This is a genomic window from Micromonospora sp. NPDC049366 (assembly GCF_044466625.1).
In the GTDB taxonomy this organism is placed as follows: domain Bacteria; phylum Actinomycetota; class Actinomycetes; order Mycobacteriales; family Micromonosporaceae; genus Micromonospora.
In genome coordinates, this window is sequence record NZ_JBITMV010000022.1 from 1,409 (window position 1) to 53,125 (window position 51,717).

Here is a 51,717-nt window from a genome sequence, read left to right on the forward strand (position 1 = left end):
TTCCGTTGTGGGGGGGGGCCCGGCGGCGCCGGCCGCCGGCGGCGCGGGGGGGGGGGGGGCCCCGGGGGGGGGCCCCCCCCCCGGGGGGGGGGGCCCCGGGGGGGGGGCCCCCCCCGACGGCATTTCCGCACCCGGCTTCGCCGACGGACCGGTCGTGCCGGGCCCCGGCACGACCGTCCCGCACAGCCGGGTCCGGCCCCCGCCGGGGCCGGACGTCGTCGCCGTCGCTTTCTACTCGGCGTCGCCTGCTGCGCCCAGCAGCTCCCGCAGTACGGCCGGCTCGGACCGGGGCACCTGCACCAGATGCAGCTTGCCGTCGCCGAAGTGGGCCAGCACCCGGCCCGGCCGCCCGCCGCCGAGCTGACCGCGGGACAGCTTCGCGCCGATCAGCTCACCGTCGCCGAGGCCCTGCGGGCTGAGCAGCGCGCCCTGCCGGTTCCGGCGGGCGTCGACGTGCCAGCCGCCGAAGCCGCTGGAGAGGCCGTCGATCGAGCCCGCGATGATCAACCCGAGGCCCTTCTCCGTCCCGACCCGGGCGATGTCACCGAGATCGCTGCCGGCGTCGCACTTGAGCAGCTGCTCGGCGTCGTCCAGGACGACCACGGCGGGTCCGTCGCGTCCGTCGAGGGCCGCCGCGAGCCCGGCGGAGGTGAAGTTCTCGCTCGTCACCAGGTCGAGCACCCCGGGCAGCCCGGCCAGCTCCCGCAGCGGCGACCGGCGGGGTGCCGCGATCACCACGGGCGTTCCCTTCTCCAGCAGACCGGCGACCATCGTCAGCAGGGTCGTGCTCCGCCCCGAGCGGGGCGGTCCGGCCAGGATGAAGGTGGGGTTGATCCCGAGGTCCGGGCCGATCGCCGCCAGCTCGTCACCGCCGACGCCCAGCATCGTCCAGAGTGGAGCGCTCGGCCGCGCCAGGCCGCTCGCCTGCGCCAGGGTCAGCTCGTCCGGCAGCACGTCGATCCGGAACGGGCGGGCGGCGGCGTCGACGCCGACGTCCCGGCGCCGCGCCGCCTCGGCGATCGCGGCTATCGCCCGGGCCTGCCCCTGACCGGAGCTGTCCTCCGTGAGCAGGGCGATCTGCGCCTCCGCGCTGTCGACCGCCCGGATCGCCCGGCCCGTGCCGATCTCGTCCGGCAGTTGCCGGTAGTTGATGCCGACCATGCTGTAGTCGCTGCGTTCAGTCAGTCGGAGCACCAGTTTGTCGTCCGTCGTCGACGAGATCCGGGTGGTGAACATGCTCCGGTCGCCGGCCATCACCACGTGGATCCCGGCTCCTGCACCCTCACGCAGCAGGGTCATCAGGGCCGTCATGACGTTGCCGTTGTCGTAGTCGGCGAACGTCTTGTCGAAGACCTCGAAACGGTCGAGCAGCACAAGGATGTGCGGCGGTCGGTCGGCCCCGGCCACGCCGGCCCGGTACTCCACCAGCCCGGCCGAGCCGGTGGAGGCGAGCAGCTGCTGACGGCGTCCCAGCTCCGCGACGAGTCGGGCGAAGAGGCGACCGAGCCGCTCGGCCTCCGTACGCTGCACGACCGCACCGCAGTGCGGCAGCTCGGCGAGGGCGAGCAGGGCCCCGTTGCCGCAGTCGACGCCGTAGAGGTGGACGTCGGCGGTCGAGTGGACGCGGGCCACCGTGCCGGCGATCGTCCGCAGCGCCTGGGACCGGCCGCTGCGCGACGAACCGATGATGTGCAGGTGCCCCAGCGTCCCCAGGTCCAGCTCCAGCGGCGCCTGCTCCTGCTGGGCGGGCAGGTCGACCAGGCCGTACGCCACCGGGGCCAGGTGGTAGCCGCTGCCGCGCGGCGCGGGCAGCGCGTCGACGGTCAGCGAGTCCGGCAGCGCCGGCAGCCACGGGCTGTGCTGCGGCGCGATGGCGAGCTGCGCGCTGGCGCCCCGCACGGCCTCCACCAGCACGGCGAGATCGGTGAGCTCGGCGGAGGGTTCGGCCTTCACACCGGGGCGGGTGGGCACCGGCCGGCCGAGGTCCGTCCAGGAGACGGGCGTGAGCCAGGGCGCCTGCCGGACGTCGGTGCGGGCTCCCGGGCGAAAACCACCGACCCGCCCGGCCTGGAACGGCACCAGCGACGACTGGGCGAGGCGTACGAAGGCCCGACCCGGCGTCGACTTCAGGATCGAGGCGGCGTCGGGGGCGTTCAGCACGTCCTGACTCTCGCTGGTGTCGGTCACCCGGAGCGCGATCCGCAGGTTGGTGTTCGCCCGGATCTCGGGTGACACCACGCCGCCCGGACGCTGGGTGGCCAGCACCAGGTGGATGCCGAGCGACCGACCCCGCTGGGCGATGTTGACCAGACCGGTCACGAAGTCCGGCAGGTCGCGGATCATCGACGCGAACTCGTCGATCACGATCAGCAGTCGCGGCATCGGGGTCCGGGTCGGTTCGCGGCGCAGCAGGTCGACGTAGTCGTCGATGTCCTTCGCCCCTGCCTCGGCGAGGATGTGCTCCCGCCGCCGCAGCTCCGCCGTGAGCGAGGTCAGCGCCCGACCCACCAGGTGGGTGTCGAGGTCGGTGACCATGCCGACGGTGTGCGGCAGCCGGACGCAGTCCTTGAACGCGCTGCCGCCCTTGTAGTCCACCAGCACGAACGTCATCGCGTCCGGCCGGTTGGCGACGGCGAGCGAGGCGACCAGGGTCTGCAACAGCTCGGACTTGCCCGATCCGGTGGTGCCGGCGACCAGGGCGTGTGGCCCGTCCCGCTTGAGGTCCAGGGCGAACGGCCCGTCCAGCGAGACACCCAGCACCGCCTCGGTGGTCCGGCCCCCGGTGGTCCACCGGGCCGCGACCGCGTCCGGCTCCGGCGGCTCCATCCCGAGCACGTCGAGCAGCCGACTCGCGTCCGGCAGGACGGCGCCGTCGTCCGCGCCACCGGTGTCGCGCAGCGGGGCGAGCGCGCGGGACACCGTACGCAGCCACTCCGTGGGGAGCAGGTCCGGGTGGACGCCGGGGATCGGCGCGGCGAGCGTACGGGTCACCAGCAGCGACCCGTCGGTCTGCTCGGCGACGACGGCCTGGCACTCCTCCGGCAGCAACTTCTCCTCGGCGTCGACGCAGATCGCGTACACCCCGACGGCGGGCCCCTCCCGCAGGATCTGCGTCACGCCGGGCAGGGAACGCAGTCGGCGTGCCCCGTCGAGCACCACGAGGATGTCGCGGAACGCCCCGTCGGTCCGCTCGGCGGCGCGGGCCGAGATCACGGCGACCAGTTCGGCCACGCGCCGGGCCACGGTCTGGGTGTCGGTGCCGACGGTGGCGAGGGTGTCCTGGCCGTCGCGCGGCGCCGCGTGCGGCAGCCAGCCGACCCACGACCAGCCCTCCTCGTCGCCGGCCCCGGCGAGCAGGTAGATCTGGAGGTCCTCGGGGCTGTGCAGGGTGGCCGCCTGCGCGACCATCCAGCGGGCCGTCACCCGGGCGACGGCGTCACCGGCGATGCCCACCACACCGTGCTTGCGCACCGGCACGGTCGCCGGCACGTCCAGCGCGCTCCACCGGATCTCCCGGCGGTGTTCGTCCTGGCTGGGGTCCCGGAGCACCACCTCGGACGGGAGGTCGGCGCTGCCGGCCCGCAGTTCGAGGAAGTCGGGGTCGGTGCGGCGCCGTTCCCAGAGGCGGCGCTCCGGTCCCACCGCGATCAGTCGTACCGCGGCGGGGTCGGGAAAGTTGTCCCGCCGGGCCAGCCGCTCGGCGGTCAGCGCCTCCTGCGCCTCGGCGTTGATCCGTTCCCGCTTCGCCTCGTACTCGGCGAGCCGGGTGCGGTAGCTGACCTTTCCCTGGCGTCGGGCACCGATCTGGCCGGCGATCAGCGCCACCGGCGAGAGGACGGCGAAGAGCAGGGTCAGCGGGTTGCGGGTGATGAGGAACGCGGCCCCGGACACCACCAGCGGGGCCAGCACCGTGACCAGCACCAGCGGTCGCCGCTCCGGTGGCGCCGGCGGCGTGGGCAGCGTGAACTGCGTGGTGCGGGCCTCCGGGAGCAGCCGGGGCGGACGGTTGTAGTCCAGGCCGGTGCGGTCCTCGGAGATCTGCAGTGCGGCCTCCGCCCGGACCGGGAGGCGCAACTCCAGAAGGGACGAGCCGACGGCGAGCTGCGCTCCGGGGGCCCACACCTGTTCGTCGTCGAGCTCGACCCGGTCGAGCAGGAGGCCGGAGCGGGCCGGTCGCACCCGGCACGCGCCGTCCGGGGCGACCCGGACCGACGCCACGACGGGTTCGAGGGAGGCGTCGGTGAGGCGGACCCGGCTGGTGCTCGCGGTGCCGATGCTGTGCTCACCCAGGTCGAGCTGGTGGACCGCCCCGGCGTCGGTGCCGCTGACCACCCGCACCTCGACCAGCCCCGGCGGTTGCGCGGGCGTCTCGGGCACGGGACGGTCCAGGCCGAGCACCGTGCCCCGGCGCAGCGGGGCTTCGGCGAGGGTGAGTCGTGGGTCCAGCGGCGCCCCGGCGACGAAGATCGTCGGCGGGGTGGCCGGGGGCTCCGGCCGACGCGCGGCGAGCGCCTCGGCGAGTTCCCCGACGGTGGTGTCAGGGGCCGCGTCGACCTGGTATTCGATGACGGCGGTGGACGGATCCGCAACGGTGAGCTGCAGGCGCACGAGGTTCTCCTGGTCGGATGGTCCGTCGGAAAAACGGCTGGGGCCGCGTGGTGATTCGCTCACCACGCGGCCCCGGGGCCTGTCCGGTCGTTCAGCGGCCGAGGCTGGCCCCGGTCTGGTTGTCCGTGTCGGTGAAGGCGTCGCTGACCTGCGTGAGGTACTGGCTGATGCCTTCCATGCCGTTCAGCGTCTGGTCGACGCTGCCCTTGTACTCGTCGAAGTACGGGCCGAACTTCTGCTGGGCGGCCGGGGTGTTGTAGCCACCCTGGATCAGGGTGTCGATCTTGCTCTTGGCCTGTGTCATCCCGTCCAGCAGCGTCTGCATGTTCTGCTTCAGCCAGGTCGAGGCTTCCTGAATGTCCTCGCTGACGATGTGGTAGGTGGCCACGTTCCGCTCCCTCGTGTCGTCGGTCTCCGGCCCTGTGAGGCGGTCGTTCCTGGGCCGCCTTCCGCCGTTGCCGCCACCCACACGGACCGCGGCCCGGAACGGTTCAGCGGAGAGTTCGACTTCGTGACGGAGGACTCGTCCGACCTCGCCGGTGAACCACTTCGCCGGCTGCGCCGTGTGGGTGCCGGACCGCGCGCACGGGCGTGGTCGCCGAAGACGAGGTGGAGCAGAGATGCTGTTGCACAGCCGGGTCGCCCGGACCGCGATCGCGTTGGCCGGCGTCGCGGCCCTGGCCGCATGTAGTGAGCAGGCGACCGGGTCGGCCGCGCCGGCAACGGCGGCGTCACCCGCAGCGGTGCCGACCACGTCGAGCCCGACGGCCGAGGCGGCGCCGGAGGTGATCGACGCTCCCGCCACCCCGGTCGCGGCGCCGACGGTGGCGAAGACCCAGGGTCGCGTACGGATCTACAGTGGCCCGTCCGACGTCCCGCTCCCGACCGCGCCCGACACGGGGCGGGGCAGCAACGTCATCCAGTTGAACGGGACCGCGTCCGCCGACATCGGCACGTACGTCGCCGACGGGCAGGGCCGGACGCTGTACCGGTTCGACAAGGACACGGCCAAGCCGTCGAAGTCGAACTGCAACGGTGACTGCGCGAAGGCGTGGCCACCGCTGCTCGTGAAGTCACCGGGCCAGATCTACCCGAGCGGGATCAACCCGAAGCTGGTCGGTTACGTGGAGCGGGCCGACGGCACCTGCCAGGTGACCATCGGCGGCTGGCCCGTCTACCTGTTCGCCAAGGACACCAAGCCCGGCGACATCAACGGCCAGGGAGTCGGTGGGACCTGGTTCGCGATCAGCCCGACCGGTGGACGCACCACGTCCCTGCCCGAGGTGATCACCGAGCCCACCACGGCCGCCGCCCGCTGAGCCCGAAGGAGACGACGATGACCAACTCGTACGGGGGAGCCGACGGCGGCTCCCCGGCGCCCGCCCCTCGTTGGGCACCGGCACCACCGCCGCAGTGGAGACCGGCCGCGACGGAGCCGAGCGCTCCCGCCGAGCGTCGCCGGCGCGTCTCCCCGAAGCTCGCGGTCGCCGTGGCCGGCCCGGTCGTGCTCGTGGTCGCGCTGGTGGCCGTACTCGGGCTGGCCTGGCCCGGGTTCCTCAACAAAAAGGTCTTCGACACGGCGACGCTGCAGCAGGGGGTGCTGTCGGTGCTGCGCGACGACTACCAGCTCGACGCGGACCTCGTCGCCTGCCCGCCGGGTCGGTCGGTCACGGTGGGCAGCCGCTTCTCCTGCTCCGCCCAGGTCGCCGGCGCACCGAAGACGGTCACCGTCACGGTGCTCTCCTCCGACGGTCGGTTCGAGGTGGGTCGTCCGCAGTGAGGCGCGGCGGCCGGCCGTCCAGGTCAGTCGTCCTGGCAGGCCCGCCCGCTGTTGAGGCAGTCCACGACCTTCGCCATCAGCGGCTCCGGCATCAGGTTGACGAAGAACGCGTGATCGGTCAGCGGGCTGTTGCGCTGACCTTCGAAGGCGTCGATCTGGAACGGGGCATCCGACGGAATGTCGTACGCGAGGGCCAGCCGCAGCCGCGGCACCGGGAAGGTGTTGCGGGGGCAGGAGCCGTCGTTGGAGGGGAAGCGGAGGTGCTCCCGGTGGCTCTCGCTGTCCACCTGCCGGCCGTCCCAACAGCTCGGGAAGTCGAAGATCCGCTGCATCTGGTCGCCGGCCGGGCACCGGGGGTACGACGTGGTCCGCCGCTCCGGCGTGCTGGAGCAGGTCCAGGTAGCGGCCGCGTTCTGGCCGCCGCTGGTGACGGCCACGGCGTCACCGACCGTGCCGGCGAGCTGGCGCGGCATCGGCACGACGTTGCCCCGGGGATTGCCGGAGAAGGTCAGCGTCACGTCGACCGGCACCTGGATCTCGCCGTCGTGGCCGGCGTGGTCCCTGCTGCCGGCGGACCCGATCGTGCGGAGCACCGGCCAGAAGTACGTCGACCGGTCACCGTTGTGGCAGGTCGTTCCCGCTGCCGCGAGGGTCTGCGGCGTCGAGCCGACGGCGGTGGAGACGTTGCCGACGTAGTCGTGCACGTGATGCGGCTGCCCGGGGAAGCCGGGCGCCATCACGATGTTCGCGGTGTTGCGGTGGCCGTTCTCGTTGCGACCGCAGTCCCAGGTGTAGGTGCCGGTCGCCGCGCCGGGCACCGAGGCGGGCGCGGGCGGGCCGGACGGGACGGCGTTGATGTCGACGAAGTCGGAGCCGAGAAGCTCGGTCGCCGTCGGTGGGGTCCCGGCGCCGGCGTCGACCTGCCGGGCCACGCCGCAGCCGAGCAGGACGAGCAGCAACTCCAGTGCGACTGTCGCGGTGACGGCCCGGCGCCACGCCGTCCCGCGCCCACTCACCGCAGCACCGTCATGCGGCACGTTCTCACACTCCCGTCGCCCCACGTCCCACGAGCCTAGGTCGGGCGCAGGGAGGCATGCTGTCGCCCGTTGGGAGATGTGATCTGCCCCCACGATTGGTGACAACGGGCATAAACCCGCGCCGTTCAGCGATCCACACGATCCGCCGGCGGTTCTCCGGGGAGGTAGCGGTCGACCTGATCGCGCACCAGGGCGGTACACGCGATCGGCGAGCCGTCGGCGACCCCGCCAACACGCCCAGTGATCGTAGCGCTCACGGTGCGTCATGACCGGGCACGCTGCCAGCTCCCTCTGCGCTGGTCCCGTCGCCCCGCCACAGCCAGGTCGCCTGTGCTCCAGATCGCTGTGGACGGGAACACGGCCGAGTGTGGTCAGCCCTAGGGTCGGGGCATGAGCGTCGATGAGGATTCCTCCGATCAGCTCCTACCGCCTGGCCCCGGGTTCGGGGGCGACGGGGGCGAAACACACTGCGACCTGACCGCGATCCAAGCCGCTGCCCGCCGGCAGGCCCAGCGGGTGACCTCCGGCATCGGCGACATCGCCGCCTACCTCGCTCAGCAGGTAGCGGACGAGTCGCATCGGGAGGTCACCGGTCCCCTGCTGGCCGGCACCGGTGCGAGCGGTGTCGTGCGGCATCGAGGTCGAGTGGTCGCCGAATGGGGCGACGCGGCAGCCCCGGAGATGCTGTTCAGCGGCACCAAGAGCGTCGTCGCGACCGTGGCGGGTGTCGCCTTCGACCGAGGACTGCTCGCCCCGGATGCGCTGGTGTCGGCGACTGTCCGCCATCCGCTGATCGACAGCCTCGCAGTCGAGGGCATCACGTGGCAGCACCTGTTGCAACAGACCAGCGGGTGGAACGGTGAGCTGTGGGGGAAGCCGACGGGGGTGGACGCGCAGAGCCGCCGGGAGGGCTTCGAGCGCGAGGGAGCGCCCGGCACCGGGTGGGCCTACAACGACGTACGGGTGAACCTGCTCTGCCTGGCCTTGACGGCGCTGTTCCGTCGACCGCTGCCTGACGTGCTCCGAGAGGACGTGCTCGAACCACTGGGCGCCTCCTCGTCCTGGTCCTGGCACGGCTACACCGATTCGGTCATCGACATCGACGGAACGCCCACGCCGGTGGTCAGCGGCGGGGCGCACTGGGGCGGTGGCCTGTGGATCTCCGCGAGGGACCTGGCTCTGCTCGGTGAGCTGTACCGGTGCCGGGGCGAGTGGCGCGGACGGCGGCTGCTCAGCGAAGAGTGGATCGACCGCGCCTGGAGTCCCTGCGACCTGAACCCCGACTACGGCTACCTCTGGTGGCGCAACGACTCCCAGCGGGTACAGCCCGACGCGCCGGCCAGCGGTCGATGCGCGCGCGGTAACGGTGGCCGCCACCTGCTCTGGATCGACCCCGCCCGAGACCTGGTCATCGCCTCGCACTGGGGCGACGAGGTCCGCCACTTGATCACCGAGGTCTCGGCCGCCATCCCGACCATTCCCGCCCGTACTGACTGGTGACGGACGAGAGACCGGACGCCAACCACCTACTCCAGATGCCCGTTAGCTTGCCACCCGGCGACGCCGGTAACGCTGGCCTGGGCTGATTGACAGGAGCGCCAAGGACCGCAAGCGGAAGTTGCAACTCGTGAGCGTGGCCGGCCGGCCAGGCGCGGCCGATGCCGGCCGGTATCCGTGCCACATCGTCCGAGGCTGTTGGTGGCAATCGCTACTGTCAGCCATCGGGCCTAATCCGGATCAACGGCCGAGTCCTCAGGTGACCGGGTGCTCCAGCTGGGAACGCGCCTGCACGAACATATCGTCCGCGCTGCCGCTGGATGGGAGACCGAGGAAGGTCACCATGCCGACGCTGTGGTGGTCCGCCCACGCACAGACCTCGACGTTGACGCCCTGGGTTTCACCCTTGCCGCAGCGGGCATCGCCGCCCATTGGCCCCGGCCGGGTGGGCTTAACACCGGACAGTCTCGGCAGGGCCGCGAAAAGCCTGTCGAGGGTTGCCTTCGGATCCGTCACCTTTCCGGACACTCCGCTGACAAGGGCGGTGTACCGCTCATCCGCAGTGGTGTATGCCGTGGCGACCGCGCTAGTCGGCTCGCCGTCGAGAAGTTCTTTGAAGCCGCCCATGTTCTGCTGGGCATGTTCGCGCAACGTCCGGCTAGTCGATTCGGGCCAGCCGCTCAGGAACTTCTCCGGCTTGTCGAGACGCATGGCCATGGTCGGTGAAGGCGACGCCGACCGCCCATCCGCCTTCCGCTCCACGTTATCGGCGGGTTGTGAACAGCCGCTCGCCATTAGCAGGCCCGCGAGGGTTAGACCGACACTCGCCCGGCGCGTCAGGACGAACAGGTGCCACGGCTTGATTACTCCCATGGCCGCCGAGGGTAGGCACCGCTTCCCGACACCGCTGTCCGTGCGAGCGTCAGTTTGGAGGGACGAAGATCACGACCGCTCCGGACCTGGTGGGCCAGGTCGAGGTAGGAAGCGCATGACCGTTCGTGCCCCCTGGCGACAGCCTGGGGTACCGGCTACTCGCACGTGTGGATGGCACGGCCGAACGTCCGGCTGGATCACTGCTTTGCGAAGGTCGTAGGCTTCGGACGTGGCGGAGCAGGGTTGGCGTGAGCTGACGCCGGAGACCATGCCCGCCCTTCTCTCGGTGGTGGACTGCGGCGATGGATGCGTCCGGGAGCTGACGTTGAGGTCAACGTACGGACCCGATGCCACGCAATCCGCTTCCGTAGTCGTCGACGTTCGGCACGCGACCGAGCCCGGCTGGGTGCAGCTTTCGATCGAGCTGAGAGGCTTGGTCCACCGCAAGATCGTTGACATCAACACCTTCTCCTGGGTCATGCTCGATCAGCCCCAGGTCGTGCAGGACGACGCTGGCCTCTTGCACCTAGACCTCGACCCCACAGGTGAGATTCGGACACCTGCTGACATGCTGCAGCACTCCCACATGTACCTGGCCGCGAGGGAACTGCGGTGGCGGCTCGACCCACTGCCGGCAAACTAGTGCGGACTGAGGGCGTCGTCAGCCGGCCCCTACGGTCGGTGGCCGCCAATCTGCCCCCATCCCCCGGAAAGATGCCAAAGACTGCGCCGGTCGGTCGGGGTCAAGGGTCGCCGTAGGCCATCGGCGTGCCGACGCACAGCGCCCTTGACGCCGGGCGTAGAGAGTCGGACATCCGGGGGATGAGTCACGCCCTGGTCCTCGTCGTCATCGAACCGCGGGTGCGGGTCCACGACAGTCCGGGGGCAAGCAGCTCCGCTGCGCGGCAGCCGATCGCCCCAACCTCGACGGGGAGAAACCCCGACGGCGCGGCCTTGTCGCCCATGGATGGCCCGTCCAACTCACCGCTGGGAGACCCCGAGGCGAGCGAGCTAGTCGTCACCGAAGGGCTCGTCGTGCCACCGAAACCCCGCGTGTTCGCCTTCGATCCCGAGCATGGTGCCCGACGTGTACGGGCACCTGATGGAGGGCGACCGCCACTCGGCTGCGGAGGCCATGTCCCGTGCACTGTTCGGGCAGTGAGGGCACCGTGGCTCCCAGCGTGGCTCCCACGAGCGTCCAGACGCTGACCTTGACGGATACGAAGAAACCCCCGACCCTGCCGTTTCGGCTGGTCGGGGGCTTCTCCCTGTGCTGTGCGCCCGAAGGGACTCGAACCCCTAACCTTCTGATCCGTAGTCGGAGAAGGGGGGTTGCCCCCACCTGCATCTGAGCGCATTTGTCCGGATCTACTATGTAGCAATCTCTACGGAACGTGACGCTAGACTGCCCTTCCCTCCGCAGGGATGCACCCATGGGTGCACGCGTTGGAGGATCTGGGTGCACCCATGGGTGGTGCCGGAGTGAAGGGGGCAGGCGAGCGGGTGGCGGGCATCGAGAAGCGCGGGGACAGCTGGCGAGTCAACTGGCGCCGCAAGGGACGCGACGGGAAGTTGGTACGGGATTCCAGCGGCAAGGCCCCGGTTCAGTCGACCACGTGGCCGAGCGAGGAGTTGGCCCTCCGAGCGAGGGACATCGCCGAGGGACACCATCACGAGTGGACGGCGGCGCAGGTCTACGAGGCGATCCTCGGACCATCTGACGACCATTCATCGGGTGCGCTCACCCTCTCGCAGTGGTTCGAGGAGTTCCTTCCTTCGAAGACTCGAATCACGCAGGGGACGCGTGCCGGGTACGCCCAGCAGTTCCGCGATCATATCGCCCCGACTCTCGGGGACAAGCCGATCGATCTGATCACCGCGGTTGATGTTGGGAAGTGGATCAACAAGCGTCGCGAGGCCGGCGTGCGCAACACGACGATCACCCGCGAGTTCACCCTGCTGTCGCAGACGCTGAAGGCTGCGCTGAAGCAGGGGCTCATTCCGCGCAACCCCTGTGTCGAGACTGACTTCGTCCGAGACCAGAAGGAGGACGACGACGTCGGGGAGGAACGGCGCGAGAAGTACCTCACCCGCGACGAGTACGAGCGGGTGCGGGCTGCTTTCCACCCGCGTTGGCACCTGCTGCTCGATTTTTTCGTCGAGACCGGTGCCCGCTGGTCGGAGGCAACCGCTCTGACCGTCGGGCATCTCATCGCGCCAGTCCCCGAGCGCTCCGAGGCGAGCGTTCGCATCTGGCAGGCATGGAAGCGCACCGGTAAGGGTGACGAGGCGTTCATCGGCGTGACGAAGGGTCGCCGCAAGCGGACGGTTCCGATCGACGAGGAGCTGTACGTTCGGCTGGCCGAGGCGACCAAGGGCAAGGGGAAAACCGACCTGGTGTTCCCGGGGCAGAACGGCGACCGCCTCCACTATTCGAACTTCTGGAACCGGGTCTGGGTGCCGGCGCTCGTCGGCGTGCAGCGGTGCCCGGAGCATCCTCCGCCGCGGCGCGAGGAGCATGTCGCGGGCGCGTCCGGCCGCTGTGGCGATTTCGGGGGCCGTACCGACAAGGGCACGCCTTGCGGGGCCCGGGTGCCGACGGGCTTCACGCGGTGCACCGGTCATCAAGGTCCGGATCCGTCTGCCGTATCGACCTGCGACTGCCCGGAGGTTGTGAGGCTGGACGGCGAGCCGTACGGACCGCACCTGCTGCGACACAGCTTCGCAAGCTGGATGTTCGACGAGGGGGTGCCCCAGCTGGTGATTTCTCGGTTGCTGGGCCACTCGTCGACGCGCGTCACGGACGAGACCTACGGGCACCGGCTGCAGACGTCAGACGAGACGGTGCGGGAGGCGCTCCAGCGAGTGAAGGCAAAGCGGAAGTGACAGCGCCCCGGCGGGCGGGCCGGGGTGCAATGCGACGCGGAGCGTCGTCAGGTCAGCCGGCCTGGCGGCGCTCCGCGTCGTCGGGGAGGGGCTGGCGGGGCTCGCCGGCGACGTCGTGACCGTAGCCCTGGCCGGTGGCTGCGTTCGGCTGCTGCCCGCGCGTCTGGGCGTTCAGGGCTTGGAAGGCCGCGTACGCCTGCAGCAGCGCCTGCGCCTGCTCTGGCTCCAGCATGGGGTCGGACAGGATCACCCGCCGCACGTCGACGCCGTCGATGACGGGTCCCGGGTAGCCGGCCAGTTGGAGTGCCTCGTCGTAGTCCAGGTCGATCGCGTCGGCGATGGCCCGGACGGTCGCACGCTCGGGCGGTCGGCGGCCGTCTCGGAGTCGGTCGATGGTTGGTCGGGACAGACGAGTGCGTCGAGCCAGCTCAGTCTTGGTGACCTCGATGTTGTTGCTGAGGTATTCCTCGACCCTCAGCCAGAGCTGGTAGGCGGCGCCGCGTCGTTCTGTCACGCGATGATTTGTAGCACAGAGCACGTTACAACACATAGCGAGACCCGCTTAAATTTAGCTTAGTGGATCTTTAAGCGGCCTGGTCACGCTAGATCTTGTAATGTGTTGTAACGACGTGTACGGTACTGCTCGCTACAGACGTTACGACGCGATACAGGGCGAGGGCGTTTTGCCGGACATCACCAGGCGCGAGCTGACGATCCAGGAAGCCTGCGCGCTCCTGCGCTGCTCCCGCTGGACGCTCCGGCGGGTCATCGAGACGCACCTCCTCCGGGTCGTTCGGGTCGACGGACCGGGACGCGACGGCGCCAAGCGGGTGCCCCGCGAAACCCTCGTCGCCCTGGTCAGCAGCTGCACGGTGGAACGGGAAGACGGAGGCGACGACGTGGCGCTCAGCACCGAAGAGCCCGACCTCGACCTGATGACCTTCCAGGAGTTCGCCGCCAAGACCGGCATCTCCAAGCGGGTGCTCGACGAGACCGCCCGAGCGAAGGGCATCACCCACATCAAGGTCGGCAAGACGCGTTACCTGAACCGCGCCATGCGCAGCGCGTTCCTCTCGGGCAACACCGTCGCCACGAAGACGGACGACGACCTCGCAGCCGTCCGCGCCCGGGTCGCCCGCCAGCAGGGACGGCAGCGCAACTCCTCGGCCCGGCGGGCGTGATGACCACCGCCGAGCCCACCACCAACGTCACGCCGTGTGGCGGCAGGACGGTCGACGCTACGGCCGTCACCGATCCGGTTGGGGCCGGCGTCGCGTCGACGACGCCGGCCCGAACCGAAGCAGACATTCCCGGGGGGCGGGGGGAAGGGGGCGCCGGCCACCGCGAAGGCCGGCGCCCCCAGTAGGCCGCGAACGGAGAAAGGCGCCACCGCGGCAACGGTAGGCGCCTCTCCTCGGCCACCACGACACCGCCCGACTGGAGAGAGAGCAGGCCGCGTGACCATCCAGCAGACTACCCGCCCCGGCGCAAGCGTCAACCCGGCCGACGATCGGGTGCAGGCGCACGCGGACGACCCGTGCGGCGCACCGGGCTGCGGTCAGCCGATCGGCGGGCACTCGGCGGTCAACATGCCCGGCGTGCCCGAGGGGCCGGTGCACGTCGACGGGATCACGGTCGGCAACGCGCGCTGCGCGTACGAGCTTCGGCTGTCCCTGGACGGCAACCTCTGCGACAGCTGCGGCGGAGACAACCGCCGCTGCTCGCACACCGGCTCCGCCCACGGGTGGACGACCCGTATGCGGCGGACCGTGGTCTTCCCGGCCCCCACCGGGAGCGGGTCGTGACGCGGTACGCCCTGCTCGCGGTCGTCGACGGGCAGGAGAAGCGGTACGGCATCGCCGACGACGCCCAGGCGGCCGAGGACTTCCGTCCCGCCTTGGAAGCCGGCCTCGGCGTGCCGGTGCGGGTGGACGGAATTCCCCCGGCGCACCCGGCCGAGTGCCTCACCTGCTGCCGCTCTTCGGCCAGGGAAGGAAGTGGACAGTGATCGAGTTCCCCCACGGCACCGTGCTGCGCCTCCGTACCGCCCGAGACGTGGTCATGCTCATCGAGCGCGACGACTCGTGGAACGGCGACTCCCCGCAACGGTGGTTCCTGCCCACGGGCGACGTCGAGACGTGGGACCAGATCCGGTGGCGGCTGGACAAAGCCGATGAGTGGCGGGCAGTGAACGCGACCGCCAGGCCGGCGCTCGACGCCATCGCCACGCTGCGCCGCCAGTACGACGCCGCGATGGCCGAGATCGACGCCCTGCCGGCCGGCGTGGAGCGCACGGCGCAGTTGCAGATCGCGATGTTCGTCGAGCGGGCCGCCCAGGCGCTGGCCGCGGCGGCCGGTCTCGAGGACGTCAACTGGGCCAAGCGCGCAACCGCCCAGCAGGCCCCGCAGGACGACGCGCCGACGCAGGTGATCCGCCCGGTCGTGGACGCACCGGCCCAGGTGCACCCGAGACCGCGTGGCGGTGCTCTGCGCCAGACCCTCAACCAGCTCGCCAGGCCGGTGCGCTTCGCCACCGACCGACGGTTCCGCCCAGGTCAGGCGCGCGTCGGAATGAACCAGTCTGCCGCGAGCCGGTGGGGATCCAGCAGCAACAGCGGCAACAAGAACGGAACGGTGCAGTGAGCAGCGAGCAGACGACGGTGGCCCAGCCCGGGCCGGAGGCCGGACGGGACCGCGACGCGCGTGACGTGCGCAGCGGCTGGTGGGTGCACCTGGCCGACACCAACGGCGCGGCCCGCTGGCGGCTCGTGGCCGACGTGCAGTTCCCTCGCGCCGCCGCGAGCGGCATGAAGCGGCTGATCGTGTGCGCGGATGGCGTCGAGGCGGAGAGGGGTGCCCGCGAGCAGGTGCGGGCGCTGAACCTGATCGCGCTGCGGAAGCTCGGGCTGGAGAAGGTCGACCCGGGAACGCTGGCGTGACGGCGGTGGCCGAGCCGGAACTGCCGTTCAACCGGGAGCGGATGGTGTTCGCCAAGGCCATCAGCCTCGGGTGCGTCAGCGAATGGCCGCGCGGCACCGGGTCGGAGACGCGGCGGCGGCGCATCGGCGGGAACAACAACCTCGCCCGGCCGTCGTTCCTGCGGTGCAAGAAGCTGGCCGACGCGTTCGCCGCTGCGGGGCTGGCGGACCGGCCCACGCAGAACCTGCCGGCGGATTGGAAGCTCACCGAAGCCGGGGAAGCGTGGCTGGTCCGGGCCCGCGCCGAAATCGAATGCGCGGACACGTGAAGCCCGAGGCGTACCTGCAGAGCAACGTACTGAAGCTCTGCGTGAGCCGGCGGTTGCTGGCGTACCACACCCACGACTCGCGCCGCTCGCAGCCCGGCTTTCCCGACCTGGTGATCGTCGGCCCGGGCGGGGTGCTCTTCGTCGAGCTGAAGTCCGAGGTCGGCCGGCTCTCCCCGGAACAGAAGAAGTGGCAGGAGGGGCTGGAGGCAGCACCCGGCGTTCGGTGGCTGCTGTGGCGCCCGGCGGACCTGCACTCCGGCCGGATCGACGAAGAGCTGCGCAAGCTGGCCCGCCCACCGCGGGCGAAGACGGTCACCTGCCCGACCTGCGAGACCACGATCAAACTGCTGGAGGCGGCATGAAGCCCACCACTCACGTCCTGCTCGTCACCGACATGTCCGGGTCGATGTACCCCCTCGCCGGTGACGTGCGGGGCGGTTACAACGCGTACCTCGACGGGCTCGTCCAGGACGACGGGGTGAAGTACCGGGTCACGTCGGCAGTGTTCAACCACGGCTACCAGCTGCTGTGCACGGCGGTGAAGGCCGCGAAGGCGCCGCGCCTGGACGAGGAGAACTACCGGCCGGGTGGCAACACCGCGCTGCTCGACGCGATCGGCAAGACCATCACCGACTTCGAGGCCCGCGTGGCCGCGCTCGACGACAGCGAGCGGGTGCTGCTGGTCGTGCAGACCGACGGGATGGAGAACGCCTCGCGGGAGCACACCGGGGACGCCATCCGCCAGATGATCGGCGACCGGGAGGCCAGTGGGAAGTGGTCCTGCATCTACCTCGGCACGGGCCCTGCGGCATGGGGTCGGTCCCGTCGGCTTGGCTTCGCCGCGGGCCAGAGCGTCGACCTGGCCGACGACCCGACGACCACCCGCGCCAGCTACGCCGGGCTGACCGCTGCCACCCGGTCGTACTCGCGCGGCGTGAGCGGCAAGGCCGCGACCGAGATCATCGCGGACGCCACCGGCGGTGACCTGTCGTGACCCGAAATCTGATCGCGGCCGGGGCCGCGCTCGCCCTTCTGGGCGGGTGCGCCCTGCCCGCGGAGTCCAGCCCGGCCGAACCGGCCGGGCCGGTCCAGCCTGGCGATGCCCGCCAGACAGGCGACTTCTCGGTCACCACCGTCCAGGTCGGCGACCGCTCCATCACCTGCATCGTCTGGGACGGCTACGACCGCAACGGCGGCGTCTCCTGCGACTGGAGCTTGCCACGGTGAACGACCTGGACGCGGCCCGGCTGGCCTGCCTGATCGGCTACACCCCCAAGGGGGCGATGCACTACGTCACCGCCGACACCCCTGACCGGGGGTTGTGCGGCGCGCGGCTGGAGTGTGTGCCGTTCGTGCGGCCGGCGGACCCGTTCGTGCACGACGAGTGCCGGGTCGCCCTCGCGGCGGCCCTGGCCGGTGAGGGACCCGCCGCCGCGCTGATCATCCCGCTGACAGGGGAGTGCCCGCACTGCGGCGGCAGCGTCGACGTCGACGAGCACGGCCTCGTCGTCGCCCACCGCGAGGCGATCATCCGCGCGGGCATCCTGCAGCTGGCCGACACCTGGTGCTCCGGCGCCGGCCTCCCGGCGGAGGACCCGACGTGATCGGTCTGTGCGTGGGGCAGCCGTCGACCTACTGGAACACCTTCAACGCGGGCAACCTGCGTGCGTTCGAGCTGTGCGCGGTGTGCCCGCTGCCGGCGGCCGGCGAGTGCGGACCGCAGCTGGAGCCTCTTGGGCTGATCGTCGCCGGTATCGCCTACGACGACAAGGGCGTGGCTCTCGCCCGATGCCCGAAGTGCCACTACCCGATGCCGCGCCGCAAGGGCTACCGCAACGGTGTGTGCGGCCGGGCGGCGTGCCCGGACGGCGCCAAGCGACGCAAGCGGCAGCAGGCCCGCGCGAAGGCGGGGATCCGCCACAAGCCGTCGATGTTCCGCGAGCAGATCCGGGAGCTGACTCTCGCCCGGGTACGCCGGGCGGACATCGCGGAGCAGCTGCGGCTGACCCCGCGCGGCGTCCGCGAGATCCAGTACCAGCTTGGCCTGACCGGCGAGAAGCTCGCCCGCGCCCTCGCCGAGCACCAGGAATCCACCACTAGCAGGAAGGCCGCCTGATGGCCGGAGACACCACGATCACCGTGATCGGCAACCTCACCGACGATCCGGAGCTGCGTTTCACTCCCAACGGGGCGGCCGTGGCGAAGTTCCGCATCGCCTCCACCCCCCGGTTCATGGACCGCGCGTCCGGCGAGTGGAAGGACGGCGAGCCGCTGTTCCTGAACTGCACCCTGTGGCGGCAGGCCGCCGAGCACGTCGCCGAGTCTCTGCAGCGCGGAAGCCGCGTCATCGCGGTCGGCCGGTTGCGGCAGCGCTCGTACGAGACCCGTGAGGGCGAAAAGCGCACCGTCATCGAGCTGGAGGTCGACGAGATCGGCCCGAGTCTGCGGCACGCCGTGGCGAAGGTGCAGAAGATGGCCCGCTCCAACGGCGGTGACCGCGGCCCGGTGAGCGGCGGCGCGAACGACCCGTGGGCGAGCGCCTCCGAGCCGGCGATCGGGTCCAGCGGCACCAACCAGGACCAGGAACCCCCGTTCTGACCCCTACCGCAGGAAGGGCATCCCCATGACCGCACCCGCCGTCGCCCCCGAGCACCAGGTCGAGTACGACCGGTTCTGGCGCCAGCACGTCACCATCGCCGGGCAACTCATCGACGAGCTCGTCGCACGGGAGCTGTACGACTTCCGCAGGATCCTCACCGAGACCAGGTCGGTGTACCGGGCGCTGACCGGTGTCGAGCGTCCGGACGAGCAGCCTGAGGTGATCCTCGCGCACGCCGGCCGCATCGCCGCGTTGGTCCGCGCCGGGCACCTGCGGGCGCACGCCGCGCACGTCGCCGACGACGATCCCGACGCCGCTGCGCTGCGCGCCACCCTGCACGAGATCGCGGGGCGGTGGGAAGCGCAGGCGCCTCCGGAGCCGAGGCCGACCGTCGGCGCGCCGCCGGTGTGGCTGGCAGCCGCCTGGTACGGGACGGACCACCCGGACCACGAGGTCGAGTTTCGCCAGATCTGGCGGGACTACCTGGTCGGCCGCGGCGGCCGACTCGACCAGGACAAGGTCGCCCAAGTGCTGCACGCCTACTCGACGGTGATCCGGTCGGTCTCGCTGGTCTACGACGACCTGACCGCGTCAGCGATCTCCAAGCCGAACACGCTCGCGCATCACGTCATCGACGCCGCCGAGGTGCAGTACGCCGGCATGTACGCCGACTTCCTCTGCGACGAGGCGAACCACCTCGACGAGGGCCCGGTCCGCGCTGCGCTGATCGCGCTGGCCGAGCAGTGGTACCCGGGCGCGTGGAACGACCACCAACAGGGCCTGCAGGTCATCCGCGCGCTCGACCGGCAGCGCCGCAACAAGCCGCAGGACGCCGCAGCGGCGGCGGCCTGACCCACTACAACGGAGAAGGACGCATCCCCATGCGAGACACAAAGCACCAGCCGGGCTGGCGGGGTTCGCTCCGCTGGCTGCTGCCTGGGGGCGGCGAGACGGCGACACCGCCCACCATCCGCACCTCGGAAGCGCCCGCCACCGTCCGGCCGCGCGCGGCACGCGGGGGTGGCTGGTAGTGGACTTCTGGGTGAAGTGGCTGATCGTCGCGCTGTACGCGATCAATTCGCTGATCATCGTCGGCGCGATCGGCAAGGCACGCCGGCCGATCACGCCAGGGCAGGCCGCCAGCAACCTGGTGGTTGCCGGAACGGTGGCCGTGCTGATCGCCGTCTTCTGGGACACCAGCCGATGATCGGGATCGTCGCGCTGCTCATCATCGCCGTCGTCAACATCGTCTACGCGATCTACCGGTGGCGGCGGCCGTGGAGCTGGGTGCAGGACGGGCTCATCGCGACCCTGATGTCGACGCTGACCGCTCTCCTGATCTGGATCGTCCTGTTCGGGGGTGGGCGGTGAGGTTCCTCGTTCCTGTGTTCATCGCGCTCATCATCGCCGTCGTCGCGCTGGTGCTCATCGTGCTCAACCGGCCGCGGCCCCAGCTGCCGGCCGCCGACAAGCGGCTTCTCGACACCGCCGCGTCGCTCATGGCCCGCATGGCCAACCCCACCACCCTCGACCAGGTCGACCTGCTGTCCGAGGAGTCCAAGGCCGGCGTCGTCCGCTGGCTGAAGTCCTACAACGAGAGGCACGCGAAGTGGTAACCCATCCCCACCGCCGGCGGCGTACGGCAGGCATCCTGGCCATCGCGCTGGCCGGCACGGTGGCTCTGGCCGGCTGCTCCTACCGGTCTGAGTCCGACCAGATCGTCCTCTACTACAACTCCGGCGCCGGTGAGAACACCACGTTCAAGGAGTGCATCGAGCCCGGCACGGCGGGCCCGGAGCCGGTCGACGACAAGATCTTCGCGTTGCCGACGTCGCTGCGTACCTGGAACATCCGCCCGTCCGGCGGGGACTCCGACCAGCCGATCAAGTCGTCGTCGAAGCCCGTCCCGGCCGACCCGAAGACCGGCCAGGGCAGCCAGGCCGGCCCGGAGGTCGTGGTGTACGCGACCGCCGAGTTCTACCTCAACACCAACTGCGACGGCGGCAAGGACTCCCCGGTCGTGCAGTTCTGGGAGAAGACCGGCCGGCGGTACGGCGTCTCCAACGACAGCGCCGGGTTCAGCGACGACGGCTGGCGCAACATGCTGACCAACACGCTCGTCTCGGCGGAGGAGAAGGTGCTGCGGGAGCTGACGCGCAAGTACACCGCCGACGACCTGGACGCCAACGCCAACGGCATCTGGCAGGAGATCGAGCAGCAGCTCGGCACCCGCTTCAACGAGGAGCTGCGCGCCAAGACCGGCGGCGACTACTTCTGCGGCCCGACGTTCGACCGCACGAAGAAGGACTGCCCGCCGGTCCGGATCGCCATCTCCGACATCAACTTCGCCGACGGGAAGATCGCAGAGGCCCGGGCGTCGGTGTTCGCGGCGAAGCAGAAGGCCGAGGCGGACCTCATCGCCGCCCGGGCCAAGGTCCAGGAAGCGCAGCTACTCGCGCAGGCCAACCAGACCCCGGGCTACCTGGAGCTGGAGCGGGCGAAGCTGCAGCTGCAGGCCGCTCAGGCGTGCGCCTCCAACCCGAACTGCACGCTCGTCGTCGGCGTCGAGGGCGGCCAGGTCAACGTCGCGGCCGGCAAGTAGCCAACCCGATCCACCGCGCGGCGCGGCCCCTGCCACGACGGGCCGCGCCGCGCAACCCACCCGCACAACCTGAACGAGGGCATCCCGATGACCAAGTACCACCTCGCCCCGGTGCGCGACGGACGCGCCGACTGGGACAACGCTGTGCTGCCGCCACTGAGCAGGCGCCAGCTCCACATTCTTGCGGTCATCCGGATCTACACCCTGGCGATGGGCTACCCGCCGAGCCTCGCCGAGATCGGCGCCGCGGTCGGCCTGCGGCAGCCCTCCGCCGTGCTGTACCACGTGCGGCAGCTGCGGGATCGGGGCTACGTGCGTCGGGACACGACGAAGGCCCGGGCGCTCGTTCTTGCCGAGCCCCGGGTCGTGCAGGACAGCCAGCTGAAGGTCATCCCCGGCGGTGGGGCGTGACGCCGCACCGGGCCGGGTCAGTCCAGGGCGAGCGCGGGCTCGCCGATCTTCACCAGGTATTCGCTGTAGCGGGCCGGAGGCATCGCCACGGCTGCGGGGCGGCTGTTGCGTACCACGGTGATGTGCTTTCCGCTGGCGATGGCGCTCAGGGTCGGGGTCCATGCCTCGCCGCGGAACAGGGCGACGTTGACGGTGTCGCGCTGGGAGCGGGGCGGCTCGCCGATCTCGTCCTGAATCCGTTCGTACAGCGGGAGGGAGACCAGGACGAAGGCAACGGTGTTGCGCTGCATCACGATGGTCCGCTCACCGGCCTCGACGCGGTCGAGGGTGTCGCCGAAGGACACGCGGGTTTCCTTCGCGCCTGCGATCCGCACCGTATCCACCGCCGGATCGTACCCCGTCGGTACTGCCGCAGCGTGAGCACGCCGCTCCACCGTCATCACACCCACCGGAACCCCTTCACAGATCCCTACAAGACTCGCCAAACTCTGTCCTCTAGGATACCGTCTCGACGTACCTGAAGCAATGGAAGGGCCGGGACGGATCGGAATATTTTTCGCTCTTACCGGACAAAGCGCCATCGAGGAGACAGCGTTGGCGGGCAGTCGCAGAGAACGGAAGGGAGGGCCGGCGAGCACGTGAACGTCCTTGAGTACAACCGGGCAGTCCGCGAGTCGGGCCTCCCGGCGCCGGCCCGGCACATCTGCCTGACCTTGAGTTCCCTGGCAGACCCGTCGACCGGCATCATCCCGGCGCGGTTCCAGCCCAGCTACAAGGGCCTGGCGAAGATGACCGGCATGGGGCGGTCCACCCTGATCCGCTGGGTGCGGGTCTGCGAGGACGCCGAGTTCATCAAGAAGTGCGCGCCGACAGTTCAGGCGGCGTGGGGGGACAAGGAGACGAATGACTACCTGCTCACCCTCCCGACTGGTCCCGATTCGGGACTAGTCCCAGATCGGGACCAGTCGGAACCGGCTGAAGACGAGCAGGTCACGGGTGACCAGTCCCAGAACGGGACTAGTCCCGAATCCGGACTAGTCCCGGATCGGGACCGGACTAGTCCCGAATCGGGACACGAAGTGAAGCCTTCTAACCACAACCAAAACCCAACTACTTCTTCGTCGGCTGCGCCGCCGAAGGAGGCTCCACAGGAGCCGGCGGAGAAGCCGAAGAAGAGCCGGACCCGCAAGCCTGAGCCGTACCGCGACGACGTCGAGGAGATCTGCACCTACCTCGCCGACAAGATCGAGGCCAACGGCAGCAAGCGGCCGACGATCACCAACGCGTGGCGGCGAGAGGCGCGGCTCCTCCTCGATGAGCCTCGGCCGATCGCGGTCACCGTCGACAAGGTCAAGCGGGCCATCGACTGGTGCCAGCCCAGCGACGCCGAGGCGGCGCAAGACGCGGACCGTGCCTTCTGGCGGCCCAACATCATGTCGATGCCCACCCTCCGCGAGAAGTACGACCGCCTTCGGCTGGCGGCCACCAAGCCGAAGACCCCTGGGCGCGGCAACGCCCAGCAGTCGCAGGGAGCGGGCTGGAGGGCGCCCGACCGCAGCGACACCAGCAGCTACTACGCACGCAGCAAGCCGCAAGACTGAACTGGAGACCCCATGAACGCGCTGCACCAGCGGATGCAGGAACTGGCTGCCCGGCGAGGCATCGACCTCGCCGCGCTGGCCGCCGCCGACACCGGCGAGTCGCCCCTCGGGACCGGCTGGACGGTGGACGATCCGGCCGCGGCCCGACGCGAGATGGCCGAGGCGGTGCTCGCCGCCGAGATGCGCGGCACCTTCGCCAACGCCCAGCCCGACCACCCAGAGGTGGCTCGCTGGGTGTCCGAGCTGATCGAGCAGGGCCCCGACGCCGGGGACCGGCTGCCCTGGCTGACGCTGATGGGCGCCACCGGCCGTGGCAAGACCCACCAGGCGTACGGAGCGATCCGCGCCCTGTCGATGGCCGCCGCCCGCCGCCCGGGCTCGTATCGCCCGTACCGCTGGCGCATCGTCACCCACCCCGAGCTGAGCGCCGCCCTGCGCCCAAAGTCCGACAAGAGCCACGAGTACGCGCTGGAGATCTACGAGGTCGCCGACCTGCTGCTGCTCGACGACATTGGTGCCGGCAGCCTCACCGACTACGGGCGCGAGGGGATCCTGCACCTGGTCAACCACCGCTACGTCCGGCGGCTGCCCACGATCTTCACGACCAACCTCAACGAGGACGGGTTGCGCGACGCCTTCGGCGACCGGGTGCCGTCCCGGATGAACGAGGGCGTGATTGTCGTGGTCGACGGCCCGGACCGGCGCGAGGCGATCGGGGAGTGGCGCTGATGCAGACCCTGGCCCCGCCGCCGGCCCTGGCCGACAGCCGCCAGTTCGCCGACTACACCCCCCGCCGCGCTGACCACGCCGAGCGGGCGGTGATCGGCGCGATCGTGCAGAGCGAGCAGGCCCTCAACGAGGTCGCCGAAATCCTCAACCGGGAGCACTTCTACACGCCGCTTCACCAGGTGATCTTCGACGCCGCGCTGAAGCTGAAGGCCAACGGCGGGGACATCAACGCGCTGGAACTGGTTGGCACCTTCAACGGCCGCACCCTCGACCAGACCCGCAACGGCGTGTACCTCCAGGAGTGCATCGCGTCGGTGCCGACCGCCGCCAACGGAGCGCACTTCGCCCGGCAGGTCCTCGCCGCCGCCCAACTGCGGGAGGCCGCCGCCCACGCCGTGCGGGCGATGCAACTCGCCGCGAGCACCCCGCTCGACGACGTCGCGCGGACGGTGGAGTTGATTCGCGAGTCGGCGGAGAAGCTCGGCCAGACCGGCAGCGCCCGGCCGTCGTGGATGACGTGGGAGGACCTCGCGAAAGACGTCCTGGACGAGGTTGAGCGGATCGGCGACGAGGCCAAGAAGGGCGTCGGCCCCGGCGGTATTCCGACCGGGTTTTCCGACCTGGACCGGCTGCTCAACCACCTCCAGCCCGGTCAGGTCGCGGTGGTAGCCGGTCGCCCCGGCAGCGGAAAGACGGTCCTCGGGCTCAACATCGCCCAACACGCCGCGATGCGCGTCGGCGTGCCGGCCGTCATCTTCAGCCTGGAGATGTCCGCCGTCGAGTGCGGCATGCGGATGATGTCCGCCGGCTCCCGGGTTCCGCTGCACGCCATCCGCCAGGGCGGCCTCACCGACGACGACTGGACCAAGATTGCCCGGTACATCGGCGACACCGGCGAGGCGCCGCTGTTCATCGACGACACGCCGAGCATCACCATGGCCCACGCAGACGCGCAGATGTACCGGCTGGAAGCGATGGGGATCAAGCCGAAGGTGGTCGTCTTCGACTACCTCCAGCTCATCGAGGTGGCCAGCCCGAGCCGGTCGCGGCAGGAGGACGTCGCCTCAATCTCTCGGGCGATGAAGCTGTTCGCCAAGAAGTGGGGCGTCACGGTCATCCTCCTTGCCCAGCTCAACCGGGGCCCGGAGCAGCGCACCGAGAAGATCCCCGTGCTGTCCGACCTTCGCGAAAGCGGCAGTGTCGAACAGGATGCCGACATCGTGATCCTCATCTATCGGCCCGATTACTACGACAAGGAGTCGCCCCGAGCGGGGGAGGCGGACTTCATCATCGCCAAGCACCGCGGCGGACCCACCGACACGATCACCGTCGCCGCCCAGCTGCACCTGTCCCGGTTCGTGGACATGGCCATCATCTGACCCCGCCGGCGGCCCGGGCCGCCCCTTCAGCTTCCGCGACCAGCGGATGGACACACCAACTGCACAACCCGAAAGGAACCACCCTCAGTGACTGCCAAGCGCGTCAACGGCCTCCGCGTCGTGTCCGACCGGGCCACCCGATCCCCGCTGCGGGCCCACAACCATGACAGCGAGGTCTACTGGCAGCAGGTCCGGCACCTCGTGCTGGAGGACCACTCCGAGACCTACGGCTGCCAGCACGACGACTTCACCGACAAGGACCGCTTCCAGGTGCTGCTGCACCTGCGGACCTGCGCCGCGAAGCCGTCCAAGCCCGCCAAGGGGAAGAACGCCGGACCGGCCCAGGACAGCCTGCCGCACCGCGTCGCGCAGGCCTCGCCGAAGGCCGGTAGCCGGCGCCCCGCCCCGGCCGTCCGCTTCGAGGCCCCGCCCCTGCCGACGGTCCGGCCCGCCCAGACCACCGTGCCCCCGGCCGCGTCCGCCCCTGACCCGACGCCCGCCCGGCCGCGACAGAACAGCCCCGCCGCTGCGCCACAGCGCCCGACGACGGCTGCCGCGCCGACCAGCCCGGCCCCGGCCGCCGCCCCGGACCCGCTGGCGGATCTGTCCCTCCCCGACCTGGTCGACCGGCTCCTCCAGATCCCCGTTCTGGAGGAGAAGCTGCGCCGGACGACGAAGCAGCGCGACGACTGGAAGCAGCGGGCCCAGGCCGCCGAGGGAGCCATCAACACGCTGAAGAGCGCGATCACCGGAACGAAGGTCCGTAAGAACGCCCGAACCCACCTGTGAACCCGGCCCGGTGCCCGGCGCTGGCCGCGCCGGGCACCGGCCCCAACCCGTCGACGGAGGCACCCGTGACCACGACCAACCCGACCACCGACACCACCCAGGCCGACCTGATCGGCCCGCTGACCGCCGCCGAGTGGGCCTCGCTACGACTCGGCTCACCCACCGACCCACTGCATTGCTGCGCCGACACCTCCGACGTCCGCGACGCGATCTTCCACACGCTGCGGATGGGCGGCGACCCCGACCAGGACCACCCGCTGCGCGCCGTGTGGCACGTCGTCGACGACCACGGCACCCTCGGCGCCGACCCCCGGCTGGCGAAGCTGTTCGCGTACTACGTGTCCGGCAAGGACGAACTGCCGTCCGACGAGGCGGTTGCTTCGCTGTACGCGAGTGACCCAGGGTTCGTCGACTCGCTGCTCGAACATCTTCCGCAGCACCTGGACCTGACCAGCCCAGCCGGGCGGGTGGTCGCGCTCGGCCGGGTCGCGCCGAAGGTGGCGTACCTGCTCGACGCCGGCAAGCGGGCCGCGGCGGTCGCCCAGCTGGCCGAACTCGCAAAGCAGCCGCCGTTCCTCGTGGCCCGGGTGGTCGACGCGTGGCGCGGCAACATCGGCATGTCCGTTGACCCGCCCACCGAGCCTTGCACCGAGGAGTGACGATCACGAGGTGACGGGCCGTCATCATCATCCCCGGCGGAACGGCCCGGTGCCGGGGGTGGTGATGACCGTCAGGTCAGACCCCGCCCAAACCAGGGAGAGAACCGTGAAACCCCGAACGATTCTGACCATGCTCGCACTCGGCGCGGTGGTCACCGCCGGCGCGACCGCCTGCGCCACCGACGACCGCCCCACCGCCGTGGCCACCTGCGAGCCGGAGCAGCAGGAAGACTGCGAGCTGATCCCAGCAGCCGACGAGGACGATGACGCCACCGACCCGTGCACCGTCGAGGAGCAGCACGAACGCGACGACGACTGCGGCTACTACGACAACGGAGGCGCGTGGCTGCTGTACCCGTGGGTGATCTCAGGCCGCCACTCGACGCCACCGCCCGGCTGGAAGCGGCCGGCCGGGTTGCGGAAGAGCCCGCCGCTCGTGACCGCGCCGAGCCCGGCGGCGGGGGCGCGGACCCCGAGCCCGGCGCGGTCCGAGACGCAGAGAACGCCCAGCCGGCAGACCACCGGAAAGAGCACCAGGACCGGCAGCGGTACCACGACCCGGCGGGGCGGCAGGTGACGGTCACGAGTCGCACCGCCGCCGAGGCCGCGACCGACCCGGTCAAGCACCACCCGGTCATGGCCAGCACGAGCCGTTACGGCTGCTGGGGGGCATGCGCGTGCGGCCAGTGGTCGTCGGGCACGTGGACTACCGTCACGGGCGTCCACCTGGAGTTCGGGCGGCACCTGCTCGCGGCAGCAGGCCGCCCGCTCCCGTCGGCTACCCGACAGCACCGCTGACCAGCACCGCCCGGCCCACCACGATCGACGCTCTACCCGGATACAGGAGAGCCCCGTGAACCGCATTCACCTCGCTGTCCCTCTCACCACCGCGCTGCTGGCCTTGGCCGCCTGCGGCGGTGACCCCGCCCCCACGCCCAGCCCGTCCGCGACGTCGGTGGCCCCGTCGCCCGTGGCGGCGGCCCCGAGCCCGACGCCCACGCCCACACCGTCGGCGAGCCCCAGCCCGACGGTCGACGCGTCGGTGCCGCTGGCGATGGGCAAGGGCATCACGCTGGCCGACCGGTACGTGACCGCCAAGGTGCACGCGTACAAGCAGCCGGTCGCGGGATCTGCGCCGAAGCCCGACGATCAGCCCGGGTTCGTGTGGGGCGCGGCGCAAGTCGAGGTATGCGCCACGAAGGACGCGCCGACCGGCATGACCGTGTCGAACGACCCGTGGTCCCTGGTCTACCAGGACAGCTCGCACATCGAGCCGAGCAGCACTGGCTACCAGCAGTTCCCCGAGCCGGAGTACCCGTGGGGCGACAAGGCCCTCGCGCCGGGCCGATGCATCAAGGGCTGGATCACCTTCCCCGTCCCGGGCAAGCAACGGCCCGTCTACGTCGAGTACGGGCCTGAGGATGTGCCCGTGCCGCCGCAGTGGACGGTGAAGTAGCCAACCGCTCGCCACGGAGCCGGCCACCCCGCGAGGGGGTGGCCGGCTCCTTCGCGTTCGGCACCACAACCTTTTTGCCCGCTGGCCTGCGCCCGCGTACGGTCCGGCCCGTGATGACCACGGCCTGACGGGCGCTCCCTTGCTACGCCGGGAGATGGGCACGCCCCCGACTCCACCGCGCGTATCGGCATCCACCACAGCAGGAGGTGATCGACGTGGCCGACAGGCGTTAGTCCCGCGCACCGTGCGCGGGCGGCCGAAGGACAGGTCGTCACATGTCCCGCACCGACATCCACCGCCCGGCCTGGGTCCAGCAACACGACCCGCTGCTGCGGCACTGGTTCGTCGACTTCCACCACCACGAGCACGGGCCCTGCGACCTCGCCGTGTTTCTCGCCTCGCCCGGCTGGACGCGGACCCGCTGCTGCCGGCAGCCCTCCGCCGCGGCCCCGAACCTCTGCGGCTGCCGGCTCTGCACGGGACAGATACACCGGAAGCTGGCTCGCCGCCAGGAACGCGTTCGCTGGCGGTCCGCCCGCCGGCAGCTCCTCGCCATGCACCGAGGCGGCCAAGATGACTTGGACACGCCCCCGATCCGACGAAAGGCCTGGTAGATGGCAGAGCACAACGCCACCCGCGAACTGCGGCTGAGCATGCTGCTGCTGGCCGAGCTCGTCACGCCGATGCACGAGTGGCTCGCCGGACAGCGTGCCTACTTCCTCGGCCAGGGCTACACCCCGGACGAGGCCCGGGCGATGGCAGCGGCGACCTACGTCGCCGTGTTCGGCCAGAGCATCCGCGGCGAGCAGGGCAAGCCCAAGGAGCAGGAGTGAGCGACACGGCCGTTCCCCCGGCGCACCGCATGAGCAGGGCCGACCGGCTGACCAACAGCGGCGGCAACGCCGAACTGTGCGACGACGGGAAGCCTCACCCATGGCAGGCCGTTTCGTTCGTGTTCGAGTCTCAGCTGCTCGACCCCGGAGGGCGAGTCCTGATTCGTCAGCCCAACACCCGGGCGGGACGGGTGTACCTGGTGTGCCTCGGCTGCCACTGCCACACCTACATCGAAACCGAGTTCGTCGGCTACTGGATCCCCGGTCCTCGAGACATCCCGTCCGACGAGACGGGCGAGGCGGCATGAAAGGGCGGGATGCGAGGGGAAGCGCGGACAAGCACGTACTCATCCACCTGGTCGAACACGAGGACGGGAGCTTTTCCTCGCGTCGTTGGGGTGTGAGCGCAGAGCTGGCGTACGAGACGGCCGCGATCCTGGGTCAGCCCGCCGTGGAGACGTTCATGGACGGCGCGACGCGGAGGCGGCTGGCACCGATGGTGACGGGCGCGTCCGTGGTACTCGACCATCGGGAGGGCTGAGGGTGTGCCGCTATGCGTTCGCGCGCTACAAGACGCACTTCGCCTGCCTGGCCGACCGGCGCACAGCGAAACATCCGCCCGGCGCCGCGCCGCGCTGCCCCGACTGCCGGGAGCCGATGGTGGACCTTGGCCGTGACTTCCACGCGCCGCGCCGGGCGGACGGGCGGCAGTGGCGCAAGCTCGCGCTGCTCGTGGCTGCCGGCCGCCGTGCCGTCGACGGAAGGTATCGCGCGGATGGGCCGCTGTTCGACAGCTGCGGCTGCGCCGGGCCCGGGCCCCGGCCGACCACCCTCGCCGACGCCAAGACGCTGCTGCGCCGGCGCCGCGCCGACCGTCGGGCCCCGGCGGTGAAGGCGCGCACCCGGATCGCCCGGCGGTCGCGATGACGTGGCGACTCGACGACCTGCACCCCCGTTAGGGGCCGCACCGCGCGGCCCCGAGAGGGGTCAGAGTTGTCTCGCACCGACAAGGACAAGCCCTGGTGGGTCACCGGGGAGTGGACGGCACAGCACACCATCGCCTGCAACGCCGGCCGCAAGCCGAGCTGCCGGCTGGAGACCACCCGCTGGAAGCCGCAGCACTGGAACTGGCGGGCCTACCGCGGCTGGCAGTGCTACTGGGAGCCGCAGGACAAGCGGCGCCCGGTGCCGCGCCCGCCGAGGTGGTTCGTGCACCACCGCTGGTACGGCCGCGACCGCCCGGCCGCGAGGGTGGCATGCGATAGGGCCCGCGCCGAGCACCGGGCCGGCGGCGAGCCTGACACGGAACCACCGACCCTGCAGCACCGGCACGGTGCCAGCTGGGACTGGTGGTGAGAAGGAAGTGAAGGGGCTCCGGTGACGCGTCCGGAGCCCCTCACCAGGCGCTCATCCAGAGCCTGACCTGTCCCGCGCCAGGTCCGCTCCAGCCTATCGCCGACGGGCGCGAATGCGGCAGCCCTCAGTGGTGAATACCGATCCCGGGGCGCGGCGCGTACGCTCGGCACGTCGGGGTGTGTCAACCTGACACCGTGCCGACGTTGGGAGGTGTTGACGCGTCGTGGCCAGATCCCTCGCTGCCGTAAGCCCGCTCGCGCGCCGTATGCGGTTGGGTGCCGAGATACGCAGACTTCGGGGTGAGACCAGCGCTGCCGAGTTGGCCAGGCGCGCCGGCCTGGACCGGACGGTGGTGTCGAAGGTTGAGGCCGGCGAGCGCCGGACGAGCCTCGACACCATTCTCTATCTGCTCGACGCGCTGGGTGTTGAGCCTGAGGAGCATCGGGTATTACTCGACGTCGCCCGCACGGGCACGGAACAGGGCTGGTGGAACGGCAAGCGTTACGCGAGCATGGGCGAACGTCAGGCCAAGACCGCCGACCTGGAGTGCGGGGCGACCGTCCGGGAGTACCAGACCAGCATGCTGCCGGGGCTGCTGCAGATCGAAGCGTACGCACGGCACCGGGCGCAGGTCGCGATCGACAAGGGCGCCGACCTTGATCTGGAAGCCACGGTTCAGGGCCGGCTGCGGCGCCAGGAGGAGATGTTCCGCGAGGACGTCACCGGCACCTACGAGGTTGTCCTCGAACCACAGGCCATCTGGCGGCGACCCGTGCCGCCAGAGGTGATGCGCGAGCAGTTGCTGCACCTGCACCAGCTCGCCACCGAATCGGCGAAGGTGCGGGTCCGGATCCTGCCGGTTGACGCCCGGCTGGCAGACGGATGGGTTCCCCGCAATCCCTTCGCCGTGTACCAGTACGCCGATCCGGGCGACCTGACGCTGGTCGCCGTCGACACGGTGGGCACCGACCTGGTGTACACCGCGCCGAAGGACACGGCGGACTATGCGCAGATGTTCGACGAGCTGCGCGCTGGCGCGCTGTCCGTTGAGGAGAGCGCGGCACTCATCCAGAAGGCGGCCGACGAGTTGGCCGCCGAAGCCTGACCCAGGAGGTCACCACCATGCCATTCGACAACTACGCCGACCCCCGTTTCGTGGGGCGTTGGCGGAAGTCCACTCGCAGCGACGGCGGCTCCAACTGCGTGATGGTCGCCGCTGTCCCCGGTGTCGTCGGGGTGTGCGACTCGAAGGCCGGCGCGGCCGGCGCGGTCCTCACCTTCAACCGCGACGCCTGGGGCGCGTTCCTGAGCACGGTCAGGGACGGCAAGCTGGGCTGACGTTCCACCCTGGAGCGCAGGGGGTCGGTGCCTTCGGGCACCGGCCCCTTTTCCTTGCGCCGGTCACTTCGAGTGAATCCCGGCGTGCCCCTTGTGACATTGATAGACGCAGTGGCATGCTGACACCGTGTTCACCGGCACGGTGTCAGAGGACACGGTGACGGTGGCAGACCCACCGGTCGGGGCGGCCCGCGCCGTCCCGACCGGTGGCCCCCTCGCACCAGGCGCAACAAGTCCAGACAGGGCGTGGCGCTGACGCGAACCCGAGGCCCGATCCAGGGCCGCGACGCCACGCCCGGCAACAGGGCGCGGGCCGGTCAGCTTCCCCCGTGGCAGATCGGCCCGCGCCCCTCCGACGCCGTGCGGCGGCGGGTGAACAGGGAGGGTCCCCGCCGCCGCGCTGGCACACACCGACGAGGGAGAAGACATGCGGATCCCCGGCCGAGGGTGGTGGCGGCGCCGGCCCACGGCGCGCCGACAGTCGGAGGAGTTGGACCGCGAGGAGTTCCGCCGCGGCCGAGTGCGCCCGCCCCGGCCGCTGCCGGCCTGGGCGCAGCGCACCCGCCCGCTTCCGACCGTCGAGCCGCTCATGACGCTCGGGCAGCGCTGCCTGTACCGCGTACCCGGCGGGCGGCAGTGATGCGGCGGCTGCGCATCGGCTACAGCTGTTGGGGCTTCCTCGGCCCCGGCGTGACGGACACCCCCGACGGGGCCCGGTCGTACCGCCGTCCCCTGCTCGAAGAACTGAAGGCCGCCGGCCATCGGGTCACCCTGCTGCAGACCAACCGAGACCTTGTTGAGGCGGGCCTCGACCTGCGCTCAGACTTCGACTTCAACGACGGGCTGCCGGATCTCGACGTGGTGATGTTCGAGTGGCGGTGGCAGCTACCCGGCCGCAACACCACCTCGTGCGGCTCGCCCGGGCACCACTGCGACCTGCACCGGCAGACCGAGCTGATCGAGCGGTACACGCTGGCCGGTGCGCCGACCGTGATCTGGGACCTGGACCGGCAACTCCGCGCCGACGATCCGCTGCGGCGGCTACCCAACGTTCGCGTATGCGAGTTCGCGACGAGGTCCACTCCCGGGGCCACCACCCTGCTCTGCCCGGTGCCGGACCGGTTGCTCGACAAGGCCGACGCCTACGCGCTGGCCAAGCTGCACCGCCCGATGCCGCTCGCGTACGTCGGCAACCAGTACGACCGCGATGAGGCGTTCGACCGGTACTTCGCCGACGCCGCCGCACACCTCCCTCACCGTGTCGCGGGGAAGTGGACCCGCGTCGAGCAGTGGCCGCACGTCAACTTCACCGGCCGCTGCCCGTTCCCGGAGGTGGACACGATCCACCGTCAGGCCCTGGCCACGGTGATGCTGCTACCGACCCGGTACGCCACGGCCGGTCACATCACTCAACGGCTGTTCGAGGCGCTGCTGGCCGGGTGCCTCCCGCTGATGCCCGCCGACGTCGTCGACGGGCATCACTTCGTGCCGCAAGACCTGATCGTCGTCGACGGCCGCGACGTCGTCGAGCGCGTCGAGCACCTTCGGCGCATCGCCGGAACGTTGGAGCACGCCGGCCACCTGTGGCGCGCTCTGCAGTACCTGCAGCCGATGCGGCTGTCCCGCCAGGCAGCCGTCCTCCAGGAGGTCATGTCCGACCTCACCGCCGAGTAGGGAGACGCCCATGGTCTTCGGCCCAACGTTCACCACCTTCGAGCAGGCGTACCTGGCCGTGCTCGGCGAGGTCGCCAACCGGCACAGGTTCGACACCGCCGGCCGCGGCAAGGACGCGTTGGAGGTGATCAACACCAGCTTCACCATCACCAACCCCACAGACCGGACTCCCTACCTGGCCAGCCGCAAGGCGAACATCGTGTTCAACCACGCGGAGGCCCTGTGGTACCTGACCGGCAGGGACGACGTTGACATGATCGGCTACTACGCGCCGACGCTGCACAAGCTGTCCGCCGACGGGATGCGGTTGACCGGCACCGCGTACGGGCCACGCTTGTTCCGCCCCACCCGCCCGGATGGCCGCAGCCAATTCGACCGTGTCGAGCAGCTACTGCGTGACGACCCGGACACCAAGCGGGCCGCCATGACGATCATGCGCCCGGACGAACTCGCCGACGCCGCCAACCCCGACGTCGCGTGCACCCTCGGACTGCAGTTCCTGCTACGGGGCGGGCACCTGCACCTGTCGGCGTACATGCGTGGAAACGACGCCGTCGTCGGGCTGCTCGGCGACACCTTCGCCTTCACCTTCATCCAGGAGTTCACCGCCGGCCGACTCGGCGTGCCCGTGGGTAGCTACAGCCACCACGTCGGGTCCATGCACATCAACAAGCTCGACGTCGAGAAGGTCCACGCGATCCTCGACGAGGCCGCCCAGCCGGTACCCCGCCGCCACTTCCACGTCGAACCGATGCCGGCTACGAGCTGGGACGACATCCGCGAAGTCGCCCGCTGGGAGCAACTACTGCGCTCCGACCACGACCGCCTAACGCCGGCCAAGCTCGCGGAGGTGCCCGTCGCCCCGTACTGGCGGCGCGTCCTCGCGCTGTTCGAGATGTACCGGCAGATCGTGCACCAGCCCGGGAAGTCCGTGACGGCCGAAGCGGTCGCCCAACTGCACCCGGGGCACTGGTGGCTCGCCGCCCAACGGTGGCCCGGCCGCGTTCCGCCGTTCGCGTCCACCCGGAGGCAGTGATGGGCACGCCGGGCACGGTCGACTGGTCGCGCTGGACGGTCATCCTGCTCAAACCTGACTGCCTGCGACGCGGTCTGACCAACGAGGTCCTGCGCTGGTGCGGTCAGATCGTCACCATCGTCGACCGGCGCATCGTCATCCCCACCGAAGACCAGATCTTCGCCCACTACGACGACATGCTCCCGCTGTCCGAGCAGCTCGGCCGGGACGTACCCGCCGAACTGCGGCGCATCTTCATCGGCAACCGCGTCTGCATCGCGCTCGGCTACGGCAAGGACGCGGCGCCCCGGCTTCGGCGCATCGTCGGCGTCACCGACCCGGCCAGCGCGGCCCCCACCACCGTCCGTGGCCGGTACGCCAGGGACACCCTGGACAAGGCGGTCGCCGAGGGCCGGCTCGTCGACAACTTGATCCACACGTCCGACGACATCGGCGTCGTCGAGCGTGACTTCGGCATCTGGTACGGACCCGAGCACGCGGACCTGCTGCGTGAGCCCTCCGAAGGAGTCGCCTGATGACCCTCGTACCCACCGACCTCGCCGGCGGCCCCCGCCACCTGACGCTGCTGCCCGCCGAGAAGCAGGCCACCCTCGACCCGTACATGGCGCAGTGGGTGGGCTACCGCAAGTCGGGGCTGTCGCTGAACCACATCATCGGCTGCCCCCTGGACTGCGGGTACTGCGTCCGCCACTTCTGGGGCAACTTCGAGGTGAAGAGGCCGCACCTGCTCGTCCCGACCGAACGGGCGATCGACGGGCTGATCAGCCACGAGGCGTTCCGCCCGCACATCACCCCGATCCAGCTGTTCAACAAGGCCACCGACCCGTTCCTGCCCGGGGTCAAGCCGCACCTGTTCCAGGTGCTGCGGGCCCTCGACGAGCGGGAGTACACCAACCACGTCCTGGTCATCACCCGGTTCAAGGTCAGCGCGCTGGACATGGCGGCGCTGGAGGACCTGAAGCACCTGAAGGTGACGCTGCTGTTCACCTACTCGGGCATCCAGGACGACCGGGTCGAGCCGATCGCGAAAACCGCGATGACCATCAACTCGATTTACACCGCGGCAGCGAACAGTCGCCGCACCGGCGTGGTGCTGTACTGGCGGCCGATCGTCCCCGGCTGGAACACCACGCCCGAGACCATCGACCACGTCCTGGAGGTCGGCGGCGACGTCGACGCGATCGTCTTCACCGGCTACTACCACAAGCCGGAGAACGCCGAGTACCTGCGCTCGCTCGGGGTGGAGGTGCCGTACGGGGACGACTACGCCCGCCGCAAGACCATGCCCGCCGAGATCGACGAGCTCATCGTCAGTGCCTGGCGGGCCTCCGGCATCAAGACCCCGCTATTCCGCAAGACCAGCTGCGGCGTGGCGTACGCCCACGGAGTGCCTGACTACAACGGGCACTGGGGCGTCAACGAGATCTGCGGCATCTGCCCGCAGCAGCAAAAGGACCTGTGCATCGCCGACTACCGCGAGCCCACCGAGCAGGACGTGCGGCAGGTCCTGCAGGATCTCGGCTACGAGAGCCAGGTCCTCGTTGAGCCGGGGCACGTCTGGACCCACGGCCTGGGCGAGCAGCGTCGGTACGCCGTGCAGCACGCTATGCGCCACCAGATCTGGGAGCTGGACCAGCCCCACTTCCTGCACGCCCACGGTAGGCAGCTCCTCGGCCACGAGGTAGATCCGCAGCAGGCGAAGAATTTCGCGGCGGTGCGGGCGTCGTTCGCGCACAGCGCGCAGTATGAAGACGACTGACCTGCGGAGGACGAGCATGAGCGGCAGCTTGAGCAACCCGTGGACAAGCGCACCCTTCGTCGCGGTCGACCTGGAAGGCACCGGCGCCCAGGACCGCGACGAAGAGGCGATCCTGGAGATCGCGGCCGTCCCGATGGTGGCCGGGCTGCCGCACATGCCCGCCAGCTACAGCACCCTCGTCAACCCGCAGCGACCCGTCGGCCGGCGCCCGTGGGTGTCGCCCGGCCTGACGCATAGCGTTCTGCGCCGCGCCCCGTTGCTCGATGACGTCACTCGGCCGCTGGCGGAGCGGATCAACGGGCGCTACCTCGTGGGCCACAACGTCGGCGTTGACTGGCGGCTCCTTCACCGACGCGTGCCCGGCATCACGCCGGCGGGCCTCATCGACACGCTCCGTCTCGCCCGGGCGTTGGGTGCCCCACGGCGCAGTCTCACCGCCCTGGTCGACGATCTCGGACTCACGGCCACCGTCCACGCCGCAGACCCGGCCGGCCAGCCGCACAGGGCGCTCTGGGATGCCGCCGCGGCGGCGCTGCTGTTGCCCGCGCTTATCCGACGCCGGTGGCGCACCGCGCCGCCCCTCGCCCTTCTGCTGGCGGAGGCGGAGGTCCCGATGCGGCTGGCGCAGCCGGTCGAAGCAGAGCCGCAGCCGGCGCTGTTCTAACCCCTGCCGGGGTTGCAACTTCCACGCGGAGCGGGCCGGTATCCGCAGGTAGGGGCCGGGTTCGCGCCAACTCTGCGCCCCGGGAAGCAAATCTGGGCGCGTCCCTTGTGACATTGAAGGACACGATGCCATGCTGACACCGTGACCGTCGGCACGGTGCCCACAGGCACGGTGACGAAGGTCCGGGACGTCGCTGGCGAGCCGGCCATCACTGGCCCGTACGGGCGTCCACGACGACCGGCACCAGCGAGACCGGATTCCGCCACGGCAACAGATGCGGGATCCCCTGCTGGCCCTGAACGCGGATTCATCCGGCGAGTCGAGACCGATACGAAGTGCCTGATCGGCGGACTCGCCCCGAGACGCCCGGCCTGATCGCCTCCCGTCGAAAGCAGACGACCAGGCCGGGGTGTAGGTGCACCACCGGCGCGGGGACCGAATCCCCGCACAGCGGTACTCCTGAGAGGAGATCCTCGCATGCCCCAGCAGGACGACAACCTGTACGAGGCTGACATCCGCAGCGTGAACCTGCGCAAGCTCTGCGGCGGCGGCATCACCAACACGATGGAGAGCTGCGTCGCGGCCGGGATCCACCCGGACAACCCGGACGCCATCGTCATCGGTGACTCGAAGCTGGGCGCCGACTCGCCGCGGCTGGTGTTCAGCCGCGGCGAGCTCGCCAACTTCGTCGACGAGTTCACCAACGGCAAGATCTGATCCGCTTGGGCTGGCCGTGCTGCGGCGCGGCCAGCCCGCCTTCAAGGGGGTAACCATGACGACCGGGGCGCTGCACTGGCACGGGTACGGTCCGTGGACGGGCCCGCACCAGACCTTCGGGCGTGATCACGATCACGAGCGCCGGCCGGGGCCGACCCCTGCCGACGCGCAGACGAGCGCATTCATCACCGGGTCAACGCCGCCGCTGGAGAACGGCCACTACCTGTTGCGCCGTGGCCAGACGAAGCCGGAGCTGACCTGGACCGACGTGCAGGGCGCGTTGGACTGGCTGGCTGGTACCTACGATCGGCAGCCGCCCGACGAGAGGCTCAGCTACGTGGACCTGGCGGCCCGCCTGGCGCACACCCGTGCGGGGCTGGAAGGCGGCGCCGACGCGGTGTGGCACTACACCCAGAGCGTCGGCGCCAACCGGGTCGCCGTGTTCGCCGTGATCTGCTGCCCGCACCGCCACCACGCCCGGACGCCGTGTCCCCTCCCACCGAACTGACCTCGATGCTGGGAGATCCCATGTCCCTCGAACTGCTCCTCGGACGCGACGACGCGACCACCGTTCTCACCGCATGGCCCGACCGTCCCTACACGCTGACGCTGCCGGACGACAGTCCGATCGGGCGGATGGTCAGCGCGCAGACGATCCGCGCGTTCCTCGACGCCGGCTGCGCGCCGGCCGACTACGTCAACATCTTCCACAAGGGCGAAGGGCTGCACCCGGCCCGCTTCACCGTCGCCGACCGGGTGGCACCGTCGTCCGTCGAGCTTCTGCTCAACGAGGGCTGCACCATCCAGTTGCGGGAGCTGAACCGGTGGTGGCCGCCGCTGAGCGCCATCTGCCAGGGCATCCAGGTGGAGACCGGCTACTCGTGCTACGTCACCGCGTTCCTCACCCCGCCCGGCACCCAGGGCCTGGACTACCACTGGGACCAGTACCTGGGGATCGTCGTGCAGCTGGCGGGCACGAAGACCTGGGAGCTGCACGAGCCGAAGGTCGACGCCCCGTACCGTGATCACTCCATGTCCACCAACCTGTGGCAGGACTCGTGGGTCGACGAGTGGCGCAACGCTGGCCCGGACCAGACGGTCGAGCTGGCCGCCGGCGACGTTCTCGTCCTGCCGCGCGGCTGGGTGCACAACCCGCACTCGCGGTCGGCCACCGAGACGAGCGTGCACCTGACCTTCGTGCTGAAGGAGCGCACCCCGCTGTGGGTCGCGGAGCGACTGGTCGGCAGCGCGCTCAACGACCTCGCGTTCCGCGCCGTCATCCCACCGGCGAACCTCGACCTCGCCCAGATGCCGAAGACGATCGACGAGGTCCGGCGACTCCTGATCGACTACCTGGGCAGGCTGGACCCGGACGGGCTGGCGCGGCCGGTGCGCCACGCCGCCGAGCACGAGACAAGCCACGCCACGGTGTGACTGCCGCGGTTCCGGGCGCCCACGTCGCTGGGCGCCCGGAACCTCGGCAGCCCACCCGTCCCCTCGGCGGGGCCTTCCACTGTCGCAAGCCCCGGTGTCGAACCGGGCAGGCCGCCGTTATGAGCAGCAGCTGGACCCACGTCCGCCTGCGTTGCACCCCGCAGTGGATGGCATCGAGACCCGACCGGGAGTCGAACCCGCGATCACCCGCTTTGCAGGCGGGGCGCCCCACCCGGGACGATGTCGGGCCACCGCTCGCAGCGGTGTTAGCGTGCGAGCAATGGGATCACCTTTCAACCCGGGCGTGCCGGTGAGGGACCTGCGGTTGACCCGCCGCGACGACGGTCTCCAGGAGCTGCGGATCGAGCTCGACGACGAGCAGGGCCCGGTCGTCCTCACGTGGACTGGTCACCTCAGCATCAGCCCGCAGGAGCCGCTGAGCGGGCAGCACGTGCAATGGGACCTGATCATGTCGTGTCGGCAGGGCGGTGTTGGCGACCCGTGGGCGACGTTGCAGGTCCTGCCGCCGCGGCCCGTCGTCGACCTCAAGCCGATCATGGGCCGGCCGTAGACGCGCCCCCGGCTGGATTCGAACCAGCGGCCCCCACGTCCGGAACGTGGTGCGCTATCCGCTGCGCTACGAGGGCAAGTAGGTTGGAAACCTGCCGGCCTGGGGGATGGAGGAAGGCTGGAGAACACTGCCTCCCCGGGCCATCCGGCCGGCGGCGTACGGGTGGAGGGAATCGAACCCCCTGAGCGTTGAACGCAACGGCTTTACAGGCCGCCCCACCTCTCCGTCGGTGGCGCACCCATCTGGGGTGACTGGCCGGTACTGACCCGGCACCTCCGGGGCCACAACCCGGTGCTCTGCCATTGAGCTACAGCCACAACCTCGGCCCGAAGGCCAGTGCCCGCGAAGGGTTTCGAACCCCTGACCTGCGCTGTGTGAAAGCGCCGCTCTCCCTCTGAGCTACACGGGCATGCACTAGGAGCGCGGGCCGTAGATCAGCACTCGGGCCCGAGTAGCGCCGAGGACCTGCTCAATCCTCGGGCGCACGATGCTCCACTCCAGTCCACCGAGTCCGCACCCGAGCGCCGGCACGGCGATCGAGCCGATACGCAATCCACGCACCTTGTCGGCCAGGTCCTGCAGGCCGGCCTCGACATCCTCCAGCCGCGAGGGCTCACGCCAGTGCCGCTTCGTCGGGAAGTTGATCACGTAGCGGTGGCGGCCCTTGCGCGCGAGGACCACTTGCACCCTCCCGGGGGCCATCTCGCCCTGACCGCAGGCGTGGCGGTAGACGGCGTAGCTGGCCGGGAACCGCTGCTTGAACTGCAGCGCCAGGCCTTTGCCCATCACGCCGACGCAGTTGACCGGGTTAACCAAGGCGTCGACGTCCGCGGCGAACAGGTCGCCCGTCACGTCCCGGACCTGGCTCGCCTGCTGGACCATGCTCGCCCCTCGATCGTGCCGACTTCTGGCTGTACTGAGCGCGGAAGGGGTGGGATTCGAACCCACGAGGAGGCTCTCGCCCCCTGCGACGCTTCCAACGTCGCGTCCATGACCGCTGGCCCCTCCATGGGCTCCGGTGCGAGGACTCGAACCTCGATCGGGCGGTTAACAGCCGCCTGTCCTGCCGTTGAACGACACCGGAATGGTCGCGCGTGCGGGGCTCGAACCCGCTTCACCGCCTTGAAAGGGCGAGGGCCTACCCATAACCGAACGCGCGTGGGTGTGTCCCGGGGAGGGCTTGAACCTCCGGCCTCCGCCGTGTCGAGGCGGCGTTCTGCCATCTGAACTACCGGGACGTGCTGGCCGGCCGCGGGGGGTGCCGCGCTTGCGCCCGACGCTCTACGCGGCGGGACCGGCCGTGGTGGCGGAGGCTGGATTTGAACCAGCGGCCTCTGGGTTATGAGCCCAGCGAGCACTCCGAGCTGCTCCACTCCGCTAGTGCCGCCGAAGGGAATCGAACCCCCGCAGTCCTGGGTAAAAGCCAGGAGCCCGGCCATCAGGCGCCGGCGGCATCGTGCTGCGCCCCGCGCTGGATTCGAACCAGCGGCCTGTCGCTTAGGAGGCGACCGCTCTATCCGCCTGAGCTAGCGGGGCAGGTGGTGCGACACCCAGCAATCGAACCTGGCACACCCGGCTTCGCACGCCGGGAAGCGCGTCCAGCGCACGTGCCGCGTGGTACGCCGGGCGGGAGTCGAACCCGCGACCTACGGAGTAAGAGTCCGCAGCTCTGGCCTCTGAGCTACCGGCGCATGGTGCCCCCGGGGAATTCCGACATCCCGACCCGCCGGTTAAGAGCCGGCTGCTCTTCCTCTGAGCTACGGAGGCTTGGCGGAGGAGACACGGATCGAACGTGCACCGGGTTGCCCCGCGACCGTTTTCGAAACGGCGGCCGACGCCTGCCCTCGGCTGGCTCCTCCATGGTCGGGCTGGCCGGATTTGAACCGACGACCTCTCGCTCCCGAAGCGAGCGCGCTGCCAAGCTGCGCTACAGCCCGTTGGTCAGGACGACAGGAGTTGAACCTGTGCCTCCGGCCGGGTCCGGCCGGCGCGCTGCCACCTGCGCTACGTCCCGTGGCGGGGCCCCGGCTATGCCCTTACCGGGGCCCCTCGATGTGTTTACGACACACACAGTTGTTCACCTGGCCCGCCAGCACGTTTAAGGCCACCCCGAGCCTGAGGTTTCCGCGCTCTGCCATTGAGCTACCGCCGCATGGTTTGGAGCGGCGGGCCGGACTCGAACCGGCATCTCGGTAACGGTTGGTGGTGGTCGGTCGATCTGGCGTTGGGTGGGTTGCTGAGCCTGGAGCGATAGCTTCAGCCTGGTCGCTTCGGGTCTGCCTCTTCCGGTTGGGCTACCCCGGCATGGAGAGCCGGGGGGAGGGGTTGAACCTCCACTGGAACCTTCAGCGTGATGAGCCTGAGACTGCGTCTCAACCTCGTGCGCTTTACGCGCTACCCCCGCTCCGTGGGGGTGTCCTTGGGGCTACCCGGCGAGCAGGTAGCCGAACACGGCCTGGCCGGCCTCCCGCTCGACCGCGGCGGCGGCGTTGGCCTGCTCGCGGGCGACCTTGACCGCCTCGATCAGCTGGTCGACGCGCTGCCGCAGCTGCTTGACCCGCTCGGCCGGCATGGCGCCGGACAGCTTCGTCGTGGTCCAGGTGCCGATTGGAACGTCCTCGGAGTACGGCTGCACCTGCGCCGGGTGGCGGTCGGTGGCCTCCGCGAGGACGTGGTTGCGCATGACCTTCTTCATCTTCTGCGTCCGGGCCGGCGCCGACCGGAAGCATCCGCGCTCCGGGTCCAGCGTCCATTCCTCGGCCGGGTCCAGCGTCGGCAGCTTGTCGACGAAGGACCGCCAGTGCGTGAGCTGCTTCTCCAGGAACAGCAGGTACGTCACCGGCGCGGCCTCGATCAGGGTCTGGCCGTCGACGATGACGTCGGCCTTGGCGACCGCGTTGCTGGCGTCCTGCGTGAGCTGCAGGTCGAACAGCCGGCCCAGCGCGCCGGCGGCGTCTTCGACGACGCGGGCAACGTTGATCTGGACCCGGGTCGACTCCTCCGGGAGCTGGTCCCGCTCGTCGTCGGAGAACGGCGCGTACCTGCGGTGGATGCCGGAAAGGGGCTGGCCCTTCTGCACCAGGTGGTACGCGTCGGTGATCGCGCGCTCGGCCTGCGGCTTTGCGCCCTTCACGAGCGCGTTGATCTGGTGGAGCTTCGTGGGGGATGCCACCGGGTGTTCCTCTCCGTGTCAGCGTGCGGGCAGCGTATGGCGAGTCGGAGCGGCCGGATTCGAACCGGCGGCCTCTGCACCCCCAGTGCAGCGCGCTGACCTGCTGCGCTACGCCCCGAAGTTGTGTCGAGAGCGCCGTTTACGGCACCTCGGTTGGTGGGTGAACGCGCCGGGCCAGGGGCATGCCCGGTAGGTGGTCGGCGTGGCTACCGCTCTTCACGTTCTCCCAGTGCCCTCGGCAGGACTCGAACCTGCGACCTCGACGTTCGTAGCGTCGCGCGCTATCCATCTGCGCTACGGGGGCATGCGTGCCGCCGGGTGGAGTTGAACCACCGCATCTCCCGGTTATCAGCCGGGTGCCTTCACCAGACTTGGCCACGACGGCATGGCGGGGAAGGAGGGATTCGAACCCCCGGCGGTGTGACCCGCTACGCGCTAGCAACGCGCTGCCATCGACCAGACTCGGCCACCTCCCCATGGCGCCCCGTGCCGGGATCGAACCGGCGGCCCTCCGCTCGACAGGCGGATGCTCTCCCACTGAGCTAACGGAGCATGGTGGATCGACGGGGAGTCGAACCCCGCACGCGAGGCTTGCAAAGCGACGCTGTGCACCAGCACTCGACCCAAGGTGCGCGGCCGGAGTCGAACCGACGTCTCCCCAGGTTGGTTGTCCCCAGGGCGGCGGGCCCACCCCGCCTTCGAGCGTCCCGGTCGCCGCGCCGCGTCCGCGCGCCGTTGCCGGGTTCCGCGTTTCGCCTCGGCGGCCGTCCCGCCGGACGGTGCTCTGCTGGGCCGCGGCCGGCCCGTTGGTACCCGACCGGGGATTCGAACCCCGAACCTCTCCGCCCTGAACGGAGCGCCTCTGCCGAAGTTGGGCTAGTCGGGCAAGGTGGCCGCCGACGGGACTTGAACCCGCACCGGTCTCGACACATCACGGGCCGGGCGGCGACCGGGTGTGCACGCCCGGCGTCACCGCGCGGGCCGCGAACCTGGCCAGTGAGCCGGACCTGCTCTGCCAGTTGAGCTACGGCGACCATCGAGAGCCAACGTCCGGACTCGAACCGGATCCTCTCGCTTACGAGGCGAGTGCACGGCCGGTCGTGCTGCGCTGGCGTGGCCGGTGGGTCCCTCGCGTGCCGGGGCGGCGCCGCCGTTCGCCGGCGGATCACCGTCAGGGGCGCTGTCCCTGCCTTCGGAGCACGGCGTCCCGATCCGCGAGGGGCCCATCGGAGTTGGGGCCGACGGCCGGAGTCGAACCGGCGGCCCTCCGCTTACAAGGCGGACGCTCTGGCCAGCTGAGCTACGTCGGCGTGGTGCCCTCGACACGATTCGAACGTGCACGTGACCAGGACCTCGACCTGGCGCCTCTACCAGAATTGGGCCACGAGGGCGTGGCTCCCGGACAAGGATTCGAACCTCAGCCTCGACGTCCAGAGCGTCGTGTCCTGCCGATTAGACGATCCGGGAATGGGGCCGGCGGCCGGTGGCTGTCGCGAGCACAGCCGTTCGCCCCGTCGGTCAGCACGGGGACCGGCGCGCCGGCCGGGGATCAGCGCTGCATCGTGCCCAACCAGGTGGGGACCGACGGCTGCAGCAGCAGCTGCATGCCCGCCTCGGCGAGCGTCAGGTCCGCCTTACGCTGGTTGCACGAGTAGCACGCGCTGATCGTGTTCTGCCAGGTGTTCCGGCCGCCACGGGCACGGGGAACGATGTGGTCGACAGTCGTGGCCACGCCGAGGCAGTAGCCGCAGCGGCGGTCGTCGCGGCGCAGCACGCCGGACTTCGACCAGGCCGGCCCGTTGGTGTACCGCCACCGGGTGACGACGTAGCGGACCAGGCGCAGCACCTTCGGCATCGGGAACACGCCGATCAGCCGGTCCGGCTCGGCCTCGTGGATCTCGGCGACCTGCCGGAGCAGCATGCGGATCGCGTGTTTGATCGGGACCCGGTGCAGCGGTCCCAGGTCGGCGTTCAGAACGAGAACGGCGTCCACCGGGTCCTCCTTCCGTCTCGTGGCCGGTGGTGAGATTGACAGATGATCTGTCAATGGAGCGGCTACCGGGACTCGAACCCGGGACCTCGACGTTGGCAACGTCGCGCTCTACCAGCTGAGCTACAACCGCATGGAGCCACCGCGGGGAATCGAACCCCGGACCTTCTCCGTACCAAGGAGACGCTCTGCCAAGCTGAGCTACGGCGGCACAGGTACCCCGAGCGGGATTCGAACCCGCACTGATCCGAGCTTGAATCGGACGCCTGCTACCAGTTGGGCTACCGGGGTAGGGAATGAGCGGGTCAACAACCCCCGCCCTTGATGATCCACTCGGCAGGGGTTAAGTTGCGGTAGGTACTGCAACGTGATCCGCGTACAACTCGTTACACCCCTGGGGGCAGAATGGCGCAGAAGCAGATCGTCGAGTGGATTGACGACCTCACCGGCAGCAAGATCACGGACGGGCCCGGTTCGCCGACGGTGCCGTTCAGTGTCGACGGCGCCGCGTACGAGATCGACCTCGGCAAGGACAGCCGCCAGGCGCTGCAGGAAGCGCTCGCGCCGTTCATCCGCGCGGCACGCAAGGTTCCCAGCAGGGTGACCGGCTCACGGATTCAGGCCCCGCCGCGCCAGCCAGCGAAGATCGATCCGACGCAGAAGCGGGACATCCGCAACTGGTGGGCCGAGAACCAGAAGACCGCGAACCTGCCGAAGCACAACACGAAGGGCCGCATCCCGGAAGTGGTGATGTCCGCGTACCAGGAGCACGGCGGGAAGCGTGTGCACCCGCCGGTGCCGATGCCGTTCGCCAGTTGAAGCAGGATCTCCGACCGGGCCGGCAGGACGGGGACTTGGCTCCCGCTGCCGGCCCGCCCGTTTGAGCGGCGACGGGGAATCGAACCCCGGTCGTCTCGGTGGAAGCGAGTCGCTCTGCCATTGAGCTACCGCCACAGGTGGTGCTGAGTAGGCCGTACGGGGCTCGAACCCGTAACCTCTGCGCTGAGAACGCAGCGAGCTGCCAGATTGCTCCAACGGCCCATGGAGCTGGCGGGGATCGCGGTCGCGCGCCCGCGAACCCGCCAACGTGTCCACCCCCGGGGTCGAACCGGGATCCTTCCGGGCTTCAACCGGACGCTCTGCCATCCGAGCTCGGTGGACGTGCGTGTGGAGAAGACGGGACTCGAACCCGCGGCCTCCGCCCTGCCGAGGCGGCGCTCTCCCATCTGAGCTACATCCCCATGGTCTGGGCCCGGGGAGTCGAACCCCGTGTCTCCTGCTCCCAAGGCAGGCGGGTTGCCGTCTCCCTCGGCCCAGAGGTGTTGCCCCCGGCCGGCGACGCGGGTGCGCCGCCGGCCGGGGTCTTGCATGCCATCCACTGTGGAGTTGAGAAATCGCGTGACCGCCGGCCGAAGTCGGGGTCGGAGCATGGGCGACAGGACTCGAACCTGCAACCTTCGGTTTTGGAGACCGGCGCTCTACCAGTTGAGCTACGCCCATATGGAGTTGTCCCAGGTAGCAGAAAAGCCGCCTACCCGTTGGCTGGGTGGCGGCTTTCGCGTCTGCGAGCGCTAGTCGCGCCACCTGCCCAGCTGCGTGTTCCACTCGATCGCGTGCGCGTCGACGACACGCCCGAACGAGGGCAGCACAGCACCGTCGAGCGGCATGTACCGCTTCGACTCGCTACCGGCGCTGCACAACATCTCGGGCTCCCTGTTCGGGTGGTTGACCTTGCAACTCAACGGTAAGCGCGGGAAGCGCGACGGGGCAACACCGTTTTCACGTCACCCGCGCGCGGTCGGGGTCAGCGGATGCGGATGGGCATGATCAGGTACCGGTAGCCGGGCAGGACGTTGCCGCCCCCGTCTGCCGGCTCGATGACAGCCGGCTTGTTCGCGTCGACGAACCAGAACGCGGCGGTCGGGGCGCCGAGCTGAGAGAGTCCGTCGAGCAGGTACTGCGGGTTGAACGCGGCGGTGAGCGGCTCGCCGGTGAACGTCGCATCCATGGCCTCGCTGCCGCGCGCCTCCTCCGGGCCGCCCGCGGAGACGATCAGGGTGTCGGCAGTGAAGTCGAGCAGCACGGGCGTGGCCCGCTCGGCGACCAGCGCGATTCGCTTGACGACCTCGGTCAGGGCGGCCACGTTGACGCGAGCCTCCGCCTTGAAGCTGGACGGGAACAAACTCCGCACGGGCGGGTAGTTGGCGCCGTCGAGCAGCCGGCTGGTGGTGCGCCTTGTACCGGCGACGAGGCCGACCATGCCCTCACCGTTACCGGAGCCGGTGAGGGCGAGATGGACGTCCCCGCCGACCGGGCCGAGGCTCTTCGCGCTGTCGTGCAGGTTCTTGGCGGGCACGAGCAGGTTGAGGCTGGCGTCCGGGTCCGCCGGGGTCCAACGCATCTCGCGCAGCGCGAGCCGGTACCGGTCGGTGCCGAGCATCGTGAGGACGTCCCCCGCGACCTCGATGCGGATGCCCGTGAGCAGGGGGAGGGTGTCGTCGCGGCCAGCGGCGATGGCGACCTGGGCGACCGCGGTGGCGAACTCGGCGGCGGCGACGGTTCCGGAGCTCGGCGGCATCGCGGGCAGTTGTGGATAGTCCTCGGCCGGCATCGTCGGCAGGCTGAACCGGGCGCTGCCGCACACCAACTCCAGGTGCGCGCCTGCGGAGGCGATCTCGACGGTTTTCGCCGGCAGTGCCTTGACGATCTCGCTGAGCAGCCGGCCCGAGACCAGTGCGGCGCCGTCACTCGCGCCGTCGACCTCCAGCGCGACCTCGTTGGATGCCTCGTAGTCGAACGCGGACAGGGTCAGCCGGCCGCCGTCGACACGCAGCATCAGGCCGGCGAGCACGGGAATCGCCGGTCGGGCGGGCAGGCTCTTCGCGGTCCAGGCGACAGCGTCACCCAGGTCCTTGGGGTTGACCTTGAACTTCACGGTTCCTCCGTGTCGGTGGGCATGTAATGCGTTGTTGCATGGAGCACGTTACGTCTCGATGCGGCATTGGTCTACCTGCGCGTGGATCGGGCATGTGGATGCTGTTGCTGGGGCCTGCGTCAGGCCGCCTCTGCTCCATCCGGGAGCCACACTGCCCGGACACGCTTCTTCCGTAGCTCCCGCATCAGCCCGTCAACGTGCCGGCCCTTCCACCCGAGTCGCTTCGCGTATGGCGGCACGTCGACCACGATCCCGTCACGCACGATCGCCCCGAGGGTGGCCCGTCCCAGCGGCGCCCAGATGGTCCCGGCCGCCACGGTTCGGGGGAGCACCAGGTCCCAGCCCCGGGCGCCGAACTCCGTCGCCTTCTGGTAGGTCCATCCGGAGCCGAAGGTCGGCGACCAACGGCACGCGATGCGCAGGATCCGGCCGCAGTCCCGCGCAATCAGCAGGTTCCGCTCCTCGAAGCCACCGGGCCCGTCCCACCGCCGGACCTGGGGTTTGTGCTCACGCACGACGATGCCCCGCGCACGAGCGAGCGCGACGCCGAGAGTGTCGATGCCCTCAGCACCGCCGGAGACGACCACGTCAGGCCGGCGTCGCTCGAACACGCCGAGGATCTCCGACCGGGCAACGGCCAGCGCAGTCCGGTCGGAGAACCAGGTGCTGCCGACGATCGCGAGGACGTCGGTGGTCACGACGTTCGGCCGGCCGGGCTGGTTTCGAGCCCAGCGGCGGTGCGTACCCTCTCGTCCCGGTCCGGGGCGAACAGGTCGTACACGGTCACCGGGTGATGGAAGGTCACGTCAGCGAGGGTGTCCAAGGCGAGCCGCGCCCATGGCCTCCGCTCGCGAAGCCATGCCATCCCAGCCTCCCACCGCGCGGTGGAGTCCTCGTTGTCGTACCAGCGTTCCTGCCAGTCGGTGATGGCCCGCTGCTCAGCCTCGCTGCAGTCGTCCCACGACTGCATCTGCCGGCCCGGCCAATCCAGGTGCGTCGTCGGGTTGGGAAAGTCCTCGTAAACGGAGTGCGCCGTGACGATCGGCTCGTCGTCGCGGGCGCGCAGAAACTCCACCACCTGCTCCCAGCCCGCCGTCAACAACTCGCCGTCGGGCTTGTCGCCCCGGCGGAACCGCCGACGGAACATGCCGCCGGCGAGACCCTCCTCGATGACGCTCGCCAGCCACGACCGGTGCCGGCCTTCCACCCAGACGTGCCCCGGACCCCACCCGGCGAGCTTCGCGGCCAGCCGGATCGGGTCTGAGCCGGCGGCGATGGCGGTGTTGAGCTCGACGTTGCGGGAATGCAGCTTCACCCCGGCTACGTGCAAATCGACCCCGTCGACGTTCAGGCGGGTACGCAGGGATCGGACCAGCAAGCGACGGTGTTCGTTGCTGACAGCCAACCCGAGCAGCGGCTGGCCGGGCCGCCAGGCACCGTACGCCGCCTTGTTGGCGCGTTCCTCGGCCTGCGCCGCGCGCAGCCCGGTGTGCAGGTAGTTGGAGCCATGCTCGCCGTCCGGAACCTCCGGCACCATCGCGAGGATGCGCGCGATCCGGTCCACGACGTCGGTATGCTCGAAGTCCCAAGCGGCAATGGCGGGGCCGCGGGCCAGGTGCTCCAGCCACGCAAACTCGCTGCCGGGCAGCTCTGCCTCGCCAGATGGAGAGTGGAAGTAGAGACGGCTCACGCCCTCGTCCTCTCGTACGAGTCGGTCACTGCGCGTCGGCCTGCCGGGAGATGGTGTGCGGGCCGAGGATGGTGCAGGTCAGCAGCACGGTGTGCCCGTGCCAGTCGCCGTAGGCGCTGTCCGGGGCGGCGGTGCCGTACTCGTGGCAGGGTGCCCCGACGTGGTTGCCCTCGTGGTCGACGTCGCCGTAGGTCCAATCGGTGAACCCGACCTTCGCGCCCACCAGTTCGGCCCATGCGTCCAGTTGCTTGGTCTCGTTGAACCGGAACTGCAGGTGCAGGGTCGGCGGGGAACCGTTGACGAGGACCGCCGCGGCCGGCGGCGGCAGCCTGCGGTCCCGGATCGCGGCCTCGATCGCGGCGACCACCTCGAAGCGCTGACGGAGGACCTGGTCCGGGTCAGGCGGCCAGTGGAACGACGCCATCGTCACGCCGCCTCGTCCGCAGTCAGGTTGGCGTGCCGGACCCGCTGCAGCCACGCCTCGATCGGCCGCGGGTCCGGCTTGTCGGGCAGCGGCGTGCGCGTGTGGGTCATTCGCCGAACGGTGTCGTCGAGGAGGCCCTCGGCGACCCACAGGGCGCCGGCCGCGACAGCCTCGCCGAAGGACATGTACCACTCCGGGTCGGCGAGCCGCAGGGTGAGGTGCCCGGTCTCGTACAACTGCAGGCCCTGCTTCATCACCCGCGCGAGGTGGCGGGCGTGCTTGGCCCGCCTGCGCGGGTCCGGCGAGCCCTCACCGCGGTCCCGCAGACGCCGGACCTGCTCCCGCGCGTACCCGAGGTACGCGTCCCGCACGCGGGGGGCGCTCAGCAACGTCGACCGGATCGCGATCAGCTCGTCGCCCAGGCTGGTGCGGTTCTCGTACAACGCGTCAGGCAGCCAGAGCAGCTCGGTGATCGTCGGGTTGACGGTGAGCAGGAGTTGGGCGGCCTTCCGCGCCTCATGCAGGGTGATGTCCGGGGTCTGAACGATGCTGGCGTCGGTGATGACGCCGAGGTCCAGACCGAACAGCGCCTGCGTGGGCGCGGCGAAGATGCCGAGCCGGTCCGTGTCGGAGCCCGGGCGAGCCAGCCCGTACGCCTGCGACCCGACGATCCCGGACAGGAGGATGTGCACTCAGTTCTCCCTGGACTGGTTGGTGATCCCAGCGGCGTGCAGCGCCGCGTTGTAGCAGAGCCGGGCGGTGCGCCACTCCGGCGTGTCGGGGGCGAAGCTCCGCATGACGTTCGCGACGGCTCCGCACACCTGGTGGACGTCCGGCTCGGACTCGGCCCGGAGCAGCTGCAGGGTCAGCCCCTCCTCCTCGGCGAAGAGGACGATTTGGAGCCAGCCCACCCACCGTTGGTAGGTATGCGACCACCATCGCTGCGGCATGGCCACCGGGTCGCCGTGGCCCTCCCGGTCATCGCGGTGCCACACGAAGCCCGCCCGGTAGTGGTCGCGGTAGCGACCGAACACCACCGCCAGGTCGGGCGGCTCGGCCATCCGCTCCCCGGTCACTTGCGGATCCCCTTCCGCTCGGCCGCGAGCACATCGGCGATGGTGTGGCCGTTGACGGTAAGCAGCGGTGCCTGCTCTGCGGCGAGGCGTAGCGCGGTTTCGAGGTCGAAGCGGTGGGTGTCGAGCCATTCGTCGACGCGCTCGCTGGGCTGGGACTCGAAGTCCCACGTGCCGTCAACGCCCAGGCACATCCGGCCGTGGGTGACAGCCCACCGCTCCTCCCCGCGATACTCGACGACGATCGTGAAGTGCCGCGAGTTGCTGTCGTCCCCGGGCAGTCCGCACACCTCGTATCGGGTGACCCGGGTCTGCACCGGGGGCAGGACCTGCCCGGCGACCGCCGTCACGCCAGGTCCCCGGACGGCTGGTCGGCCCAGGGCAGCGGCTCCTGGTCGACGGGGCCGGACTCGGACATGACCTCGATGCAGAACGCGCAGCGGAGGTCGCCGTCCACGAGGGCGACAGCGGTCCGGTCGATCCCCTGATGCGCGTTCGTGCGGCAACCGCGGGCCAGGTGCTCCCGGTCGAGCAGCCGGAGCAGTTGGAAGGCGAACGTCCGCAGCTGGTCCGTGGTGACCTCCCGGTGCAGGCCACGGTCGACAAGGACCTTGTCCGACAGGGACAGCCGCACCATGTGCGGCCCGCCGTTGTCGTCGGGCCCGAAGGACAGGCACGCGCCGAACGCGAGGTCCCAGCGCACGGCGGTTGGTTCCTGCTCGGCGTACGGCAGCGTCCAGTCGCGGCCGTCGTACTCGGGCTGGCCGGTTGTGGCGGTCATCGGGCGTCTGCCTCCGCGTCGTCGAGCTTGCTGCGCCGGATCTGGTTGTTGACCGTCAGCCCGGCCGCCCACGCGTCGTCGGTGTTGTCGGCGAAGATCAGCGCGCTGCGTTCACCG

68 protein-coding genes and 39 tRNA genes (1 of these 107 running past the window's edge) are annotated in these 51,717 nt (G+C 70.3%); 49 read left to right on the plus strand and 58 right to left on the minus strand.

Features of this window, described 5'->3' with window-relative positions; all coding sequences use genetic code 11:
• Positions 1-231: 231 nt before the first annotated feature.
• Together ACIBTV_RS26570 and ACIBTV_RS26575 are read right to left on the minus strand one after the other, a co-directional pair.
• Complete coding sequence (locus tag ACIBTV_RS26570; protein WP_396709197.1) at positions 232-4,608, minus strand: FtsK/SpoIIIE domain-containing protein; 4,377 nt, start codon at positions 4,606-4,608, stop codon at positions 232-234.
• A 91-nt stretch (positions 4,609-4,699) separates the two neighbouring features.
• Entirely contained in the window at positions 4,700-4,996 is a 297-nt protein-coding gene (locus tag ACIBTV_RS26575) for a WXG100 family type VII secretion target (RefSeq protein ID WP_091594056.1), read from the minus strand.
• 232 nt (positions 4,997-5,228) lie between these two features.
• On the opposite strand from ACIBTV_RS26575, the gene ACIBTV_RS26580 reads away from it, so the two are divergent.
• Positions 5,229-5,927: a hypothetical protein gene (locus ACIBTV_RS26580; RefSeq protein WP_396709199.1), complete on the plus strand. Its 699-nt coding sequence runs from the start codon at positions 5,229-5,231 to the stop codon at positions 5,925-5,927.
• Positions 5,928-5,944: 17 nt separating this feature from the next.
• Positions 5,945-6,388: a DUF4333 domain-containing protein gene (locus tag ACIBTV_RS26585; protein WP_396709201.1), complete on the plus strand. Its 444-nt coding sequence runs from the start codon at positions 5,945-5,947 to the stop codon at positions 6,386-6,388.
• Positions 6,389-6,411: 23 nt separating this feature from the next.
• Here the strand turns inward: ACIBTV_RS26585 and ACIBTV_RS26590 are convergent, their stop codons facing one another.
• A complete protein-coding gene (locus tag ACIBTV_RS26590; RefSeq protein ID WP_396709202.1) occupies positions 6,412-7,404 on the minus strand; it encodes a DUF1996 domain-containing protein in 993 nt (330 codons plus the stop codon).
• Positions 7,405-7,815: 411 nt separating this feature from the next.
• On the opposite strand from ACIBTV_RS26590, the gene ACIBTV_RS26595 reads away from it, so the two are divergent.
• Positions 7,816-8,925, plus strand: coding sequence for a serine hydrolase domain-containing protein (locus ACIBTV_RS26595; RefSeq protein WP_396709204.1), 1,110 nt, complete (start codon positions 7,816-7,818; stop codon positions 8,923-8,925).
• A gap of 252 nt (positions 8,926-9,177) precedes the next feature.
• Here ACIBTV_RS26595 and ACIBTV_RS26600 read toward each other — a convergent pair whose 3' ends face one another.
• On the minus strand, positions 9,178-9,795 hold the full coding sequence (locus ACIBTV_RS26600) for a hypothetical protein (RefSeq protein WP_396709206.1): 618 nt from the start codon (positions 9,793-9,795) through the stop codon (positions 9,178-9,180).
• Between the two features lie 229 nt (positions 9,796-10,024).
• On the opposite strand from ACIBTV_RS26600, the gene ACIBTV_RS26605 reads away from it, so the two are divergent.
• Positions 10,025-10,438: a hypothetical protein gene (locus tag ACIBTV_RS26605; RefSeq protein WP_396709208.1), complete on the plus strand. Its 414-nt coding sequence runs from the start codon at positions 10,025-10,027 to the stop codon at positions 10,436-10,438.
• 633 nt (positions 10,439-11,071) lie between these two features.
• Here the strand turns inward: ACIBTV_RS26605 and ACIBTV_RS26610 are convergent.
• Positions 11,072-11,151 (minus strand) — tRNA-Arg (locus ACIBTV_RS26610).
• Positions 11,152-11,232: 81 nt separating this feature from the next.
• On the opposite strand from ACIBTV_RS26610, the gene ACIBTV_RS26615 reads away from it, so the two are divergent.
• The gene (locus tag ACIBTV_RS26615) at positions 11,233-12,681 is read left to right on the plus strand and encodes a tyrosine-type recombinase/integrase (protein ID WP_396709210.1); all 1,449 of its coding nucleotides are present in this window, start codon (positions 11,233-11,235) and stop codon (positions 12,679-12,681) included.
• Between the two features lie 52 nt (positions 12,682-12,733).
• Here ACIBTV_RS26615 and ACIBTV_RS26620 read toward each other — a convergent pair whose 3' ends face one another.
• Positions 12,734-13,195: a helix-turn-helix domain-containing protein gene (locus tag ACIBTV_RS26620; RefSeq protein WP_396709212.1), complete on the minus strand. Its 462-nt coding sequence runs from the start codon at positions 13,193-13,195 to the stop codon at positions 12,734-12,736.
• A gap of 169 nt (positions 13,196-13,364) precedes the next feature.
• On the opposite strand from ACIBTV_RS26620, the gene ACIBTV_RS26625 reads away from it, so the two are divergent.
• From ACIBTV_RS26625 to ACIBTV_RS26710, 18 genes are all read left to right on the plus strand, one after another.
• Positions 13,365-13,862, plus strand: coding sequence for a helix-turn-helix domain-containing protein (locus ACIBTV_RS26625; RefSeq protein WP_396709214.1), 498 nt, complete (start codon positions 13,365-13,367; stop codon positions 13,860-13,862).
• A 276-nt stretch (positions 13,863-14,138) separates the two neighbouring features.
• Positions 14,139-14,486, plus strand: coding sequence for a hypothetical protein (locus ACIBTV_RS26630; RefSeq protein ID WP_396709216.1), 348 nt, complete (start codon positions 14,139-14,141; stop codon positions 14,484-14,486).
• Positions 14,483-14,689, plus strand: coding sequence for a hypothetical protein (locus ACIBTV_RS26635; RefSeq protein WP_396709217.1), 207 nt, complete (start codon positions 14,483-14,485; stop codon positions 14,687-14,689). Before ACIBTV_RS26630 ends, ACIBTV_RS26635 begins: the two co-directional genes overlap by 4 nt.
• Entirely contained in the window at positions 14,686-15,324 is a 639-nt protein-coding gene (locus ACIBTV_RS26640) for a hypothetical protein (protein WP_396709219.1), read from the plus strand. Before ACIBTV_RS26635 ends, ACIBTV_RS26640 begins: the two co-directional genes overlap by 4 nt.
• Entirely contained in the window at positions 15,321-15,620 is a 300-nt protein-coding gene (locus ACIBTV_RS26645) for a hypothetical protein (RefSeq protein ID WP_396709221.1), read from the plus strand. Before ACIBTV_RS26640 ends, ACIBTV_RS26645 begins: the two co-directional genes overlap by 4 nt.
• A complete protein-coding gene (locus tag ACIBTV_RS26650; protein WP_396709223.1) occupies positions 15,617-15,928 on the plus strand; it encodes a hypothetical protein in 312 nt (103 codons plus the stop codon). Before ACIBTV_RS26645 ends, ACIBTV_RS26650 begins: the two co-directional genes overlap by 4 nt.
• A complete protein-coding gene (locus ACIBTV_RS26655) occupies positions 15,913-16,290 on the plus strand; it encodes a VRR-NUC domain-containing protein (RefSeq protein ID WP_396709225.1) in 378 nt (125 codons plus the stop codon). Before ACIBTV_RS26650 ends, ACIBTV_RS26655 begins: the two co-directional genes overlap by 16 nt.
• On the plus strand, positions 16,287-16,922 hold the full coding sequence (locus ACIBTV_RS26660) for a hypothetical protein (protein ID WP_396709227.1): 636 nt from the start codon (positions 16,287-16,289) through the stop codon (positions 16,920-16,922). Before ACIBTV_RS26655 ends, ACIBTV_RS26660 begins: the two co-directional genes overlap by 4 nt.
• Entirely contained in the window at positions 16,919-17,155 is a 237-nt protein-coding gene (locus ACIBTV_RS26665) for a hypothetical protein (protein WP_396709229.1), read from the plus strand. The genes ACIBTV_RS26660 and ACIBTV_RS26665 overlap by 4 nt, the downstream gene beginning before the upstream one ends.
• Positions 17,152-17,532, plus strand: coding sequence for a hypothetical protein (locus ACIBTV_RS26670; RefSeq protein ID WP_396709231.1), 381 nt, complete (start codon positions 17,152-17,154; stop codon positions 17,530-17,532). The genes ACIBTV_RS26665 and ACIBTV_RS26670 overlap by 4 nt, the downstream gene beginning before the upstream one ends.
• A complete protein-coding gene (locus ACIBTV_RS26675; RefSeq protein ID WP_396709233.1) occupies positions 17,529-18,044 on the plus strand; it encodes a hypothetical protein in 516 nt (171 codons plus the stop codon). Before ACIBTV_RS26670 ends, ACIBTV_RS26675 begins: the two co-directional genes overlap by 4 nt.
• Positions 18,044-18,526, plus strand: coding sequence for a single-stranded DNA-binding protein (locus tag ACIBTV_RS26680; protein WP_396709235.1), 483 nt, complete (start codon positions 18,044-18,046; stop codon positions 18,524-18,526). The genes ACIBTV_RS26675 and ACIBTV_RS26680 overlap by 1 nt, the downstream gene beginning before the upstream one ends.
• Positions 18,527-18,551: 25 nt before the next feature.
• Positions 18,552-19,379: a hypothetical protein gene (locus tag ACIBTV_RS26685; RefSeq protein WP_396709237.1), complete on the plus strand. Its 828-nt coding sequence runs from the start codon at positions 18,552-18,554 to the stop codon at positions 19,377-19,379.
• 178 nt (positions 19,380-19,557) lie between these two features.
• Positions 19,558-19,734 carry a hypothetical protein gene (locus ACIBTV_RS26690; protein WP_396709239.1) on the plus strand — a complete coding sequence of 59 codons (177 nt, stop codon included), beginning with the start codon at positions 19,558-19,560 and terminating at the stop codon, positions 19,732-19,734.
• Positions 19,731-19,898, plus strand: coding sequence for a hypothetical protein (locus ACIBTV_RS26695; RefSeq protein WP_396709241.1), 168 nt, complete (start codon positions 19,731-19,733; stop codon positions 19,896-19,898). Before ACIBTV_RS26690 ends, ACIBTV_RS26695 begins: the two co-directional genes overlap by 4 nt.
• Positions 19,899-19,912: 14 nt before the next feature.
• Complete coding sequence (locus ACIBTV_RS26700) at positions 19,913-20,143, plus strand: hypothetical protein (RefSeq protein WP_396709242.1); 231 nt, start codon at positions 19,913-19,915, stop codon at positions 20,141-20,143.
• Positions 20,137-21,129 (plus strand): hypothetical protein, encoded by a 993-nt coding sequence (locus ACIBTV_RS26705; protein WP_396709244.1) that lies wholly within the window; start codon positions 20,137-20,139, stop codon positions 21,127-21,129. Before ACIBTV_RS26700 ends, ACIBTV_RS26705 begins: the two co-directional genes overlap by 7 nt.
• A gap of 87 nt (positions 21,130-21,216) precedes the next feature.
• Entirely contained in the window at positions 21,217-21,540 is a 324-nt protein-coding gene (locus tag ACIBTV_RS26710) for a hypothetical protein (protein ID WP_396709246.1), read from the plus strand.
• Positions 21,541-21,557: 17 nt separating this feature from the next.
• On the opposite strand, the gene ACIBTV_RS26715 is transcribed toward ACIBTV_RS26710, so the two are convergent.
• On the minus strand, positions 21,558-21,989 hold the full coding sequence (locus ACIBTV_RS26715) for a hypothetical protein (protein WP_396709247.1): 432 nt from the start codon (positions 21,987-21,989) through the stop codon (positions 21,558-21,560).
• A gap of 189 nt (positions 21,990-22,178) precedes the next feature.
• Between ACIBTV_RS26715 and ACIBTV_RS26720 the strand changes: the two genes are divergently transcribed.
• The 24 genes from ACIBTV_RS26720 to ACIBTV_RS26835 all read left to right on the plus strand — a co-directional run bounded on the left by ACIBTV_RS26720 (position 22,179) and on the right by ACIBTV_RS26835 (position 38,964).
• The gene (locus tag ACIBTV_RS26720; protein WP_396709249.1) at positions 22,179-23,141 is read left to right on the plus strand and encodes a hypothetical protein; all 963 of its coding nucleotides are present in this window, start codon (positions 22,179-22,181) and stop codon (positions 23,139-23,141) included.
• A 12-nt stretch (positions 23,142-23,153) separates the two neighbouring features.
• On the plus strand, positions 23,154-23,870 hold the full coding sequence (locus tag ACIBTV_RS26725) for an ATP-binding protein (protein WP_396709251.1): 717 nt from the start codon (positions 23,154-23,156) through the stop codon (positions 23,868-23,870).
• A complete protein-coding gene (locus ACIBTV_RS26730) occupies positions 23,870-25,249 on the plus strand; it encodes a replicative DNA helicase (protein ID WP_396709253.1) in 1,380 nt (459 codons plus the stop codon). The genes ACIBTV_RS26725 and ACIBTV_RS26730 overlap by 1 nt, the downstream gene beginning before the upstream one ends.
• A gap of 87 nt (positions 25,250-25,336) precedes the next feature.
• A complete protein-coding gene (locus ACIBTV_RS26735; RefSeq protein WP_396709255.1) occupies positions 25,337-26,038 on the plus strand; it encodes a hypothetical protein in 702 nt (233 codons plus the stop codon).
• A gap of 65 nt (positions 26,039-26,103) precedes the next feature.
• Complete coding sequence (locus ACIBTV_RS26740) at positions 26,104-26,697, plus strand: hypothetical protein (RefSeq protein ID WP_396709256.1); 594 nt, start codon at positions 26,104-26,106, stop codon at positions 26,695-26,697.
• A 106-nt stretch (positions 26,698-26,803) separates the two neighbouring features.
• A complete protein-coding gene (locus tag ACIBTV_RS26745) occupies positions 26,804-27,274 on the plus strand; it encodes a hypothetical protein (protein WP_396709258.1) in 471 nt (156 codons plus the stop codon).
• A 276-nt stretch (positions 27,275-27,550) separates the two neighbouring features.
• Complete coding sequence (locus ACIBTV_RS26750) at positions 27,551-28,153, plus strand: hypothetical protein (RefSeq protein WP_396709260.1); 603 nt, start codon at positions 27,551-27,553, stop codon at positions 28,151-28,153.
• A 275-nt stretch (positions 28,154-28,428) separates the two neighbouring features.
• Positions 28,429-28,767: a hypothetical protein gene (locus tag ACIBTV_RS26755; RefSeq protein WP_396709262.1), complete on the plus strand. Its 339-nt coding sequence runs from the start codon at positions 28,429-28,431 to the stop codon at positions 28,765-28,767.
• Positions 28,768-28,986, plus strand: coding sequence for a hypothetical protein (locus ACIBTV_RS26760; RefSeq protein ID WP_396709264.1), 219 nt, complete (start codon positions 28,768-28,770; stop codon positions 28,984-28,986).
• A complete protein-coding gene (locus ACIBTV_RS26765) occupies positions 28,983-29,294 on the plus strand; it encodes a hypothetical protein (protein ID WP_396709266.1) in 312 nt (103 codons plus the stop codon). Before ACIBTV_RS26760 ends, ACIBTV_RS26765 begins: the two co-directional genes overlap by 4 nt.
• Before the next feature lie 92 nt (positions 29,295-29,386).
• Positions 29,387-29,527 (plus strand): hypothetical protein, encoded by a 141-nt coding sequence (locus ACIBTV_RS26770; protein WP_396709268.1) that lies wholly within the window; start codon positions 29,387-29,389, stop codon positions 29,525-29,527.
• Between the two features lie 2 nt (positions 29,528-29,529).
• Positions 29,530-29,913 (plus strand): hypothetical protein, encoded by a 384-nt coding sequence (locus ACIBTV_RS26775; RefSeq protein WP_396709270.1) that lies wholly within the window; start codon positions 29,530-29,532, stop codon positions 29,911-29,913.
• A 66-nt stretch (positions 29,914-29,979) separates the two neighbouring features.
• A complete protein-coding gene (locus ACIBTV_RS26780; RefSeq protein ID WP_396709271.1) occupies positions 29,980-30,342 on the plus strand; it encodes a hypothetical protein in 363 nt (120 codons plus the stop codon).
• Between the two features lie 223 nt (positions 30,343-30,565).
• On the plus strand, positions 30,566-31,447 hold the full coding sequence (locus tag ACIBTV_RS26785) for a helix-turn-helix domain-containing protein (RefSeq protein ID WP_396709273.1): 882 nt from the start codon (positions 30,566-30,568) through the stop codon (positions 31,445-31,447).
• A gap of 17 nt (positions 31,448-31,464) precedes the next feature.
• A complete protein-coding gene (locus ACIBTV_RS26790; protein WP_396709275.1) occupies positions 31,465-31,680 on the plus strand; it encodes a DUF397 domain-containing protein in 216 nt (71 codons plus the stop codon).
• Positions 31,681-32,107: 427 nt separating this feature from the next.
• The gene (locus tag ACIBTV_RS26795; RefSeq protein ID WP_396709277.1) at positions 32,108-32,320 is read left to right on the plus strand and encodes a hypothetical protein; all 213 of its coding nucleotides are present in this window, start codon (positions 32,108-32,110) and stop codon (positions 32,318-32,320) included.
• On the plus strand, positions 32,320-33,354 hold the full coding sequence (locus tag ACIBTV_RS26800; RefSeq protein ID WP_396709279.1) for a hypothetical protein: 1,035 nt from the start codon (positions 32,320-32,322) through the stop codon (positions 33,352-33,354). Before ACIBTV_RS26795 ends, ACIBTV_RS26800 begins: the two co-directional genes overlap by 1 nt.
• 10 nt (positions 33,355-33,364) lie before the next feature.
• Positions 33,365-34,390 carry a thymidylate synthase gene (locus ACIBTV_RS26805; protein ID WP_396709281.1) on the plus strand — a complete coding sequence of 342 codons (1,026 nt, stop codon included), beginning with the start codon at positions 33,365-33,367 and terminating at the stop codon, positions 34,388-34,390.
• Positions 34,390-34,905 carry a nucleoside-diphosphate kinase gene (locus ACIBTV_RS26810; RefSeq protein ID WP_396709283.1) on the plus strand — a complete coding sequence of 172 codons (516 nt, stop codon included), beginning with the start codon at positions 34,390-34,392 and terminating at the stop codon, positions 34,903-34,905. Before ACIBTV_RS26805 ends, ACIBTV_RS26810 begins: the two co-directional genes overlap by 1 nt.
• On the plus strand, positions 34,905-36,149 hold the full coding sequence (locus tag ACIBTV_RS26815) for a hypothetical protein (RefSeq protein WP_396709285.1): 1,245 nt from the start codon (positions 34,905-34,907) through the stop codon (positions 36,147-36,149). The genes ACIBTV_RS26810 and ACIBTV_RS26815 overlap by 1 nt, the downstream gene beginning before the upstream one ends.
• Before the next feature lie 16 nt (positions 36,150-36,165).
• The gene (locus tag ACIBTV_RS26820; protein WP_396709287.1) at positions 36,166-36,813 is read left to right on the plus strand and encodes an exonuclease domain-containing protein; all 648 of its coding nucleotides are present in this window, start codon (positions 36,166-36,168) and stop codon (positions 36,811-36,813) included.
• A 477-nt stretch (positions 36,814-37,290) separates the two neighbouring features.
• Positions 37,291-37,530 carry a DUF397 domain-containing protein gene (locus ACIBTV_RS26825; RefSeq protein WP_396709289.1) on the plus strand — a complete coding sequence of 80 codons (240 nt, stop codon included), beginning with the start codon at positions 37,291-37,293 and terminating at the stop codon, positions 37,528-37,530.
• A gap of 55 nt (positions 37,531-37,585) precedes the next feature.
• Positions 37,586-38,038 carry a hypothetical protein gene (locus ACIBTV_RS26830; RefSeq protein ID WP_396709291.1) on the plus strand — a complete coding sequence of 151 codons (453 nt, stop codon included), beginning with the start codon at positions 37,586-37,588 and terminating at the stop codon, positions 38,036-38,038.
• A 20-nt stretch (positions 38,039-38,058) separates the two neighbouring features.
• A complete protein-coding gene (locus ACIBTV_RS26835) occupies positions 38,059-38,964 on the plus strand; it encodes a JmjC domain-containing protein (protein WP_396709293.1) in 906 nt (301 codons plus the stop codon).
• Between the two features lie 176 nt (positions 38,965-39,140).
• On the opposite strand, the gene ACIBTV_RS26840 is transcribed toward ACIBTV_RS26835, so the two are convergent.
• Positions 39,141-39,214, minus strand: a tRNA-Cys gene (locus tag ACIBTV_RS26840).
• A gap of 30 nt (positions 39,215-39,244) precedes the next feature.
• On the opposite strand from ACIBTV_RS26840, the gene ACIBTV_RS26845 reads away from it, so the two are divergent.
• Positions 39,245-39,535 (plus strand): hypothetical protein, encoded by a 291-nt coding sequence (locus ACIBTV_RS26845; RefSeq protein WP_396709295.1) that lies wholly within the window; start codon positions 39,245-39,247, stop codon positions 39,533-39,535.
• A 3-nt stretch (positions 39,536-39,538) separates the two neighbouring features.
• Here ACIBTV_RS26845 and ACIBTV_RS26850 read toward each other — a convergent pair.
• From ACIBTV_RS26850 to ACIBTV_RS27020, 35 genes are all read right to left on the minus strand, one after another.
• Positions 39,539-39,611: transfer RNA gene (locus ACIBTV_RS26850), tRNA-Arg, on the minus strand.
• Positions 39,612-39,692: 81 nt separating this feature from the next.
• A tRNA-Tyr gene (locus ACIBTV_RS26855) sits at positions 39,693-39,777 on the minus strand.
• A 1-nt stretch (position 39,778) separates the two neighbouring features.
• A tRNA-His gene (locus ACIBTV_RS26860) sits at positions 39,779-39,852 on the minus strand.
• A 20-nt stretch (positions 39,853-39,872) separates the two neighbouring features.
• Positions 39,873-39,944: transfer RNA gene (locus ACIBTV_RS26865), tRNA-Val, on the minus strand.
• A gap of 5 nt (positions 39,945-39,949) precedes the next feature.
• Positions 39,950-40,417, minus strand: a complete 468-nt coding sequence (locus ACIBTV_RS26870; protein WP_396709297.1) for a macro domain-containing protein — start codon at positions 40,415-40,417, stop codon at positions 39,950-39,952.
• 41 nt (positions 40,418-40,458) lie between these two features.
• Positions 40,459-40,543 (minus strand) — tRNA-OTHER (locus ACIBTV_RS26875).
• Between the two features lie 5 nt (positions 40,544-40,548).
• Positions 40,549-40,619 (minus strand) — tRNA-Asn (locus tag ACIBTV_RS26880).
• Between the two features lies 1 nt (position 40,620).
• Positions 40,621-40,694: transfer RNA gene (locus tag ACIBTV_RS26885), tRNA-Glu, on the minus strand.
• A gap of 6 nt (positions 40,695-40,700) precedes the next feature.
• Positions 40,701-40,773, minus strand: a tRNA-Val gene (locus tag ACIBTV_RS26890).
• Positions 40,774-40,836: 63 nt separating this feature from the next.
• Positions 40,837-40,914: transfer RNA gene (locus ACIBTV_RS26895), tRNA-Met, on the minus strand.
• Between the two features lie 2 nt (positions 40,915-40,916).
• Positions 40,917-40,988, minus strand: a tRNA-Lys gene (locus tag ACIBTV_RS26900).
• 9 nt (positions 40,989-40,997) lie between these two features.
• A tRNA-Arg gene (locus tag ACIBTV_RS26905) sits at positions 40,998-41,071 on the minus strand.
• Between the two features lie 3 nt (positions 41,072-41,074).
• Positions 41,075-41,149: transfer RNA gene (locus tag ACIBTV_RS26910), tRNA-Arg, on the minus strand.
• 1 nt (position 41,150) lies between these two features.
• A tRNA-Lys gene (locus ACIBTV_RS26915) sits at positions 41,151-41,226 on the minus strand.
• A 1-nt stretch (position 41,227) separates the two neighbouring features.
• A tRNA-Lys gene (locus tag ACIBTV_RS26920) sits at positions 41,228-41,302 on the minus strand.
• Between the two features lies 1 nt (position 41,303).
• Positions 41,304-41,394 (minus strand) — tRNA-Ser (locus tag ACIBTV_RS26925).
• Between the two features lies 1 nt (position 41,395).
• A tRNA-Pro gene (locus ACIBTV_RS26930) sits at positions 41,396-41,472 on the minus strand.
• Between the two features lies 1 nt (position 41,473).
• A tRNA-Ser gene (locus ACIBTV_RS26935) sits at positions 41,474-41,549 on the minus strand.
• 411 nt (positions 41,550-41,960) lie between these two features.
• On the minus strand, positions 41,961-42,707 hold the full coding sequence (locus ACIBTV_RS26940) for a hypothetical protein (protein ID WP_396709299.1): 747 nt from the start codon (positions 42,705-42,707) through the stop codon (positions 41,961-41,963).
• Between the two features lie 44 nt (positions 42,708-42,751).
• A tRNA-Pro gene (locus ACIBTV_RS26945) sits at positions 42,752-42,825 on the minus strand.
• A 112-nt stretch (positions 42,826-42,937) separates the two neighbouring features.
• Positions 42,938-43,011 (minus strand) — tRNA-Arg (locus ACIBTV_RS26950).
• A 5-nt stretch (positions 43,012-43,016) separates the two neighbouring features.
• Positions 43,017-43,092 (minus strand) — tRNA-Ile (locus ACIBTV_RS26955).
• A gap of 1 nt (position 43,093) precedes the next feature.
• A tRNA-Ser gene (locus ACIBTV_RS26960) sits at positions 43,094-43,183 on the minus strand.
• 1 nt (position 43,184) lies between these two features.
• Positions 43,185-43,259: transfer RNA gene (locus tag ACIBTV_RS26965), tRNA-Asp, on the minus strand.
• A gap of 1 nt (position 43,260) precedes the next feature.
• Positions 43,261-43,332, minus strand: a tRNA-Ala gene (locus ACIBTV_RS26970).
• Between the two features lie 182 nt (positions 43,333-43,514).
• A tRNA-Leu gene (locus tag ACIBTV_RS26975) sits at positions 43,515-43,593 on the minus strand.
• Between the two features lie 6 nt (positions 43,594-43,599).
• Positions 43,600-43,741 (minus strand) — tRNA-OTHER (locus tag ACIBTV_RS26980).
• A gap of 7 nt (positions 43,742-43,748) precedes the next feature.
• A tRNA-Thr gene (locus tag ACIBTV_RS26985) sits at positions 43,749-43,820 on the minus strand.
• A gap of 120 nt (positions 43,821-43,940) precedes the next feature.
• Positions 43,941-44,017: transfer RNA gene (locus ACIBTV_RS26990), tRNA-Thr, on the minus strand.
• Between the two features lies 1 nt (position 44,018).
• Positions 44,019-44,098: transfer RNA gene (locus tag ACIBTV_RS26995), tRNA-Leu, on the minus strand.
• 1 nt (position 44,099) lies between these two features.
• Positions 44,100-44,174: transfer RNA gene (locus ACIBTV_RS27000), tRNA-Gln, on the minus strand.
• A gap of 82 nt (positions 44,175-44,256) precedes the next feature.
• On the minus strand, positions 44,257-44,700 hold the full coding sequence (locus tag ACIBTV_RS27005; protein WP_396709301.1) for an HNH endonuclease: 444 nt from the start codon (positions 44,698-44,700) through the stop codon (positions 44,257-44,259).
• 54 nt (positions 44,701-44,754) lie between these two features.
• Positions 44,755-44,830 (minus strand) — tRNA-Gly (locus tag ACIBTV_RS27010).
• Position 44,831: 1 nt separating this feature from the next.
• Positions 44,832-44,908: transfer RNA gene (locus tag ACIBTV_RS27015), tRNA-Thr, on the minus strand.
• 5 nt (positions 44,909-44,913) lie between these two features.
• Positions 44,914-44,988 (minus strand) — tRNA-Leu (locus ACIBTV_RS27020).
• A gap of 114 nt (positions 44,989-45,102) precedes the next feature.
• On the opposite strand from ACIBTV_RS27020, the gene ACIBTV_RS27025 reads away from it, so the two are divergent.
• Complete coding sequence (locus tag ACIBTV_RS27025) at positions 45,103-45,516, plus strand: Lsr2 family protein (RefSeq protein ID WP_396709302.1); 414 nt, start codon at positions 45,103-45,105, stop codon at positions 45,514-45,516.
• Positions 45,517-45,580: 64 nt separating this feature from the next.
• Here the strand turns inward: ACIBTV_RS27025 and ACIBTV_RS27030 are convergent.
• The 15 genes from ACIBTV_RS27030 to ACIBTV_RS27100 form a co-directional block, all read right to left on the minus strand.
• Positions 45,581-45,651, minus strand: a tRNA-Gly gene (locus ACIBTV_RS27030).
• A gap of 13 nt (positions 45,652-45,664) precedes the next feature.
• Positions 45,665-45,738, minus strand: a tRNA-Glu gene (locus tag ACIBTV_RS27035).
• 127 nt (positions 45,739-45,865) lie between these two features.
• Positions 45,866-45,938 (minus strand) — tRNA-Ala (locus ACIBTV_RS27040).
• Position 45,939: 1 nt separating this feature from the next.
• Positions 45,940-46,014, minus strand: a tRNA-Pro gene (locus ACIBTV_RS27045).
• Between the two features lie 110 nt (positions 46,015-46,124).
• A tRNA-Trp gene (locus ACIBTV_RS27050) sits at positions 46,125-46,197 on the minus strand.
• 71 nt (positions 46,198-46,268) lie between these two features.
• A complete protein-coding gene (locus tag ACIBTV_RS27055) occupies positions 46,269-46,400 on the minus strand; it encodes a hypothetical protein (RefSeq protein ID WP_396709304.1) in 132 nt (43 codons plus the stop codon).
• Between the two features lie 101 nt (positions 46,401-46,501).
• Positions 46,502-47,632, minus strand: a complete 1,131-nt coding sequence (dnaN, locus tag ACIBTV_RS27060) for a DNA polymerase III subunit beta (protein ID WP_396709306.1) — start codon at positions 47,630-47,632, stop codon at positions 46,502-46,504.
• A gap of 119 nt (positions 47,633-47,751) precedes the next feature.
• Positions 47,752-48,330, minus strand: coding sequence for a hypothetical protein (locus tag ACIBTV_RS27065; RefSeq protein ID WP_396709308.1), 579 nt, complete (start codon positions 48,328-48,330; stop codon positions 47,752-47,754).
• Entirely contained in the window at positions 48,327-49,322 is a 996-nt protein-coding gene (locus ACIBTV_RS27070; RefSeq protein WP_396709310.1) for a hypothetical protein, read from the minus strand. The genes ACIBTV_RS27065 and ACIBTV_RS27070 overlap by 4 nt, the downstream gene beginning before the upstream one ends.
• A 25-nt stretch (positions 49,323-49,347) precedes the next feature.
• Complete coding sequence (locus ACIBTV_RS27075; protein ID WP_396709312.1) at positions 49,348-49,752, minus strand: hypothetical protein; 405 nt, start codon at positions 49,750-49,752, stop codon at positions 49,348-49,350.
• Positions 49,749-50,438: a DNA polymerase beta superfamily protein gene (locus tag ACIBTV_RS27080; RefSeq protein ID WP_396709313.1), complete on the minus strand. Its 690-nt coding sequence runs from the start codon at positions 50,436-50,438 to the stop codon at positions 49,749-49,751. Before ACIBTV_RS27080 ends, ACIBTV_RS27075 begins: the two co-directional genes overlap by 4 nt.
• On the minus strand, positions 50,439-50,822 hold the full coding sequence (locus ACIBTV_RS27085) for a hypothetical protein (protein WP_396709315.1): 384 nt from the start codon (positions 50,820-50,822) through the stop codon (positions 50,439-50,441). It abuts the gene before it with no gap.
• Complete coding sequence (locus tag ACIBTV_RS27090) at positions 50,819-51,169, minus strand: hypothetical protein (protein ID WP_396709317.1); 351 nt, start codon at positions 51,167-51,169, stop codon at positions 50,819-50,821. Before ACIBTV_RS27090 ends, ACIBTV_RS27085 begins: the two co-directional genes overlap by 4 nt.
• The gene (locus tag ACIBTV_RS27095; RefSeq protein ID WP_396709318.1) at positions 51,166-51,600 is read right to left on the minus strand and encodes a hypothetical protein; all 435 of its coding nucleotides are present in this window, start codon (positions 51,598-51,600) and stop codon (positions 51,166-51,168) included. Before ACIBTV_RS27095 ends, ACIBTV_RS27090 begins: the two co-directional genes overlap by 4 nt.
• Positions 51,597-51,717, minus strand: the end of a protein-coding gene (locus ACIBTV_RS27100; RefSeq protein WP_396709320.1) for a hypothetical protein. Its footprint extends 332 nt past the window's final position; the window shows 121 of its 453 coding nt (coding positions 333-453); its start codon lies off the right edge, out of view; the stop codon is at positions 51,597-51,599. The genes ACIBTV_RS27095 and ACIBTV_RS27100 overlap by 4 nt, the downstream gene beginning before the upstream one ends.

Excerpts from the sequence above, each read along its gene's own strand:
- ACIBTV_RS26660 (WP_396709227.1), top strand. The coding sequence starts at position 16,287 with ATGAAGCCCACCACTCACGTCCTGCTCGTCACCGACATGTCCGGGTCG.
- ACIBTV_RS26585 (WP_396709201.1), top strand. The coding sequence starts at position 5,945 with ATGACCAACTCGTACGGGGGAGCCGACGGCGGCTCCCCGGCGCCCGCC.
- ACIBTV_RS26800 (WP_396709279.1), top strand. The coding sequence starts at position 32,320 with ATGCGGCGGCTGCGCATCGGCTACAGCTGTTGGGGCTTCCTCGGCCCC.
- ACIBTV_RS26825 (WP_396709289.1), top strand. The coding sequence starts at position 37,291 with ATGCCCCAGCAGGACGACAACCTGTACGAGGCTGACATCCGCAGCGTG.
- ACIBTV_RS26595 (WP_396709204.1), top strand. The coding sequence starts at position 7,816 with ATGAGCGTCGATGAGGATTCCTCCGATCAGCTCCTACCGCCTGGCCCC.
- ACIBTV_RS26680 (WP_396709235.1), top strand. The coding sequence starts at position 18,044 with ATGGCCGGAGACACCACGATCACCGTGATCGGCAACCTCACCGACGAT.
- ACIBTV_RS26760 (WP_396709264.1), top strand. The coding sequence starts at position 28,768 with ATGGCAGAGCACAACGCCACCCGCGAACTGCGGCTGAGCATGCTGCTG.
- ACIBTV_RS26805 (WP_396709281.1), top strand. The coding sequence starts at position 33,365 with ATGGTCTTCGGCCCAACGTTCACCACCTTCGAGCAGGCGTACCTGGCC.
- ACIBTV_RS26580 (WP_396709199.1), top strand. The coding sequence starts at position 5,229 with ATGCTGTTGCACAGCCGGGTCGCCCGGACCGCGATCGCGTTGGCCGGC.
- ACIBTV_RS26845 (WP_396709295.1), top strand. The coding sequence starts at position 39,245 with ATGGGATCACCTTTCAACCCGGGCGTGCCGGTGAGGGACCTGCGGTTG.
- ACIBTV_RS27025 (WP_396709302.1), top strand. The coding sequence starts at position 45,103 with ATGGCGCAGAAGCAGATCGTCGAGTGGATTGACGACCTCACCGGCAGC.
- ACIBTV_RS26870 (WP_396709297.1), bottom strand. The coding sequence starts at position 40,417 with ATGGTCCAGCAGGCGAGCCAGGTCCGGGACGTGACGGGCGACCTGTTC.
- ACIBTV_RS26710 (WP_396709246.1), top strand. The coding sequence starts at position 21,217 with ATGACCAAGTACCACCTCGCCCCGGTGCGCGACGGACGCGCCGACTGG.
- ACIBTV_RS26725 (WP_396709251.1), top strand. The coding sequence starts at position 23,154 with ATGAACGCGCTGCACCAGCGGATGCAGGAACTGGCTGCCCGGCGAGGC.
- ACIBTV_RS26600 (WP_396709206.1), bottom strand. The coding sequence starts at position 9,795 with ATGGGAGTAATCAAGCCGTGGCACCTGTTCGTCCTGACGCGCCGGGCG.
- ACIBTV_RS26685 (WP_396709237.1), top strand. The coding sequence starts at position 18,552 with ATGACCGCACCCGCCGTCGCCCCCGAGCACCAGGTCGAGTACGACCGG.
- ACIBTV_RS26815 (WP_396709285.1), top strand. The coding sequence starts at position 34,905 with ATGACCCTCGTACCCACCGACCTCGCCGGCGGCCCCCGCCACCTGACG.
- ACIBTV_RS26695 (WP_396709241.1), top strand. The coding sequence starts at position 19,731 with ATGATCGGGATCGTCGCGCTGCTCATCATCGCCGTCGTCAACATCGTC.
- ACIBTV_RS26730 (WP_396709253.1), top strand. The coding sequence starts at position 23,870 with ATGCAGACCCTGGCCCCGCCGCCGGCCCTGGCCGACAGCCGCCAGTTC.
- ACIBTV_RS27055 (WP_396709304.1), bottom strand. The coding sequence starts at position 46,400 with ATGTTGTGCAGCGCCGGTAGCGAGTCGAAGCGGTACATGCCGCTCGAC.
- ACIBTV_RS27095 (WP_396709318.1), bottom strand. The coding sequence starts at position 51,600 with ATGACCGCCACAACCGGCCAGCCCGAGTACGACGGCCGCGACTGGACG.
- ACIBTV_RS26795 (WP_396709277.1), top strand. The coding sequence starts at position 32,108 with ATGCGGATCCCCGGCCGAGGGTGGTGGCGGCGCCGGCCCACGGCGCGC.
- ACIBTV_RS26810 (WP_396709283.1), top strand. The coding sequence starts at position 34,390 with ATGGGCACGCCGGGCACGGTCGACTGGTCGCGCTGGACGGTCATCCTG.
- ACIBTV_RS26835 (WP_396709293.1), top strand. The coding sequence starts at position 38,059 with ATGTCCCTCGAACTGCTCCTCGGACGCGACGACGCGACCACCGTTCTC.
- ACIBTV_RS26820 (WP_396709287.1), top strand. The coding sequence starts at position 36,166 with ATGAGCGGCAGCTTGAGCAACCCGTGGACAAGCGCACCCTTCGTCGCG.
- ACIBTV_RS26790 (WP_396709275.1), top strand. The coding sequence starts at position 31,465 with ATGCCATTCGACAACTACGCCGACCCCCGTTTCGTGGGGCGTTGGCGG.
- ACIBTV_RS26655 (WP_396709225.1), top strand. The coding sequence starts at position 15,913 with ATGCGCGGACACGTGAAGCCCGAGGCGTACCTGCAGAGCAACGTACTG.
- ACIBTV_RS26830 (WP_396709291.1), top strand. The coding sequence starts at position 37,586 with ATGACGACCGGGGCGCTGCACTGGCACGGGTACGGTCCGTGGACGGGC.
- ACIBTV_RS26755 (WP_396709262.1), top strand. The coding sequence starts at position 28,429 with ATGTCCCGCACCGACATCCACCGCCCGGCCTGGGTCCAGCAACACGAC.